At 37.4% G+C, this 50,626-nt stretch carries 48 protein-coding genes; 20 read left to right on the top strand and 28 right to left on the bottom strand.

Annotated elements, in window-relative coordinates; translation table 11 throughout:
- Nucleotides 1-246, bottom strand: a 246-nt coding sequence (locus BM084_RS19305; protein ID WP_218152257.1) for a hypothetical protein, incomplete at its 3' end; no start/stop codon positions are given.
- 3 nt (nucleotides 247-249) lie between these two features.
- Nucleotides 250-2,100 (bottom strand): fasciclin domain-containing protein, encoded by a 1,851-nt coding sequence (locus tag BM084_RS19630; RefSeq protein ID WP_075327365.1) that lies wholly within the window; start codon nucleotides 2,098-2,100, stop codon nucleotides 250-252.
- A gap of 229 nt (nucleotides 2,101-2,329) precedes the next feature.
- Between BM084_RS19630 and BM084_RS16865 the strand changes: the two genes are divergently transcribed.
- The 3 genes from BM084_RS16865 to BM084_RS16855 all read left to right on the top strand — a co-directional run bounded on the left by BM084_RS16865 (nucleotide 2,330) and on the right by BM084_RS16855 (nucleotide 5,046).
- On the top strand, nucleotides 2,330-2,731 hold the full coding sequence (locus tag BM084_RS16865) for a lipocalin-like domain-containing protein (RefSeq protein WP_075327366.1): 402 nt from the start codon (nucleotides 2,330-2,332) through the stop codon (nucleotides 2,729-2,731).
- Between the two features lie 159 nt (nucleotides 2,732-2,890).
- Nucleotides 2,891-4,081 carry a tRNA 2-thiouridine(34) synthase MnmA gene (gene mnmA, locus BM084_RS16860; RefSeq protein ID WP_075327367.1) on the top strand — a complete coding sequence of 397 codons (1,191 nt, stop codon included), beginning with the start codon at nucleotides 2,891-2,893 and terminating at the stop codon, nucleotides 4,079-4,081.
- 20 nt (nucleotides 4,082-4,101) lie between these two features.
- Nucleotides 4,102-5,046: an NAD(P)H-dependent flavin oxidoreductase gene (locus tag BM084_RS16855; protein ID WP_093306178.1), complete on the top strand. Its 945-nt coding sequence runs from the start codon at nucleotides 4,102-4,104 to the stop codon at nucleotides 5,044-5,046.
- Here the strand turns inward: BM084_RS16855 and BM084_RS16850 are convergent.
- From BM084_RS16850 to guaA, 4 genes are read right to left on the bottom strand one after another with little or no spacing between them, the layout of a single operon-like run.
- Nucleotides 5,043-5,582: a DUF922 domain-containing protein gene (locus BM084_RS16850; RefSeq protein ID WP_075327369.1), complete on the bottom strand. Its 540-nt coding sequence runs from the start codon at nucleotides 5,580-5,582 to the stop codon at nucleotides 5,043-5,045. The genes BM084_RS16855 and BM084_RS16850 overlap by 4 nt on opposite strands.
- The gene (locus BM084_RS16845; protein WP_075327370.1) at nucleotides 5,579-5,980 is read right to left on the bottom strand and encodes an OsmC family protein; all 402 of its coding nucleotides are present in this window, start codon (nucleotides 5,978-5,980) and stop codon (nucleotides 5,579-5,581) included. Before BM084_RS16845 ends, BM084_RS16850 begins: the two co-directional genes overlap by 4 nt.
- Entirely contained in the window at nucleotides 5,940-7,952 is a 2,013-nt protein-coding gene (locus BM084_RS16840; protein ID WP_075327371.1) for an amino acid ABC transporter substrate-binding protein, read from the bottom strand. Before BM084_RS16840 ends, BM084_RS16845 begins: the two co-directional genes overlap by 41 nt.
- Before the next feature lie 46 nt (nucleotides 7,953-7,998).
- A complete protein-coding gene (gene guaA / locus BM084_RS16835; protein ID WP_075327372.1) occupies nucleotides 7,999-9,531 on the bottom strand; it encodes a glutamine-hydrolyzing GMP synthase in 1,533 nt (510 codons plus the stop codon).
- Nucleotides 9,532-9,617: 86 nt separating this feature from the next.
- Between guaA and BM084_RS16830 the strand changes: the two genes are divergently transcribed.
- Complete coding sequence (locus BM084_RS16830; protein ID WP_075327373.1) at nucleotides 9,618-10,343, top strand: SIMPL domain-containing protein; 726 nt, start codon at nucleotides 9,618-9,620, stop codon at nucleotides 10,341-10,343.
- A gap of 140 nt (nucleotides 10,344-10,483) precedes the next feature.
- On the opposite strand, the gene BM084_RS16825 is transcribed toward BM084_RS16830, so the two are convergent.
- Together BM084_RS16825 and bshC are read right to left on the bottom strand one after the other, a co-directional pair.
- Nucleotides 10,484-11,848 (bottom strand): pyridoxal phosphate-dependent decarboxylase family protein, encoded by a 1,365-nt coding sequence (locus BM084_RS16825; protein ID WP_093306180.1) that lies wholly within the window; start codon nucleotides 11,846-11,848, stop codon nucleotides 10,484-10,486.
- 1 nt (nucleotide 11,849) lies between these two features.
- Nucleotides 11,850-13,463: a bacillithiol biosynthesis cysteine-adding enzyme BshC gene (bshC, locus tag BM084_RS16820; protein ID WP_075327374.1), complete on the bottom strand. Its 1,614-nt coding sequence runs from the start codon at nucleotides 13,461-13,463 to the stop codon at nucleotides 11,850-11,852.
- 258 nt (nucleotides 13,464-13,721) lie between these two features.
- Here bshC and BM084_RS16815 point away from each other — a divergent pair, with 258 nt between their 5' ends.
- The 4 genes from BM084_RS16815 to BM084_RS16800 all read left to right on the top strand — a co-directional run bounded on the left by BM084_RS16815 (nucleotide 13,722) and on the right by BM084_RS16800 (nucleotide 20,845).
- Nucleotides 13,722-16,202 carry a M14 family metallopeptidase gene (locus tag BM084_RS16815; protein ID WP_093306174.1) on the top strand — a complete coding sequence of 827 codons (2,481 nt, stop codon included), beginning with the start codon at nucleotides 13,722-13,724 and terminating at the stop codon, nucleotides 16,200-16,202.
- Nucleotides 16,203-16,508: 306 nt separating this feature from the next.
- Complete coding sequence (locus tag BM084_RS16810) at nucleotides 16,509-19,328, top strand: M16 family metallopeptidase (protein ID WP_093306172.1); 2,820 nt, start codon at nucleotides 16,509-16,511, stop codon at nucleotides 19,326-19,328.
- Entirely contained in the window at nucleotides 19,328-20,290 is a 963-nt protein-coding gene (locus BM084_RS16805; protein WP_093306169.1) for a calcium/sodium antiporter, read from the top strand. Before BM084_RS16810 ends, BM084_RS16805 begins: the two co-directional genes overlap by 1 nt.
- A 120-nt stretch (nucleotides 20,291-20,410) precedes the next feature.
- Nucleotides 20,411-20,845 (top strand): hypothetical protein, encoded by a 435-nt coding sequence (locus BM084_RS16800; protein ID WP_075327378.1) that lies wholly within the window; start codon nucleotides 20,411-20,413, stop codon nucleotides 20,843-20,845.
- Here the strand turns inward: BM084_RS16800 and BM084_RS16795 are convergent.
- Together BM084_RS16795 and BM084_RS16790 are read right to left on the bottom strand one after the other, a co-directional pair.
- A complete protein-coding gene (locus BM084_RS16795) occupies nucleotides 20,842-21,255 on the bottom strand; it encodes a hypothetical protein (protein ID WP_075327379.1) in 414 nt (137 codons plus the stop codon). The two genes, BM084_RS16800 and BM084_RS16795, sit on opposite strands and share 4 nt — an antisense overlap.
- Nucleotides 21,255-21,668, bottom strand: coding sequence for a DUF3784 domain-containing protein (locus BM084_RS16790; protein WP_143083677.1), 414 nt, complete (start codon nucleotides 21,666-21,668; stop codon nucleotides 21,255-21,257). Before BM084_RS16790 ends, BM084_RS16795 begins: the two co-directional genes overlap by 1 nt.
- A gap of 285 nt (nucleotides 21,669-21,953) precedes the next feature.
- Between BM084_RS16790 and BM084_RS16785 the strand changes: the two genes are divergently transcribed.
- From BM084_RS16785 to BM084_RS16775, 3 genes are all read left to right on the top strand, one after another.
- A complete protein-coding gene (locus BM084_RS16785) occupies nucleotides 21,954-22,628 on the top strand; it encodes a TIGR02117 family protein (protein WP_075327381.1) in 675 nt (224 codons plus the stop codon).
- A 107-nt stretch (nucleotides 22,629-22,735) separates the two neighbouring features.
- Nucleotides 22,736-23,440: a TVP38/TMEM64 family protein gene (locus BM084_RS16780; RefSeq protein ID WP_075327382.1), complete on the top strand. Its 705-nt coding sequence runs from the start codon at nucleotides 22,736-22,738 to the stop codon at nucleotides 23,438-23,440.
- A gap of 120 nt (nucleotides 23,441-23,560) precedes the next feature.
- Complete coding sequence (locus tag BM084_RS16775; protein ID WP_198036115.1) at nucleotides 23,561-24,862, top strand: erythromycin esterase family protein; 1,302 nt, start codon at nucleotides 23,561-23,563, stop codon at nucleotides 24,860-24,862.
- A gap of 75 nt (nucleotides 24,863-24,937) precedes the next feature.
- Here BM084_RS16775 and rimO read toward each other — a convergent pair whose 3' ends face one another.
- Complete coding sequence (gene rimO, locus BM084_RS16770) at nucleotides 24,938-26,287, bottom strand: 30S ribosomal protein S12 methylthiotransferase RimO (RefSeq protein ID WP_075327383.1); 1,350 nt, start codon at nucleotides 26,285-26,287, stop codon at nucleotides 24,938-24,940.
- 523 nt (nucleotides 26,288-26,810) lie between these two features.
- Between rimO and BM084_RS16765 the strand changes: the two genes are divergently transcribed.
- The 4 genes from BM084_RS16765 to BM084_RS16750 all read left to right on the top strand — a co-directional run bounded on the left by BM084_RS16765 (nucleotide 26,811) and on the right by BM084_RS16750 (nucleotide 30,957).
- A complete protein-coding gene (locus tag BM084_RS16765; RefSeq protein ID WP_093306167.1) occupies nucleotides 26,811-27,944 on the top strand; it encodes a DmpA family aminopeptidase in 1,134 nt (377 codons plus the stop codon).
- Between the two features lie 215 nt (nucleotides 27,945-28,159).
- Nucleotides 28,160-28,765: a hypothetical protein gene (locus BM084_RS16760; protein WP_075327385.1), complete on the top strand. Its 606-nt coding sequence runs from the start codon at nucleotides 28,160-28,162 to the stop codon at nucleotides 28,763-28,765.
- Nucleotides 28,766-29,038: 273 nt separating this feature from the next.
- Entirely contained in the window at nucleotides 29,039-29,542 is a 504-nt protein-coding gene (locus tag BM084_RS16755; RefSeq protein ID WP_075327386.1) for a YkgJ family cysteine cluster protein, read from the top strand.
- Nucleotides 29,543-29,802: 260 nt separating this feature from the next.
- A complete protein-coding gene (locus BM084_RS16750) occupies nucleotides 29,803-30,957 on the top strand; it encodes a porin (RefSeq protein WP_093306165.1) in 1,155 nt (384 codons plus the stop codon).
- A 52-nt stretch (nucleotides 30,958-31,009) separates the two neighbouring features.
- Here BM084_RS16750 and BM084_RS16745 read toward each other — a convergent pair whose 3' ends face one another.
- The 11 genes from BM084_RS16745 to BM084_RS16695 all read right to left on the bottom strand — a co-directional run bounded on the left by BM084_RS16745 (nucleotide 31,010) and on the right by BM084_RS16695 (nucleotide 39,110).
- Entirely contained in the window at nucleotides 31,010-31,870 is an 861-nt protein-coding gene (locus tag BM084_RS16745; RefSeq protein WP_093306163.1) for an aminotransferase class IV, read from the bottom strand.
- A gap of 178 nt (nucleotides 31,871-32,048) precedes the next feature.
- Entirely contained in the window at nucleotides 32,049-32,330 is a 282-nt protein-coding gene (locus BM084_RS16740) for a hypothetical protein (protein WP_143083676.1), read from the bottom strand.
- Nucleotides 32,331-33,950: an amidase family protein gene (locus BM084_RS16735; protein ID WP_093306158.1), complete on the bottom strand. Its 1,620-nt coding sequence runs from the start codon at nucleotides 33,948-33,950 to the stop codon at nucleotides 32,331-32,333. It abuts the gene before it with no gap.
- An 80-nt stretch (nucleotides 33,951-34,030) separates the two neighbouring features.
- Nucleotides 34,031-34,984 (bottom strand): signal recognition particle-docking protein FtsY, encoded by a 954-nt coding sequence (ftsY, locus tag BM084_RS16730; RefSeq protein WP_075327391.1) that lies wholly within the window; start codon nucleotides 34,982-34,984, stop codon nucleotides 34,031-34,033.
- 229 nt (nucleotides 34,985-35,213) lie between these two features.
- Entirely contained in the window at nucleotides 35,214-35,366 is a 153-nt protein-coding gene (locus tag BM084_RS16725) for a DUF4295 domain-containing protein (protein WP_075327392.1), read from the bottom strand.
- Between the two features lie 6 nt (nucleotides 35,367-35,372).
- Complete coding sequence (gene rpmG / locus BM084_RS16720) at nucleotides 35,373-35,555, bottom strand: 50S ribosomal protein L33 (protein ID WP_075327393.1); 183 nt, start codon at nucleotides 35,553-35,555, stop codon at nucleotides 35,373-35,375.
- A 25-nt stretch (nucleotides 35,556-35,580) separates the two neighbouring features.
- The gene (gene rpmB / locus BM084_RS16715; RefSeq protein ID WP_057480126.1) at nucleotides 35,581-35,820 is read right to left on the bottom strand and encodes a 50S ribosomal protein L28; all 240 of its coding nucleotides are present in this window, start codon (nucleotides 35,818-35,820) and stop codon (nucleotides 35,581-35,583) included.
- 275 nt (nucleotides 35,821-36,095) lie between these two features.
- Complete coding sequence (locus BM084_RS16710) at nucleotides 36,096-37,358, bottom strand: competence/damage-inducible protein A (protein ID WP_093306156.1); 1,263 nt, start codon at nucleotides 37,356-37,358, stop codon at nucleotides 36,096-36,098.
- A complete protein-coding gene (locus tag BM084_RS16705) occupies nucleotides 37,355-37,696 on the bottom strand; it encodes an Hpt domain-containing protein (RefSeq protein WP_075327395.1) in 342 nt (113 codons plus the stop codon). Before BM084_RS16705 ends, BM084_RS16710 begins: the two co-directional genes overlap by 4 nt.
- A gap of 4 nt (nucleotides 37,697-37,700) precedes the next feature.
- On the bottom strand, nucleotides 37,701-38,315 hold the full coding sequence (locus BM084_RS16700) for a fumarylacetoacetate hydrolase family protein (RefSeq protein WP_075327396.1): 615 nt from the start codon (nucleotides 38,313-38,315) through the stop codon (nucleotides 37,701-37,703).
- An 18-nt stretch (nucleotides 38,316-38,333) separates the two neighbouring features.
- Complete coding sequence (locus BM084_RS16695) at nucleotides 38,334-39,110, bottom strand: 3'-5' exonuclease (protein WP_093306154.1); 777 nt, start codon at nucleotides 39,108-39,110, stop codon at nucleotides 38,334-38,336.
- A 229-nt stretch (nucleotides 39,111-39,339) separates the two neighbouring features.
- Between BM084_RS16695 and BM084_RS16690 the strand changes: the two genes are divergently transcribed.
- Nucleotides 39,340-39,759: a BLUF domain-containing protein gene (locus tag BM084_RS16690; RefSeq protein ID WP_093306151.1), complete on the top strand. Its 420-nt coding sequence runs from the start codon at nucleotides 39,340-39,342 to the stop codon at nucleotides 39,757-39,759.
- A gap of 164 nt (nucleotides 39,760-39,923) precedes the next feature.
- Here BM084_RS16690 and BM084_RS16685 read toward each other — a convergent pair whose 3' ends face one another.
- The 4 genes from BM084_RS16685 to recR all read right to left on the bottom strand — a co-directional run bounded on the left by BM084_RS16685 (nucleotide 39,924) and on the right by recR (nucleotide 42,670).
- Nucleotides 39,924-41,264, bottom strand: coding sequence for a dihydrolipoamide acetyltransferase family protein (locus BM084_RS16685; RefSeq protein ID WP_093306149.1), 1,341 nt, complete (start codon nucleotides 41,262-41,264; stop codon nucleotides 39,924-39,926).
- 212 nt (nucleotides 41,265-41,476) lie between these two features.
- Nucleotides 41,477-41,758 carry a type II toxin-antitoxin system RelE/ParE family toxin gene (locus BM084_RS16680; RefSeq protein WP_093306147.1) on the bottom strand — a complete coding sequence of 94 codons (282 nt, stop codon included), beginning with the start codon at nucleotides 41,756-41,758 and terminating at the stop codon, nucleotides 41,477-41,479.
- 90 nt (nucleotides 41,759-41,848) lie between these two features.
- On the bottom strand, nucleotides 41,849-42,016 hold the full coding sequence (locus BM084_RS19230; RefSeq protein ID WP_156858152.1) for a hypothetical protein: 168 nt from the start codon (nucleotides 42,014-42,016) through the stop codon (nucleotides 41,849-41,851).
- Nucleotides 42,017-42,052: 36 nt separating this feature from the next.
- Entirely contained in the window at nucleotides 42,053-42,670 is a 618-nt protein-coding gene (gene recR / locus BM084_RS16675; RefSeq protein WP_075327401.1) for a recombination mediator RecR, read from the bottom strand.
- Between the two features lie 184 nt (nucleotides 42,671-42,854).
- Between recR and BM084_RS16670 the strand changes: the two genes are divergently transcribed.
- Nucleotides 42,855-44,300, top strand: coding sequence for a sodium:solute symporter (locus tag BM084_RS16670; protein ID WP_093306145.1), 1,446 nt, complete (start codon nucleotides 42,855-42,857; stop codon nucleotides 44,298-44,300).
- Here BM084_RS16670 and BM084_RS16665 read toward each other — a convergent pair.
- A complete protein-coding gene (locus BM084_RS16665) occupies nucleotides 44,271-44,633 on the bottom strand; it encodes a CoA-binding protein (protein ID WP_075327403.1) in 363 nt (120 codons plus the stop codon). The genes BM084_RS16670 and BM084_RS16665 overlap by 30 nt on opposite strands.
- Before the next feature lie 402 nt (nucleotides 44,634-45,035).
- Here BM084_RS16665 and BM084_RS16660 point away from each other — a divergent pair, with 402 nt between their 5' ends.
- From BM084_RS16660 to BM084_RS16650, 3 genes are all read left to right on the top strand, one after another.
- On the top strand, nucleotides 45,036-47,393 hold the full coding sequence (locus BM084_RS16660; RefSeq protein ID WP_093306143.1) for a TonB-dependent receptor: 2,358 nt from the start codon (nucleotides 45,036-45,038) through the stop codon (nucleotides 47,391-47,393).
- Between the two features lie 215 nt (nucleotides 47,394-47,608).
- On the top strand, nucleotides 47,609-47,914 hold the full coding sequence (locus BM084_RS16655) for a hypothetical protein (RefSeq protein ID WP_075327405.1): 306 nt from the start codon (nucleotides 47,609-47,611) through the stop codon (nucleotides 47,912-47,914).
- Nucleotides 47,915-47,995: 81 nt separating this feature from the next.
- The gene (locus BM084_RS16650) at nucleotides 47,996-50,278 is read left to right on the top strand and encodes a TonB-dependent receptor (protein WP_093306141.1); all 2,283 of its coding nucleotides are present in this window, start codon (nucleotides 47,996-47,998) and stop codon (nucleotides 50,276-50,278) included.
- A gap of 139 nt (nucleotides 50,279-50,417) precedes the next feature.
- Here BM084_RS16650 and BM084_RS16645 read toward each other — a convergent pair.
- Nucleotides 50,418-50,626 (bottom strand): transposase (locus BM084_RS16645; protein ID WP_143083675.1); only part of this gene is annotated, 209 nt, incomplete at its 5' end.

The following is a 50,626-nucleotide window of genomic DNA, read 5'->3' as shown; positions in this document are numbered from 1 at the left end:
GGCACTTTTTGCAACCTTACCCCCAATATATGCCAGAATCGGTTCGATTTCTCTATGTTCCACTAACTTGCTAGGTCTTCCTTCACACCCCACCGTTGCCAGTGACGCACTTGACTTCGCATTGCTCTTCCCTCCGATCAGGTGAGCGGACTTTCTTTCAAGTCCCGGAATTGTTTGCATGCAGGGCAAACAAAAAGCCCCAGAAATTAATTTCCCGGGGCTTTTACCTTTTATTAAATCAATCAAAAATTATTCAGCAGGAAGCAGAACAGTATCTAGCGCGTGAATTACACCATTGGTAGCCTGAACATCGGCTGCGATAACTGTAGAAGTTCTTCCTCTTTCATCGGTAATTACAACATTATCTCCAAGGTTTACGGTAAATTCGCCACCCTGTAAAGTTTCAACCACCATATCATCAGATAGGTCTCCAGATCTTACATTGGCTCCGGCAACTACGTGGTAGCTTAAAACAGCTTCTAAAGTTGCAGCATCAATATCTGCAAGAGAATCAACTCCAAGTTCATCTAATAATCCGACAAAAGCATCATTTGTAGGAGCAAAAACAGTAAAAGGAGCAGGAGCTTCACTCATCATAAGTGTTTCAACAAATGTAAAAGACTCTTCTCTTGTTAGGGCCTGTACAAGAACATCAAAATTAGGATCGGCAGTAGCAAAAGTGGTAACATCTGGTAAGCCAATTACAGCATCTACTGCGTGAATTACACCATTATCAGCTTCAACATCTGCAGTAGTTACAGAAGAAACTCCATTAATCGTTACGCCGTCATCAGTATTAATATACATACTTAAAGGTTCTTCTGAAGCTCCCCATACGGCCAAACCTGGAATATAACCTGTACTTAAATCAGCAGCCATAATTGTACCCGGTTGAACGTGGTTTAATAGTACCTGGGTTAATAAGGCTTCAGGTACTTCATCAAGACTATTGAATCCGTTATCATTTAAAAAGGCTGTAAAAGCAGCGTTATCAGGAGCAAAAACAGTATACTCATCTGTACCGGTAAAGGTTGAAGTTAAACCTGTCTTTTCTAAAGCAGCAAGCAAAGAAGAATAATTCTCGTTTCCGGCTACGAAATCTGCGATAGTATTAGTTTCTATTTCAATCGCATCATTTTCAGGAAGAAGTACAGTATCTAAAGCGTGAATTACACCATTATTCGCCTGGATATTGGTAGCAATAATTGTTGCTGTTCTTCCGTTTTCATCAGTAATAGTCACATTATCTCCCAGGTTGATAGTGAAACTTCCTGTTTCAAGAGTTTCTACCATCATACCATCACTAAGATCACCTGCACGAACATTTGAACCGGCAACTACGTGGTAGGTTAAAATACTGGATAAAAGATCGGCTGGAATATCACCCAAACCTGCTAACTCTAACTCGGCAAGTACATTAGCGAAAGCAGCATTAGTAGGGGCAAAAACAGTAAATGGTGCCGGAGCGTCTGTCATCATTAAAGTTTCTACAAACGTAAAAGACTCATCTGCAGTAAGTGCCTGTACAAGAATATCAAAATTAGGATCGGCAGTGGCAAAAGTGGTTACATCAGGAAGTCCAATAACAGCATTAACAGCGTGAATCACTCCATTGTCTACTTCCACGTCGGCAGTAGTTACGGTTGAAACTCCGTTAATCATTACCCCGTCCTCGGTATTAATATAAAGGCTCAAAGGTGAATCTGAAGCCATACCGGTAGCCATACTTTCAATATAGCCGGTTGAAAGCGCACCAGAGGTTATTTCACCTTCCTGAACGTGGTTTAAAAGAATTTCCGTTAAAACATCTGTGGGCACTTCATCAAGACTACTAAATCCGTTAGCCGACAGAAATGAATTAAATGCAGCGTTGTTTGGGGCAAAAACAGTGTAATTAGCAGAGCCATCTAAAGTAGCATCCAATCCGGTTACTTCTAAAGCAGCCTGTAAAGAAGAATAATCATCATTTTCGGCCACAAAATCAGTAATTGTGTTTGTTGGCATAATAACATCTCCTCCGTCGTCATCGTCACTACAGGAAAAGAGGCCAAAAGCCAGGAATGCCAGTAGGGCAAGTTTTGTAAATTTAATAGTTTTCATAGTTCTAATTTTTTGTTATAGCGTAAAAGTAAACGAGAAACCCATTATTAATTGTTTAATGTTTGTTAATTATTTTGAGACAATAGTTAAATGTTTAATCAATAGATATTTTATTTAAACAAAATAGTAATTACTTTTTAGCAATTTTATACAATAATTAATCCCTGGTTAAGCTTAATCCTATTACTTACTTAAAATTGTATATTTACAAAAAATAAAAACCTACGTTATGAAGAAACTTTTTTTAATGCTTTTTAGTATTGCCCTATTAACATCCTGCAGTGAAGATGATGATGCTAATGGAGAAGATCAAATTCTGGGTTTGTGGTATGCAGTCGAAATTAATAATTCGCCAATTGAAGGCCTTGATTTAAGCGAATGCAACCAGAACTCAAATATCACATTTAACTCAGATTTTTCAACCTATTCAGAATTCCACACCGTTGTAGAAGGGGAATGTGAAATAGAAGACACAACAGAAAGTACCTGGAGTAAAAGCAATGAAATATATACCTTTACTATTCCTTTTGAAGGTCTTGGTCAGGTAAACGGTACTGCGACTTTTGAGGGTGACACATTTATTTTTACCCCTATAGGTTCTCCAGACACCAGTATTGTTTTTGAAAGATAACTAAAAACTATATTTTCTAAAAAAGCTATCCAGAATTAAAATTTTGGATAGCTTTTTTATTTTATCCCTATTCCCTTCTCCTCCACCTTTCTCCTAAAATTTCGTAATTTTGCACTCCCTTTTCCGACTTTATGCGGAAAGGATTTCAATTATAGGTTTATGAAAAAGAAAGTAGTCGTAGGTTTATCGGGCGGAGTGGATTCCAGTGTTTCAGCGTATCTTTTGCAACAGCAGGGTTACGAGGTAATTGGGCTTTTTATGAAAAACTGGCACGACGATTCGGTAACTATTTCTGACGAATGCCCCTGGCTGGATGACAGTAATGACGCCATGATGGTAGCCGATAAACTTGGTATACCTTTCCAAACTGTAGATCTTAGCGAGCAGTATAAAGAGCGTATCGTTGATTATATGTTTAACGAATACGAACGTGGCCGTACGCCAAATCCCGATGTTCTTTGTAACCGTGAGATCAAGTTTGATGTTTTTATGAAAATCGCGCTTTCATTAGGGGCCGAATATGTAGCTACCGGTCACTATTGCCGAAAAGGAGAAATTCAGAAAAACGGGGAAACCATTTATCAATTACTTTCCGGAAAAGACAATAATAAAGACCAGTCTTATTTTCTTTGTCAGCTAACGCAAGAGCAGCTTTCAAAAACCTTATTTCCCATAGGCGAATTACAAAAATCTGAAGTAAGAAAAATTGCTTCAGAACAAAACCTGGTTACTGCCGATAAAAAGGATTCGCAAGGATTATGTTTTATAGGAAAAGTAAGATTACCAGATTTTCTTCAGCAAAAATTACAACCTAAAGAGGGAAAGATCATAGAAATTGAAGCCGAAAAAGACTTATATTCTTATGAAACACCAGAATTCAGCAACAAAAAGGAAGAACTCGATTTTCTTACTAAAAAGTATGAATACGCTGCTGAAGACGGAAAGGTTGTAGGAAAACACCAGGGTGCTCATTATTTCACCAAAGGACAGCGAAAAGGTCTTGCTGTTGGTGGCACGCCAGAGCCGCTGTTTGTTATCGATACCGACGTGGTAGATAATGTAATTTATACCGGGCAGGGAAAAAACCACCCGGGAATTTATAGAAAAGGACTTTTTATCAATAAAGACGAAGTGCATTGGGTTAGAAAAGACCTTGCTATAAGTACTGATGATACTTTAAAAGTAAAAGCCAGGATTCGTTATCGCCAACCCTTACAAGATGCAACATTGCATCAAACCGAGGCTGGAATGTATGTGATTTTTGATGAACCTCAAGCCTCAATTACCGAAGGTCAATTTGTAGCCTGGTATGAGAGCGAAGAATTATTAGGTTCGGGGGTTATTTCTTAAATTCGAGGAAAATTTAAGCAATGCCCAACAATAAAATCACACAGCTTTTTAATATAAAATATCCAATTATCCAGGCCGGTATGGTTTGGGCTAGCGGCTGGAAACTTGCCAGCGCCGTTAGTAATGCCGGCGGATTAGGGATTATTGGCGCAGGTTCTATGTATCCTGAAATCCTTAAAGAACATATTGAAAAATGTAAAAATGCTACTAATAAGCCTTTTGCGGTAAACGTACCCCTACTCTATCCGGATATTGATAAGATTATGGAAATTATTATCCAGAAAAAAGTGGAAATTGTTTTTACTTCTGCTGGAAATCCTAAAACCTGGACCAAACATTTACAGGAACACGGAATTAAAGTGGTACACGTAGTTAGCGGAGTGAAATTCGCACTAAAGTCTCAGGAAGCCGGCGTAGATGCTGTAGTGGCTGAAGGTTTTGAAGCCGGAGGACATAATGGTAGAGATGAAACTACCACTTTTACTTTAATCCCAATGGTGAAAGAAAAAATTGATATTCCCTTAATTGCCGCAGGCGGAATTGCCACCGGGCGGGGAATGTTGGCAGCAATGGTTTTAGGTGCCGACGCGGTACAGGTAGGTAGCCGATTTGTTGCCACTCCTGAAGCTTCTTCACACCAGAATTTTAAAGAAATGGTGGTGAAAGCCCAGGAAGGTGATACTAAACTGACCCTTAAAGAACTTGCCCCCGTAAGATTACTGAAAAATAAATTCTTTGAGGATGTTCAGAAATTATATGCTGAAAATCCTTCAAAAGAACAACTTATTGAACTTTTAGGTCGCGCCAGGGCAAAAAAAGGAATGTTTGAAGGCGATTTAGAAGAAGGAGAGCTGGAAATTGGCCAAATCTCAGGATTAATTCACGAGATAAAACCTGCTGTAGAAATTGTAAAAAAAATGATGGAAGAATTTGAAACTGCGAAGAAAGAAGTTTCAACATTTTAGCTGGAAAATTCACTTAATTTTTCTAATTCCTGCTTTATAAACACACGCCATTTAAACTCGGCTTCCTTATTAATACTGTGGTTGGTTTCTTTATCAAACCGATTTTGCAATTGCCGGCGCTGCTGTTCTATTTCAAAATAAATATCGTTTAATTCTTTTTTCATCTTTGGGCCGGGCTCGTAATTTTCCAGCGCTTTTCTAAGTTTCCTGGCGTGCAACTCGGTAATATCAAAATGTAATTGCTCGTGTGCGAGCAGATAATCTACCTCTTCAATTTCTTTCACCCAGGATCTATTCGGATAAAAATTACTGCCAACTTCATAATTAAGTTCTATTCCGCTGCTATTTTCGGTAGCATTCCAGGAGAAGGATAGGCCCGAATTGGTATTCGCTTTATATGGAAGATGCTTTTTAGGACTTGCTTTAAAATCGTTCCAGCTTAAAGATTCTTCTGCATTCCAGCTTATTTTATCATTTTCCTGCGCAAAAACCGAAAGGGTAAAAATCAAAATTAGAAGGAAACAGTAGCCTTTCATAAATAATTAAAGCTAATAAGCTTTTCCATATCTGGATGGAGACTTTGTAGAACCGGGCAGGTTTTTGCAGTATGTTCCAGGATTTTCTTAGATTTTTCCGAATATTTTTCGGGAAAAGTTATTACAATTTCCACTTTAGAGATTCTCCTGGGATTTGCCTCCATGGTTTTAGTAACTTCAGCCATAGTGCCTTTTAAATTGAGTTTTAGATCTTCGGCTTTAATTCCCATAACGGTAAGCATACAACTCGCTAAAGCGGTGGCCACAGTGTCTGTAGGAGAAAACGCCTCGCCTTTACCGTGATTATCGGTTGGGGCATCGGTAATAATTTTAGCACCACTTTTAAGGTGTTCGGCTTCAGTCCTTAAACTCCCGGTATAAATTACTTTGCTGGTCATTGACAACTTTTAAATTAAGTTCCTCATCTAAACTCATAATATAAACGGCATCATTAAAGAAACCGCCATTGCGCTTTGAAGTATAATGAAATTTATTCTCATGGTATTCGGTAAAACCGGTATACTTTTCAAAAGAATCGTAAAGATCTTCAGCAGAAGCTAATCTCAACAACACATCCATAGTAAGATCGTAACCTCTAATTACATATTGATTTGGAATCATATCAAATTCCTCTTTATAAGCTTCTATAAATTCTTCCGAAGATGTAGTGTCAAATTCTTTGTCTACCGAAGGATAATGGAAGTTAAGTCGGCCTAAATGCTCATTATCTACATTATCATCTTCGTAACCACTATTCTTCTCTGTAGTAAATAATTTAATTTGGTGATTTCTTGCCAAACGGTTTAATGCTGAAGTTGCACTACTCAACAAACCAACATTAGAAGACTCAAGAATTACCCAGTTTTCCTGGGTCTCTGAAAGTTGAGCCTGAATTTTTTCTGCACTTAAATAATTCGCTGAAGGAAGAATTACTCTTGAATTTGGTAAAACTTGAGTCAGTTCATTCTTTACCTGGTTTTTAGCTCCATCGGCAATAATAACTATATTTTTGCCACCCGAATTTTTCTGCAGGTAATCGAACATCGCATTTTTCAGAATTTCGTCGGTTGGACGGGACTGAAAAAGATTTGGGTAAGATCTCATCTCGCGGTTGGACAACGGACTTATTACCGGAACATTATACTGCGTTAATTTAGAAGCCGTAGCCTCTATGGTATTTTGTAACAATGGTCCAATTACAGCATCTACATTACTAAAATTATTGCTATTAATAATATTAGTAACCTCCTGCACACTTCTACGAGTATCAAAAGTTTTAAGTTGGGTAGAAATTCCAAGGCTTTTCGCCTCTTCCACCGCCATAAGTACACCACTATAAAAATCCAGGGAAATACGCAAAACCCGATCTTCTAAAATTGCGTCTTTATAATTAGCAATAGAATCCTGGTCTATTTGATTCAAATTATAGGGCAAAAAGACTACCAATTGTTTTGTGTCAAAATTGCTTAGCTTATTAGTTAAATCTAACCTTTCACCTGCATCTGTACCTTCGGTATCACTGGCTAATTCTTCGGTTTCGCCTTCCTCAAGATTTCCTTCTCCTGCACCGGTATTAGGAACTTTTAAAACCATTCCTATTTTCAAACCATCTTCTAAAGCCGGGTTCAAAGAAATTAGCGAATCCTGCGGAACATCAAACTTTCTTGAAAGGCCGAATAAAGTTTCTTTAGGTTTAACCTCGTAAAATTCAAAAACCTCATCGGTTAGAATTACCGGTTCGTTTAAAACATCGGTACCCACGCGAATCATTACACCGGGTTGTAATACATCTACTTTTGGATTTAATTCCTCAAGTTCTTTTACCGTAAGGCCATATTTACGGGCAATCCCATATTTGGTTTCTTTAGGTAAAACAACGTGCTCACGGGTTTCAGAAATTTGTGGCTTATTGGCAGCCGGAATATCTAAATCTTTTGAAGAAGCTATTTCAGTATTTGTAGTGCCTTTTTTTCGCTGCGGAATTAAAATCTCTTCACCACGCTGCAATTCTTCAGAATAAAGGTGTTTATTAAACCTTTTAATCTCATCAATTTCAACATTATAATCCTTTGAAAGTCTATATAAAGTTTCTTTTCGCTTTACCGTATGGGTAATAAACTGAATATCTTCAGTTTCAGCTGAAACTTCTTTCTCCTGCTGACTTAATGGGATCACTAATTTTGAAGATACCTCTAGATTGCCTTTAGCATCGGGATTGTATTTATAGATCGCTTCTTCTGAAATATTGTAGGCTTTAGCGATGCTGTAAACGGTTTCCCCGGCTTCTACCGTATGGTATTTAAATTCCTGGGCGGATGCCGAAAGAGTAGACAGCTGAAATAAAAAACAAACTATTAAAAGGTACTTCATATTTATTGGTTTAATCTCTCAAAGAGAGTTTAATTAAGCTCAAATTTTATTCCCATTCTATAGTAGCCGGTGGTTTTGAGCTTATATCATACACTACTCTATTAACGCCTTTAACCCGATTTATTATAGTATTCGAGGTTTTTTGCAGAAATTCGTAAGGTAAATTCACCCAGTCTGCCGTCATTCCATCGGTAGATTCTACGGCCCTTAAAGCTACTACTTTCTCATAAGTACGCTCATCTCCCATAACTCCTACAGAGCTTACCGGTAGCAATATAGCGCCGGCCTGCCATACTTTATCATACAACATCCAATCTCTTAATCCCTGGATAAAAATATGATCAACTTCCTGCAAAATACGAACTTTTTCAGCAGTAATATCTCCCAGAATCCTAATAGCAAGTCCCGGTCCCGGAAACGGGTGTCTTCCCAGTAATTCCTTATTAATTCCCATTTCGGCACCTACTCTCCGTACTTCATCTTTAAAAAGCATTTTTAAAGGCTCTACCACCTTTAGCTTCATAAAATCTGGTAATCCCCCAACATTATGATGTGACTTTATGGTTGCTGAAGGACCGCCATTTACCGAAACCGATTCAATAACATCTGGATAAATAGTTCCCTGAGCTAAGTAAGTAACATCTTTAATTTGGTGCGCTTCATCATCAAAAACTTCAATAAACGCATTTCCAATAGCTTTTCGTTTTTCTTCGGGATCACTTACTCCTGCAAGGGCATCCAGAAATCGTGCCGAAGCATCAACTCCCTTCACATTTAGCCCCATATCTTTATACTGGTCTAAAACGCTTTCAAATTCTCCTTTACGAAGCAAACCGTTATTTACAAAGATGCAATACAGGTTTTTCCCGATGGCTTTATGCAATAAAACCGCAGCAACACTAGAATCTACGCCACCGCTTAAACCTAAGACTACTTTATCGTCTCCTATTTTTTCTTTTAATTCTGAAACCGTTAGATCAACGAATTTACCCGGAGTCCAGGTTTGCGCTACATCGGCAATTTTCACTAAAAAGTTTTCCAGCAATTGTTTCCCATCGGTAGAATGATAAACTTCGGGATGGAATTGTATTCCAAAAGTTTGTTCGCCTTCAATTCGGTAAGCTGCATTCAAAACATCTGTAGTACTGGCAATTCTCACGCTGTTCGCCGGCAATTCTTTTATGGTATCACTATGGCTCATCCAAACCTGGGAGTTTTCCATAATCCCGTCAAACAAGGTTTCGCCATCTCTTATTACCGAAAGATTTGCTCTACCATATTCCCTGGTTTCTGAAGCTTCTACTTTTCCGCCGTGGAAATGAGCAAAATACTGCGCTCCATAACATACTGCCAGGATTGGTAATTTTCCACGAATCTTAGAGAGATCTGGATGCGGAGCATCTTCTCCCCGTACAGAAAACGGACTCCCCGAAAGGATTACCGCTTTAAAGCTTGAAATATCGTCTGGAATTTTGTTGAATGGAACAATTTCGCAGTAAATATTGAGTTCTCTCACACGCCTTGCAATCAGTTGCGTGTACTGCGAGCCGAAGTCTAAAATGAGTACGTTTTTTTGCATAGGCAAAAGTAAGAATTTGAGCCAAAAATAAAATAACCATTGGGTTTATTTTCTATCTTTATTCTGAACAAATTTTTATTTAAAAAATGAAATACATAAGTGCTATAATTTTTGCCATTGCCATTGTGCTTGCCGCTTGGTTCCTGGGTGAATCCTATGTAAGTCGTGCAAATCCGGACGGCGTAATCTCGGTAACCGGCTCAGGAAGTGAAAATTTTACTTCAGATCTAATTGTATGGGAAGGCAGTTTTAGCCGAATGAGCGCAAACCTGGAACAAGCTTACAATGAATTAAACCGGGATAAAGAAACGGTTAGAACTTATCTTATAGATAAGGGAATAAACGAAGAAAATATCGTGTTCAACTCGGTGCAAACTTCAGAGCAGCGGGAAAATCAATACCAGAATGGAAATTATGTAGGTAGCATCTTCCAGGGTTATCAACTTACCCAAAATGTAAAAATTGAATCTAATGATGTAGAATTGGTGGAAGGAGTTGCGCGCGAGATTACAGAATTATTAAATAAAGGAGTTCAATTTAACTCTACACCTCCAAGATATTATTACACTAAAATAGCCGATTTAAAAATTGAAATGATTTCAAAGGCGACTGAAGATGCCCGATTAAGAGCGGAGAAAATTGCAGAAAATAGCGGTGGAAGTTTAGGTGAACTAAAAAATGCCAATATGGGCGTTTTCCAGATCACCGGTCAAAACAGTGGAGAAGATTACAGCTGGAGCGGCACCTACAATACCGCAGATAAAAAGAAAACCGCATCTATTACAATGCGGTTAGATTATGAGATTGATTAAAGTAAGATTTTAAAACAATTGTCATCCTGAATTCATTTCAGAGCCTGCTCCGAAATTTATTCGGAGATCTAATATTTTATCGAATAATAACACATATTAGAAGCTGAAACAAGTTCAGCTTGACGGTTATAGAACTATTTCTAATCCATAGTATCCAAAATCATATCAATATCTTCCTCAGTAGTATCAGGATTAATAAAACAAAAACGAACTACGGTTTCTTTTTTCCAGGTAGTTGGAGTTACTAACGCCAGACCTTCCCGATGATTTTTATACGTCCAGTCTTTATATTCTTCAGGGCTCCATCCTTTTCTTCGGAATAAAACTACCGATAAACTCGGCGGTCTTACCAACTCCAGGTTATCACGCTCTTCAATTTTTTTAGCTGCTTTTTTAGCAAGTTCAATTCCTGTTTCGATGGCCTGTCGGTATTTATTAGTACCATGCATCGCTAAAGAAAACCAAAGCGGCATTCCTCTAACCCTTCTTGTTAACTGAATTTGATAATCGGCCGGATTGAAACCCTGGGCTCCTTCATCTTTAAAAATTTCCAGGTAAGCACCTTTCTGAGAATGCGCATTTTTCGCCAATTCCAGGTCTTTATATATAACCGCTCCACAATCGTAAGGAGAAAACAACCATTTATGCGGATCAATCGTAATACTGTCGGCTCGCTCCACTCCATTAAATAGATGCCTAACCGAAGGAGCGGCTAAAGCGCCGCCACCGTATGCGCAATCTACGTGAAACCACACATTTTCTTTTTCACAAACATCGGCAATGGTATCTAATTGATCTATAATACCTGCGTTTGTGGTACCACCCGTAGCGACTACTGCAAAAAGACGATTTCGGTCTTTTTCTTCCAATTCATTAATTGCATTCTGTAGTTCACGGCCAGTAAGATTTTCTTCTTCACAATCTATCATAACCACATCGGCATCAATCACCTTTGCCATCGCCTGTATAGAACTATGCGCGCCGTGAGAAGTAAGCATCAACGCTTTTTTCCCTACGTTCTGGCTATCGCGGTCACGCCAGGCTTCTCTTGCCGCCACCATAGCCGAAAGATTTGCCGCCGTACCACCGCTGGTAAAAACTCCAAAAGCACCTTCGGGTAATCCTGTAAGTGAAACCAGCCATTTCATCGCCTGGTTTTCACAAAAAATTCCGCCGGCACCTTCCATCCAGTAAGCACCGTGAATGCTGGAAGCCGAAGTCACTAAATCGAACATAATTGCCGCCCGGGTTGGTGCAGCGGGAACAAAGGCCAAATGCCGTGGATGATCTATTGGCACCGTAGCTTTCACCAAAACGTCACGAAAAAGCTGGAAAGCATTCTCTCCGCCAATCCCTTCCGGAGTTACGGTTTCACCAACAATTCTAAATAATTCTTCTTCTTTTTTTGGGGCTCCCATTTCGGGAGTAATGTTAGAGATACGGTCTATGGTATATTTCATAACGTCCAGCGTCATTTCTACCAGGTTCATATCTATAGTGTGCATTTTATTCTTTTCCAAAAGTCAAAATTTTAAATTCCGCCTGCAGCGGGTCTAATTCTTTTAATAATACTGAAATCAATTCGGGGCCGTATTCTGCATAAATTTCCGAAAAATTGGTTTGGCGTTCCTGTAAACCATTATTAGGAAAGAGCTCATTTTGAAGCTCTGCAATTCTACTTACCTCATCTTCCAGTTTTCGTTTTTGTGCTTTTAAAAGACGTTTTTCGAGATTATCAAGGCCTTTTAATTGTTTTACTTCCTGGGCTTTTACCGCGCCAAGAAAAGATTTATCGGTTTTTTCTGCCAGCTCATACATTTGCTGAAATTGCTCCACCAAATGTTCTTTCTGTTTGGAGAAATCGATATCTATATTTGAAATTTGCCGCACTTTCCTGTTGATGAGTTCGTGCTGTTTCAGAAACAATTCTTTATTCGAAATATTTAATTTTCGTCTTTTCTCATCAAGTTTTTCAGACTGAATCATAGCCGAATTCCGAAGCAATAAAACAGGAAAAACAATATTTTCAGCTGCAAAATATTCTTTTAATTCTAACCAGTACGCGATCTCTCCACCACCACCTATATAACAAAGATTGGGTAAAATTACTTCCTGATATAAAGGACGAAGCATCACATTTGGACTAAAGCGTTCGGGAAAATGCTGTAATTCTTCCAAAATTTCAGCTTTGGTAAATTTAATTTCTGTTTCGTGTACGAAATATTCACCCTGGCGTTCTATAATGCGTTCCCGCAAACCATTATGCAGATAGAACAAATTAATCTCCCGCGGATTCACCTGAACATTATAGCCTAGATCATTTAGTTTCTCAGCAGTTTTCGTGGTGGTTTTATGCGAGATTTGTTCTAAAAGTTCATTTTTGGCGTAAGGAATAAAAAGTTCTTTCAAAGATTTTTGCTGCGCATCTATTATCACCAAACCTTCTTCTTTAAAAAGTTCATTGGCGAGATATAAAGTTGCCTCGGCAAGATTATCGTGCTGCAGGTATGCTTTTTTGAATAATTCCTTTAAATAATCGGCATCTTTACCTCCACCAATTTCAGCTGAAAAAAGCTTAAAAACATCTTTAAGACCATCAGTAGATAAATTTCCTACGGCATCATTCTCGGCATTTTGAGGTGCATTGGCCCACTGAAACTTTTTTCCGTTTAAATTAAAGAAATTGATCTCCTCAAAATCGTGATCTTCGGTCGCCATCCAGTAAATGGGCACAAAATTATTTTCAGGATATTCTTCCTTTAATTTTCGGGTAAGATTGATTGTGGAAACAATTTTATATAAAAAGTAAAGCGGTCCTGTGAACAAATTAAGCTGATGCCCGGTCACTACCGTAAAGGTTTTTTGGTTTTCCAGGGCATCGATATTTCTTTGTGTAGCCTCTGAAATCTCCAGCCCGGAATATTGTTCCTTTAAAGCTTTTACAAGGATTTCTCGATTTTTTATCGGAAAAGAAGACTTTTCTTCTATTTGCGCTTTAAAATTTTCCAGGTTCGGAAAGCGATTATAAAAAGTTTTTAATTTCTCTTTTTCAGCGAGATAATCTAAAATAAGCTCGGTAAAATAATTGGTTTCTTTGTACGGAATACACTCGGTTGGCATTAGCAATTTTTTGGATGGTAAAGATACCGAAGTTAAGAATTTTATTCGCTAATTTTTAGTTAATTTGGCGCTAGATACTGTTTTTACTCGATTATCGGTGGTTTATAATCAAACTTCAAGCTGAACTTGTTTCAGCTTCTAAAGTAAATCGAATTACTATCAACTTTATATCCTGAAACGAGTTCAGGATGACGATAAAATGACTTTTTGAATAACAAGGAACTTATTAAGCTTAAATTCAACATTTAAAATCAATAAATGAAATCAACTTTACTCGCTGTCGTCTTTCTCTTTTTAGGTTTACAAATCAATGCACAATTACAAAGTCCGGAAGAATTCCTGGGCTACGAGATTGGGGAGCAATTCTCCCGTCACGCCGATGTAGTGAATTATTTTGAACAGGTAGCTGAGAATTCTCCGCTGGTTGAATATCATACTTACGGAAAAACCAACGAAAGGCGCCCACTTACCTATGCGGTGATTTCTTCGGAAAAAAATTTGCAGAACCTGGAAGAAATTAGAAACAATCATCTTGGAAACACCGGAATTTCTGAAACTGATGGAGAAGCCGATAAAGCCATTCTTTGGTTAAGCTATAATGTGCACGGCAATGAAGCTTCCAGTACCGAAGCTGCGATGAAAACTTTATATGCCCTGATCACCGAAAAACAGGATTGGCTGGAAAATACCGTGGTAATTATAGACCCCAATGTAAATCCTGATGGGCGCGATAGGTACGTAAACTGGTACAACCAGGTAAAAGCAGAGCCCTACAGTCCATTGCAAGCAGCAGCGGAACATCACGAACCCTGGCCGGGCGGAAGACCAAATCATTATTTATTTGATCTTAACCGCGACTGGGCCTGGGCCACGCAGGTGGAAACCCAGCAACGACTTAAAATCTATAACCAGTGGATGCCACATATTCACGTAGATTTTCACGAGCAGGGCATCAATGAACCTTATTATTTTGCACCCGCGGCAGAACCTTTTCACGAAATTATCACCCCTTTCCAAAGGGAGTTTCAAACCGAAATAGGGAAAAACCACGCCGAATATTTTGATGAAGAAGGCTGGTTGTTTTTTACCAAAGAACGTTTTGATTTGCTATACCCAAGTTATGGAGACACTTACCCAACTTATATGGGCGCCATTGGAATGACCTACGAACAGGCGGGTCACGGTCGTGCCGGATTGGGAATTAATACCGATGAAGGTTACGAACTCACTTTAAAAGATCGGGTAGCGCATCATCACACCACCGGACTTTCAACTATTGAAGTTGCTACTAAAAATATTAATGCTTTAAATTCTGAATTTAAAAAGTATTTTGATAATGCAAATCTGGAATACAAATCTTACGTGGTAAAGGGAAATCCCGATAAAATTGCTTTACTAAAAGAATTGCTGGATAAGCACGAAATTAAGTATCAAAATGCAGCAACTGGAAGAATAAAAGGCTTTAATTATTCCGAAGGTAAAAGAGGAAATTTGAATGCTGACGAAAACACTTTGGTGATCAATACAAACCAACCAAAAGGTAAAATGGTAAACGTACTTTTTGAACCTTCCACTACCCTAAGCGATTCTCTAACCTATGATATTACTGCCTGGAGTTTGCCTTATGCTTACGGTTTGGAAGCAGTAGCGAGCCCACGCGAAGTTTCTTCAGAAGCAAATTCTACAAATGCTGAAATTTCCAATACGGCAAATCCTTCGGGAGCCGGTTATGTTTCAAAATGGAATGCCATCCAGGATGCCCAATTTTTAGCTGGATTGCTAAAGGAAAATATTAAGGTGCGTTTTAGTGAAATTCCGTTTAAAAGCGAAGGAAAAGATTATGATCGTGGTAGCTTGATCATCACAAAAAGCGACAACAGAACTAACGAAGATTTTGATGAAACTGTAGTTGAAGTCGCAAATAAACATCAAAGAGAACTTGTAGCGGCAAGCACAAGTTTCGCTGGTAGCGGACCCGATTTTGGTTCACCTGAAGTAAAACTAATTAATTCACCAAAAGTTGCGGTTTTAAAAGGCGAAGGCACTTTTTCTTTAAATTACGGAGAAATATGGCACTTTTTTGAGCAAGACCTCAACTACCCTCTAACTTCAATAAACACCGATTATTTTAAAAATATTGACCTGGCTCAATTTGATGTTCTGATAATGCCAGAAGGCAATTACGCTGATATTTTAGATGAGGATACTTTAAAACAAGTAAAAGACTGGGTTAGCAATGGCGGTAAACTTATTGCCATTGGTCGTGCTGTAGGCACTTTTGCAGGAAAAGATGGCTTTAATCTTAAAGAGAACAAATCTGAAACCAAAGATTCTACGGCTACAGGGAATTTAATTCCGTATGCACAAAGAGAGCGGGAAAGCGCACAAAATATGATCACGGGAAGCATTGTAAAAACCAAATTGGACAATACCCACCCAATGGCTTTTGGCTACGGCGATACGTATTTGAGTTTAAAATTAAGTAGCGATAGCTACAAACTCCTGGATAAAGGCTTTAATGTTTCCTACATTCAACAACCGGAAATAGTTGCAGGTTTTGCAGGAAGTTCAGCGGTAAAAGATCTTGAAAATTCGCTGATTTTTGGGGAAGAAAGAATGGGAAGCGGAAGTGTTATTTATATGGTAGATAATCCCTTATTCCGGGCATTCTGGGAGAACGGGAAATTGTTCTTCGCAAATTCAGTTTTTTTGGTAAATAATAATAAATTCAGACTTTAAAAGATTAGAATTCTTTTGCCACGAATGCACGAATAATTTTATTGAATTATCCTGCGAGGTTTCTTTTAACCTCGTAGGTATTTTTCTTAACGAAACTCTTACTCTTACCACAAATTCACTAATTTATTCTATACTCATTTGGGGGTTTTTAAGCTTAAAATTTAAAGTAAACAACAAACGCTAAACAGGTCTCGCAATAACAAAACTTAATATTCGTGTATTCGTGGCTTTTTATTAGGACTCCAATGATTTAATTCTGAAACAATCGAAATAAACACTAATTTTGGTTTGCTAAAATTGAACTTAATGAAATTCAGAATTATACTTTTATTGCTTTGCAGCTTTGCAATTTCTCAAAATATCCAATCCCAGGAACCAACCGATTTTAATGTAGATTTTGAAACTTTTACTCTGGAAAATGGCTTAAATGTTATTTTTCATATCGATAAATCAGATCCCGTTGTAGCGGTAGCATTAACTGCACACGTAGGTTCTGCCCGGGAAAAAGAAGGCCGAACAGGTTTTGCCCATCTTTTTGAACATCTTTTATTTTTAGAATCAGAAAATCTTGGGAAAGGCGGACTTGATAAACTGAGTGCTCGCATTGGAGGCTCTGGTGCCAATGGTTCTACCAGCCGGGATCGTACCAATTATTTTCAAACCGTACCAAAAGACGCTTTGGAAAAGATGATCTGGGCTGAAGCCGATAAACTCGGGTATTTTATCAACACAGTTACAGAACCCGTGCTTGCCAAAGAAAAACAGGTAGTAAAAAACGAAAAAAGACAGGGTGTGGATAACCGCCCTTATGGCCATACTATGTATGTGATAGATAAAAATTTATATCCCGAAGATCATCCATATAACTGGCAGGTAATTGGCTCGCTAGAAGATCTTCAAAATGCTACGCTTCAGGATGTAAAGGAGTTTTATAACAACTGGTATGTACCAAACAATGTAACATTAAGTATTGCTGGCGATTTTGATAAAGAGCAGGCCAAAGAATGGATTCATAAATATTTTGATGGAATACCGCGTGGTCCCAAAATTGAACGAGAAGAAAAGCAATTGGTAGCACTTTCCGAAACCAAAAAACTCTATTACGAAGATAATTTTGCGCGGCTTCCGCAACTAACTATCGCCTGGCCGGCCGTATATTCCTACCACGAAGACACCTATGCTTTAGAAGTGCTGGCAAAATATTTAAGCGAGGGAAAAAACGCGCCGTTGTATCAAAACCTGGTATCAGAAAAAGAACATACAGATCGGGTTAGAATGTATAATTACACTTCAGAATTAGCGGGACAACTAATGCTGCAGGTTACCGCTTATAATGAAGTTGATTTAGATTCCGTAGAAAGCGCGGTTTTTGAAACCTTTAAAAATTTTGAAGCCGAAGGTATTCCCGAAAGAGATCTAAAACGAATTAAAGCACAACAGGAAACCGACTTCTATAATAGCCTGGCCAGTGTTTTAGGCAAAGGGTTTCAGCTGGCACAATACCAGATTTTTGCTAACGATCCGAATTATATTAATAAAGATGTAGAAAAAATACTTGCGGTTACGCCGGAAGATGTAAAACGTGTTTATGAAAAATATATAAAAGGAAAACATTTTGTCGCTACAAGTTTTGTTCCGCAAGGGCAGGTGGCACTTGCTTTAGAAAATTCTGAAGAAGCTGGAGTTATAGAAGAAAAAATAGTTAAAAATGCTGAAGAAGAAGTGAATGCATCTGCAGACGCCTCTTACCAAAAAACTCCTTCCAGTTTTGACCGAAGTGTAGAACCTCCATATAGCAGCGCACCTGAATTGACAGTTCCAGAAATTTGGGAAAATATACTTCCTTCCGGGCTTAAAGTTTACGGAATCACTAATAATGAAGTTCCACTGGTAAAATTTAGTTTGGAGATGCAAGGCGGATTATTATTGGAAAGCCCTAATAAAGTAGGCGTTTCTAATCTTTTGGCTAATCTAATGACCAAAGGAACTAAAAATAAGACTCCCGAAGAACTGGAAGAAGCCATTCAATTATTAGGAGCCGATATTAATGTAACTGCGGAAGATGAAAAAATTGTTTTAAGTGGCAGCACCCTCGCAAAAAATTATGCTAAAACCATAGATTTGGTTCAGGAAATATTATTGGAACCTCGCTGGGATTCTACCGAATTCAAACTGGTAAAACAGCAGGCACTTAGTAGAATTCAGCAACAAAAAGCCGATCCAAATAGTATTGCTAATAATGAATTTAGGAAGCTAATTTATGGCGAAAATCATATTTTAGGACATAATAATTTAGGTACAGAATCTTCGGTAAATAATATCACCCTGGAAGATCTTAAAGATTATTATTCAGCAAACCTTAGTCCTAAACGCAGTGTTTTTCACGTAGTGGGCGCAATAGAAAAAGAAGATGCGGTAAAAGGTATTCGGGCGCTTTCGGTAGCCTGGCCACCAAAATCGGTTAAAATGCCAGAAGTTGCTCAGCCTGAACTCCCACAGGAATCTCAAATTTATTTTTACGATGTTCCCGGTGCCAAGCAATCGGTTTTACGCTTTGGTGCTCCTGCCCTGGCCGCTACCGATGATGATTTTTATGCCGCCGAAGTAATGAATTATCGTTTAGGCGGCGGCGGATTTGCCTCGCAGCTCACCCAGGAATTACGGGAAGGCAAAGGCTACACCTACGGAATTCGCTCTGGATTTAATGCAGGAAAAAATAAAGGTCTATTTCTAATTTCCAGCGGTGTTCGTAGTAATATTACTTTTGATGCCGTAAAACTAATCAAAGAAATTATAGAAAATTACCCGCATAATTTTGACGGGGAAGATATGGAAGTCACCCGCGGATTTATGATTAAAAGCAACGCCAGGAAGTTTGAGACTTTAAATTCAAAACTGGATATGCTTAGTGAAATTAGCACTTTTGGCCGTGAGTATAATTACATTAAGCAGCGGGAGAAAATGGTAAATGAGCTTACCGTTTTAGATATAAGAGAATTGGCTGAAAAATATATAGATCCTGAAAAAATGTACTTTTTAATCGTGGGAGATGCCGCAACACAGATGGAAAAACTGGAAGAGCTTGGCTTAGGAAAACCAGTTTTATTAAACGAAATTAACGAATAATGATATTACCTGCAATTTTACTTGTTTTAGGACTGATAGTCCTAATTTTTGGAGCCAACTATATGGTTGAAGGTGCTTCTGCCCTGGCCAAAAAATTTAATATTTCTAACCTTGCTATTGGTTTAACCATTGTAGCTTTTGGAACTTCTGCACCAGAGTTGGTGGTGAACACCTTTGCCGCGGCCGATGGGTATTCAGATATCGTTTTTGGAAATGTGATAGGTAGTAATAATTTCAACCTGTTTATTATCCTGGGGATTACAGGACTTATCACTCCGCTGGCAGTGCAATCCAGTACTGCGTGGAAGGAAATTCCTATTTCACTTATAGCGGTAGTAATTCTTTTTATGATGGTAAACGATCAGGTTATTTCTCCCGACCACCCCAGTATACTAAGTACTTTAGACGGGTTTATTTTACTATTTTGTTTCTTGGCATTTCTATTTTATGTATATAAACAACTCAAAAATGACGATGTGGTAGAAGAAGATAACATCAAACTTCTGTCTCCCTTAAAAACTACCATTTTTATTATTGGGGGCCTCGCGGGTCTGGTTTTAGGTGGCCAACTGGTAGTTAATAATGCAATAGAAATTGCCGAAAGTATGGGAATTAGTCAAAAAATTATTGGTCTTACTGTCGTGGCTGCGGGAACTTCCCTGCCAGAGCTGGCCACGTCTGTGGTAGCCGCGGCCAAAAAGAATGCCGACATTGCTGTGGGTAATATTATTGGTTCTAACATCTTTAATATTTTCCTTATTCTATCTGCAGCATCAATTATAAATCCAATTAATTTCAATTTAAATTTCAACCAGGACCTTTATATCCTGGCCGGCGGAACATTATTTCTACTTTTAGCTATGTTTACCGGTAAGAGAAGAAGACTGGATCGCTGGGAAGCTTTAATTCTATTAGTGGCCTACCTTGCTTATACTACTTATTTAGTAATGCAGGAATTATAAATAAAGACTGGACTTATTTTATTAACTGAGGTTTAAATCCTAATATAACAATCTGAAAATCCTTTATTTTTTATGAATTTCTTTTCATTTGCCAGAGATTAATTCTATTAATTTTGACTTATGAAAAAGATATTTTTACTCCCAGCAATAGTATTATTACTTAGTTGCACTAACGAAGCGGAAAAGGAAAAAACAAAATTGCGAATAGATAATCTTGAAGCCGATCTTAACGATTTAAAGATTGAAAATGATTCGCTGGAAAAAGAATTAAGATTATTGAAAAGTCGGAATCCTATAGTTTTTACTGAAGACTTTGATACGATGCAAAACCCTGAAACTTTTATTGTAACCTCTTTAGAACGAAATGCTCAACTTATTCCTAAAGAATCTGTTTTAGGCGGAACGATGCGTTTTATAGATACTGAAATTTTGAATCAGCGTTTTATTTGGGCCGCTTACGAAGATGGGCATATAGCCGGAGAAGCTATTTTTCAATATAAATTAAATAAAGCTGATAGTATTGATTTTAAACTGGTTTCAAAAATTAGAGATTAGGCCATAATCTGCTTCCCAAATTTTTCCCGCAGTAAATCTAAGTCCTCTTCTAAAAATCCTTTTAATTCAACCATATCTCCTTTAGCTTTTGGAGCTTTAATAATCAAGTGGTAATTGCTTACGTGAATATTTAATTCCGGGCCAAATTTATAAGTTTTAGGTTTTTGATGTAACCTCGCTAGAATCAATTTTTCATCGTCCCAGGCAATATATTCTGTATTTCTATCTTTTTGTTTATACGCGAGCCAGGAATACAGTAAACCGGAAACTAAATACAGGGAAGATATTAAAATCGCTACACTTCCCTCAACAAAAATATAGTTTGCCAGGCCCAAAAGAAGCCAGAAAACCGCGAGAATAAAGTATAGATTCTTCTTAAAAAAGCTGGTATGTTTTACTATTTTTTGCATCAGGCAGTCGCTAAAGTTTGCGCGGGAATCAATTCGGTTTTTAGTTTTTCAATATCGGTTTCGGTATAAGCTTTAAGCTCCACCATAGTACCATCAACCGGTCCCGATTTAATAGTTAGATTAGTTGCTGAAACATTAATTCCGTCAATATTCTCCCATTTATAAGATCGTGTGCTTTGCTGCCACTCACTAATTTCTATTTTTTCATCATCCCAGCTTATAAATTCTAATGCCAGATCTCTTTTCAAATATCCTACAACGGCATAAATGAGTCCGATAAGCGTGTAACCATAAGCCATAACGTCCATGACCTGAAAAATAATCATTAAAACTCCCATTAATCCCCAAATTCCTCCCATAATGAAGAAATAGTTTCTTCGGAAAAAAGTGACTTTTTTAGAAATTTGTGGCATAAGTTTTAGAATATTACAGGAAAGATAATAATTATTTTAAAAATTTAAACTGAATAAAATAATGATGACTTTCAAATCCATAACAAAAACAAAAGCTGAATTTTCCATGATATAATCTTTGTCATTCTGAGGTACTAAGCAATCTGTAGACCATTAATAGAATTTGACAGATTACTTCACTCCGTTCGTAATGATGATTAATTTTATAAAAAATGACCTATTTACGTTTTATTCTTATCAAACTAGAAATATGATAAACTGAACGAAATTCAATATCTTAAAAGAATGAAACAAGCTTTACGCTACTTCTTCAAATTCCTTTTGATCCTTTTATCTCCCGTTATAGTTTATCAGGTGATGGCATTAATTGGTTCGTTAATTCCCGTAAATTCTAAATTTGAAACTAAAAACGCAAATATTGATATCTACCTCTATAAACAGGATATGCATACCGATATTTTGCTTCCGGTACATTCTAAAATCATCAATTGGGATAGCATATTTAGACCTAAGCACACCCTATCAAATCCGCAGAATTCTGAATTTATAGGGTTTGGTTGGGGTGATCTTAATTTTTACCGAAATACCCCGCAGTGGGAAGATATAAAACTCAATGTTGCTTTTAAAGCGCTTTTTCTAAGATCACAAAGTGCATTACACACGCAATTTTATCAAAAAGTACCAGTTTCAGAAAACCTGGTTAAAATTTCAGTTTCAAAAGATCAATATAAAAAGCTAACTGACTATATTTTAGAAACTGTAAACGCTGAAAATAAGGGAGAAATTCAACCTGTTTCAGGTTTACACTATTATCAGGATGATGCGTTCTATTTAGCTGAAACTTCTTTCCACCTTTTTAAAACCTGTAATACCTGGACGAATTCTGCATTAAAAGCCTCCGGACTTAAAGCCTGTTTATGGACGCCATTTCCGCAGGGAATTTTCTATCAGTATAATTAAAACAGAGAGCCAAAAGGAGGGGAATTTCTACTTTAAAAGCTATTAAGTTTAAAATCAATCTTATATAATTTTGTAACTTTTTATTTCTATTTAAAATTATATAAGGTTTGAAGAATTCAGCTTCCAAATATTCTTCTTTTATTCTTTCGGGGGTAATATTACTTTTATTACTAACAGCTTACTTTACACTCCCAGGTTTCAAAGACTTTGTAGATACCACTGTAAGGGTTTTAACCAACGGTAATACAGAAATAACCCGGGCATATTTCAAGGATTTTGGCGTTTGGGGGCCGGTAGCTATTATTCTGTTTATTATTCTTCAAATGTTCTTAATTATTTTTCCTTCCTGGATTCCCATAATCGTGGCGGTTATGGCTTACGGTGTTTGGTGGGGAAGCCTTATTTCATTAACGGGTGTGGTACTTGCTTCCTATATTGGATATTTTATTGGCGAAAAATTAAAAGGTGTATTTCTTACTAAAATATTTGGGGAGGATAATTTGAAGAAAATGGATTTCTGGATTGGAAATTATGGATTTGGATCGGTAATTCTATTCAGGATTTCCCCCTTTTTATCTAACGATTCTATCAGTTTTATCGCGGGTATGCTGGGAATGGATTTAAAAAAGTTTATTTATGCCACCCTCTGCGGAATGGTGCCTTTAACTATAGCCATCGCTTATTTTGCTGAAGACCCTTCTAAATTAAAAGACGGGCTCTACTGGATAGGTGGAATAGGATTGGTTGCCTATCTTATTTATATATTACTGGATTATAAAAAAAGGAAGAGGAACAGCAACTCCAAATCCTGAAATTCTTATCAATAACTTCTCCTCTTAATCTGAAGGATTTTATACTTTTTTTATAATCTCCCAAAATCCTGTTTTCTGCATAAATGCTTATCTTAAGACTATTAACCTAATATGCTAAGTTTGTCTTCAGATAAAATTCAAAAGCCTGAAATTGAAAAATTTTATCACCGGCTGGAAAATTCTGCCGATTTAGATCCTTTACTGGAAAAAATAGGAGATGCAAAATATGTACTTCTGGGGGAAGCCAGTCATGGAACCCACGAATATTATACCTGGAGAGCACAAATATCAAAACGTCTTATAAAAGAAAAAGGATTCTCTTTTATAGCGGTTGAAGGAGACTGGCCAGATTGTTATAAGATCAATAAATGGATTAAATCTTATAAGAATTCAGGAGAAAATATTCAGGAGGTATTAAAAGAATTCAATCGCTGGCCTACCTGGATGTGGGCAAATTGGGAAATTGCCGCTTTTGCAACCTGGTTAAAAGATTTTAATTTGAAGAGAAAGCAGGAAGAAAAAATTGGATTTTATGGTCTTGATGTCTATAGCCTCTGGGAATCTATGAATTCTATAGTTAATTATCTCCAGCAAGAAGACCCGGAAACGGCTGAATTAGCAAAAGATGCTCTTAATTGTTTTGAACCTTTTAAAGCAAAAGATTCTTATGCTTCTGTTTTCTCTACTTCAAAAGGAGATTGTAAAAATGAGGTGGTACAATTGCTAAAACAAGTGAGAGAAAAAGCGCATAGTTATGACGGCGCAGAAGAAGCAGGTTTAAATGCCGAGCTAAATGCTTTGGTTATGGCAAACGCTGAAAAATATTATAAAGCTATGGCCGGGTTTGGTGACGATTCCTGGAATGTTCGCGATCGGCATATGGTTGAAACATTAAACCGACTTATGGATCATCACCCTGATGGGGCTAAAGTGATTATCTGGGAGCATAACACTCATATTGGAGATGCAAGGGCTACAGATATGGCCGCAAGCGGTTTGGTAAATGTTGGCCAATTAGTAAGGGAACAGCACAGCAAAGAAGGTGTGGTACTGGTTGGTTTTGGTTCTTATTCAGGATCTGTTATGGCCGGTAGAAACTGGGGTGCACCCATGCAAAAAATGAAAGTTCCAGAAGCAATCCCAAACAGTTTGGAATATAGATTACATAAAAGCGGGGCGGAAAATAAACTTATGATTTTTGATGAAGATCAGGAATTAAATGATGCTTTTTCTGAAAAGATAAAACACCGTGCGATTGGGGTAGTTTACCACCCGGAAAGGGAGCGTGGCAATTATGTTCCGTCAAGAATATCGGCTCGTTATGATGCATTTATCCATATTGATAAAACCACGGCACTGCACCCTTTAAAATTGCAACCACAAAATGAATTAACACCAGAAACCTATCCTTTTGGAATTTAATAAATTCAAAGCGGTAGATTTCTCCCTTAAAATGACTAAGCTTTTCACCCAAACGGAAACTAAAGCCAGGAGATTTTAAACGCTCTTTACTTTCAATTCCTTTCTTTGTGGTTTTGGAGCTGCGTGAATTGGTTCCGCATATAGATCGAAATCAGCGGCATCGGTCACTTTTACTTCGTAGAATTCCCCGGTTTTTAAGTAAACGGAAGTGGCATCGATTAAAACTTCGTTATCCACATCCGGTGAATCAAACTCGGTTCTACCTACAAAGTAGTTTCCTTCTTTTCTATCGATCACCACTTTAAAGATCTGACCAATTTTTTGCTGATTTAATTCCCAGGAAATCTGGCTCTGTATTTCCATAATCTGGTTGGCACGATCTTGTTTTACCTCTTGTGGCACATCGTCTTCCAAATTATAGGCGTGTGTGTTTTCTTCGTGAGAATAAGTAAAGCAGCCTAAACGCTCAAAACGCATCTCCTCTACCCAATCTCTCATTTCCTCAAACTGCTCCTGGGTTTCTCCCGGATAACCTACAATAAGTGTGGTTCTAATGGCCATTTCAGGTACATACTTCCTGAAATCTTTTAGCAGTTTTGTAGTTTTTTCGCTCGTAGTTCCGCGCCGCATAGATTTCAACAAATCAGTATTGATATGCTGCAACGGAATATCTATATAATTACATATCTTAGGCTCACGCTTCATCACATCCAGCACATCCATTGGGAAACCGGTTGGGAATGCATAGTGCAAACGAATCCACTCAATGCCTTCAACCTTAGCCAGGTTTTCAAGCAATTCGGCTAAATTTCTTTTCTTATAAAGATCAAGCCCGTAATAGGTTAGATCTTGTGCGATAAGTATTAATTCTTTTACGCCATTTGCCGCAAGATTCTTCGCTTCTGTAACCAGGTCTTCAATTGGAGTCGATTTATGGCCACCGCGCATTAGTGGAATCGCACAAAAAGAACAGGGCCTGTCACAACCTTCGGCAATTTTAAGATAAGCGTAATTCTTAGGTGTTGTGGTTAGACGCTCCCCAAGCAATTCGTGTTTATAATCGGCTTCCAGCGCTTTTAATAAGCCGGGAAGTTCTGTAGTTCCAAAATACTGGTCTACATCAGGGATTTCTTTTTGAAGATCTGGCTTGTAACGCTCGCTTAAACAACCGGTTACAAAAACTTTATCTACCTCTCCCTGTTGTTTTTGTTCTACAAACTCCAGGATGGTATTCACCGATTCTTCTTTGGCATTGTCTATAAATCCGCAGGTATTAATCACCACAATATTGCCGTCCTGCTCGTGCACCACGTCTTTATTGTTGCCCTTAAGCTGCCCCATCAACACCTCACTATCATACACATTCTTGCTGCAACCAAGGGTTACTACATTAATACGGTTCTTCTTTATCGACTTTGTCCTCATAATTATATTGTATTTTCAAAGCTGCTTCTAAATCTTTTTTTCGTCAAGCTGAACTTGTTTCAGACTTTATCCCGAATTTGCTTCGGGATTCTAATATGATTGCATTGTGACCAACCTAGATCCTGAAACAAGTTCAGGATGACGTTTTAAAAACTTTTTTACAGTCTCCCAAAAGCGGGTGCAAAGATACAATCTATAATTTGAACTACAGCAGGTTAATATTGAAAGGAATAGCATAGAATATATTTCTCCATGTTCTTTTTTGCATTGCTCAAAAAAGAACCAAAAAACGCCAGACTTACTTTTCTCTCCTTGAAAACACTACGCTGATTGCCTATCTTGCTCATTGCAACCGCTGCGCCAGGCAATGCTTCACTGCCCACCGTTTACAATCAGCCTGGTTTTGCTACGGAAATAAAATTAGGCCGTTATGGTTAAAAACCCGTTCAGTAATTTCAAAATATACCATAAGAACTATTTTGTAACTTTCCATTCTTTGAACAACTCAACAATCGAATCGTTAATGAAAAATTATATCCTCCTCACTTCCCTCCTGTTTTTAATGCTGAATACCTTAAACGCACAGCAGCGTGTAGAAGAAATTCCGTTGAAAATTGGGGTAATGCAAAGAGGAACGCTAAACGCGATTACCGATGTTGAAGGGGTAAAAGTTGGGCATACTACGCTGGTTAAAGGAGATTCGGTGCGTACCGGCGTGACGGCCATTCTTCCGCATGGTGGGAATATTTTTCAGCAGAAAGTACCCGCAGCGGTTTTTGTGGGAAATGGCTTTGGAAAACTGGCCGGCAGCACACAAATTAATGAACTGGGAAACCTGGAAACTCCTGTGATCCTTACCAACACCTTAAACGTTCCCACCGCGATGGATGCGTTGATAAAATATACACTAAACCTGCCCGGCAATGAAAACGTGCGCTCGGTAAACGCTGTGGTAGGCGAAACTAATGACGGCTATTTAAACGATATTCGCGGACAACATGTGACCAATGCAGATGTAATTTCAGCAATTCAAAATGCAAAAATCGGGAAAGTGACTGAAGGAAATGTTGGCGCCGGCACGGGTACCATCGCTTTTGGTTATAAAGGCGGGATTGGCACAGCTTCCCGAAAACTGCCTGAAAGCCTGGGCGGTTATACTTTAGGTGTTTTGGTGCAGAGTAATTTTGGCGGGGTTTTGCAAATTGCCGGCGTACCGGTGGGACAAAAGCTGGGAAACTACAGTTTTAGCAATAATTTACAGAATAATGTAGACGGTTCCTGTATGATGGTGGTAGCTACCGATGCACCACTGAACAACCGAAACCTGGAACGCCTGGCTAAACGAGCATTCCTCGGACTCGCAAAAACCGGTGGAATTGCTTCCAACGGCAGCGGCGATTATGTGATCGCTTTTTCTACTGCGGAAGGTGTGAGGGTTCCGTATAAAATAGAAACTAAAACCCTGGAGCAAGAACTGGTTCCCAACGATTTGATGTCACCGCTTTTTATGGCTGCCATTGAAGCCACCGAAGAAGCCATTTTAAATTCTTTATTTATGGCCGAAACCACTACCGGATTTAAAGGCCGAACTATAAAAGCTTTACCTAAAGAGGAAGTTTTACAATACTTAAAAGAAGCCGGGGTTTTGGAAGATTAGCACTAAGGTTGTTTTAATTATTACCGACTCATCAACAAAACTCGCTATTGTATTAATAAAAAAGTTAAAAACCTGTTGGTAAATAGCCCAAAAATTACGGTTTCCCACAGTTTTAAGCCTTGACAATAATTTATATTTGAAAAGCTAAGCATATCCCGGTAGGCTTTTAGTTAAACCTTTGGTTTAAACGGGATAAGAAGAATTGTAGCGCATTTGTGAAGACAATTTTTAGAATAATAGTTCCAATAATCTTAATTGCAGTATTTGTAGTTCTAAATATTATTGATAAAGTTAATTGGAAAGCAACAGATTATTTGAGTTTTGGAATGATAGTTCTGACTTATTTCTATGTAGTATTTACTTGGGAAATGTTACAAAGAATAGAAACTCAGAATTATTTAGAAAAGAGACCATATATAATTGCAGATTTTTACAAAGAAAGACAAGTTTTAAAGATTTATGTAGAGAATATTGGTAAAACACCTGCAAAAAATGTCAAAGTTAAATTACAACCAGATATAGTTACTTTTCAGAGTAAATCTTTAAATCAAACTCTATTTGAAAATCCAATCCAATTTTTTCCGCCAGGAAAAAAAGTTGAAACTGCAATTAATTCTATGAATACATTTTTCAAAGAAGAAGAAAATAGAAATTTTCAAATTAAAATTCTCTACGAAGATGTTGCTACAAATAAGGAATTTAGCGAAGTAATTGATATTGATTTAGATCATTTAGCACAAGAGAATGATATAATAACTAAGACAACCCATGATTTAGTCAAAAGTATTGATAAACTTACTAACGAAATTAAGAGAACATAAACGCGCAACAATAACAACGATCACTTGCCAATAGCAGATAGCGTTAGAAAATAATTAACTTGACCAACAAACCAGGTCTAAGCCAACAATGCGCGTCACTACACCCGCCAACTTACAAACCATAACCGTTAGCCACCAATTCAAGTCAGAAGACTAAAAAATTTCAATTAAAAACAAATACGGAAATTATACCTGCGTAAACGGCTATGTTTACACTACATTAGCCGGATATGAATAAGCAATTTATATTAGACAGCTTAAAATTCAGGAAATATGAGTGACCCAACAAATATCTGTTTGGCTTGTGGTTTATGTTGTGATGGTACTTTAATTGGTTTTGTACAGCTCGATAGAGAAGAGCTAGCACCAGTAAAACAACTGATGGATATTGAACAAACGGGTGAAAATGGAATGTTTTTTCTACCCTGTAATGAACTTGGCTGCAATGGTTGTAATATTTATTCTCAAAGACCGAAAGCATGTAGAAATTTTGAGTGTGGAGTTTTGAAATCTGTAGAAAAAAAGGAGTTGACTTTTGATAAGGCCACTGAAGTGATTGCTGTAGTTAAGCAAAAAAAGATAGCTATTGAAAAACAAGTAGCAACTTTACAAATTGAACTACAATCCAAATCATTTCACTTTAAAACGCTTGAATTGAAAAAGTTGCTTCGGAAAGATAAGTCTGAATTATCCTTATCAGAAAACCACCAGGAATTGAAATTGGAGCTCGAGGAACTTGAGGAGTTATTATCAAAGAGTTTTGGTGTTTCGTTTTAATCAAGAACCTCGGGGCAAGCCCACGAGGTATGAGTGGAAAAATTATCTTTTCGTTCGAGGCAAGCCTCGGAGCATTTAAATCTCGATTATCGAGTAAAAAAGAAGAAGCCTGAAAACTATTTTCCCGGAAACAATAGACGCCAGCAATCGGCAAACATTTGCTAAAATTCCAGAGCTTTTCTAATTGTTAGTTAAATTTTAGTAGATTTATAAAGATTCCTAAGGAATAATTTCCTTTCTAACCCATACTTCCAATTCTTATGGTAAAATCATATTTAATAAGTCTGCTTTTATTAATTCCGTTGTTGGGGTTCTCGCAACAAAAAGACAGTCTGGGTGAACCTCTTATCCCATCAAACAAAATAGAGCTCTTAAAAAATATCAATTTTACCTTCGGTATGCGTATGGGATTCCAGGCATATACCTTTAGAGGTGGAGATAACTATTACAATGGGATCCAATTTCTTAATGGTTTTACGGCTCTGGGAATTTCCGGAAAATTACACGAAAGGGTAAATTTTACATTTAGAAACCGCTTTAATAGAAATAGCGATGTACAAACCCTGGATAGATTAGGCAGCGATATAGAACTGGCGTTTATAGATATTAAAGCCAGCCCAAAGCTGAATATTAGACTTGGAAAAATGAATCCATTTTACGGCGGTTATGAATACGAGTTCAGTCCGTTGTATGTTTTGGAATATAATGATGTTTACAACAATGTTTTGGCTTTTGTTACCGGGGCCGGAATTACCTACCAGGCTTTAGAGAATCATAATTTTGGTTTCCAGGTTTTAAACTCCCGAACGATGCATTACGATGATCTGTATGGGGATATTGTTGCTGAAAATATCCAGGAACCAGATTGGCCGGTGGCTTTTGTGGCAAACTGGCGCGGAAGTTTTTTTGATGGTAAACTGGAAACCATTTATAGTTTAAGCCATTCTTATGAAGTTAAAAAAAGAGGAACTACTTTTTTTACTTTAGGACACAAATATCAAAACAAGAATTTCAGCCTAATGTATGACTTTCACTACAGTTATGAGGAAGTAGATACAAAAGGCATTCTCACCAGTATTGTTGATGACGAATCTATAGCCGAAGATGTTTTATATATAGAAAACTGGATAAGGGCAGAATACCGTTTTAGTCCAAAATTTACCGGTTTACTAACGCTAATGACGAGCAGTGCCTACGATGATATAAAAGCAAGCAATGAGCACATAAGACGAAGCTACGGAATGAACCCAACCGTGTATTACAGCCCGTTTAAAAATATTGATCTCCGGTTTTTCTTTGCTTATATTGGCCGTTATTTTGATTATTCTGAATTTGCTACACAAAATTTTGATGTCTCCAGTTATAATAAAAATGAAGTAAGGATTGGTTTTATTGCTCCGTTGTTATTATTGTAATCGAGTTTTTCCTTTTATTTTTCTGAATTCTATGAACGGATTATTATAAAACCTACTCCCTCGTCCTCTTAATAAAAACCTCCTGTAATTTTTTTGTAAGGCTGTCTTTTTGAGCGCTGTAGACTTTTTTGTTTTTGTGAGTAATAGAACTTATAGGAATAATTTGCGTGGTGGTGCCGGTAACAAAGATTTCCTCTACTTCTACCAATTCGTCAATATGTACAGGTTTTTCAACCACTTTTATATTTAAGTCGGCACAGATGTTAATCACCTCGGCGCGGGTAATACCAGAGAGTATCTTATGGCCTTCGGGATGGGTATGTACTACGCCATATTTTACAAAAAATAAGCTGGAATGCGAACCTTCAGTAAAATAACCTTTGCGCACCAATAGGTTTTCGGCAAACCCGGCAGCGATGGCTTCCTCGTTGGCCATAACATTCGCCAAAAGTGCTGTCGACTTTATATCGCAGCGGTGCCAGCGTTTATCTTCTGTGGCTATTACTTCCCAGGTTTTCTTTTCAAAACCTTCTAAAGTCACGGGAAAGGCGTACAGCAACACGGTGGTTTCAATCTTCTCGGGAACAAAATGGCTTCGGGCGGCAACTCCCCTACTTACCTGTATATAAACCGCCGCATCAGCTTCATTTAAATTGTCGCGTTCTATAGCTTCGTACATTAATTTTTCAAGGGAAAATGCATCAAAAGCAACCTGTATCTCGTCCAGGCAATATTGCAGGCGTTTTAGGTGTTCTTTCAGCTTAAAGCCTTTTCCATTATAAAATGGAGTTACTTCATAAATTCCGTCGCCAAACATAAATGCACGGTCAAAAACCGAAACAAAAGCCTCATCGGGTTTCAGCCATTTTCCGTTTAAATAAACTTCCGAAGGGTACTTTTTTTCAGGTTTCATAGTAATAGATTTGTTCTCCGTAAAAAGTCATAGTTTAAAATGGTCGTCATCCTGAACTGGTTTCAGGATCTAAGTTGAGTGTATCAATGCTATGTTAGATGTTAAAATATCCCGAAGCGTCGGGACAGCATGACGAGTTATAAATGATTTTGATCTTATGAGTAAAAACAGACATACATTAATTAAAATACTGGTTCAATTGCTGCAGCCATTGCATTTCGTAATACCTAACTATACTTATTACAATTACCCCTGCAGCTACATAAACCCAGGAATAAGTATCGCGTTTAAGCATAATCCCGCCTATAACGGCAAAAACCACAAATGGAATTGCCATAATAAGGTTTGGCAGTGGCCAGGCGTCCTGAAATAAAACGGCAATAATCTTCATAGCGCCATAAAATATGCTGTAGAACAAAATGATCTTGCTAATTAGCGCTTTCAAATTCCGTTGTTTCATTTACTCGTAATTTTTTGGGGATTGTCGACGTTTGGAAGCCTTTTCGTAAGCAAAAGCCCACTGATAAAGTTTATTTTCTTCAGATGATTTTGCGAAAAATGTAAGACCTTTTGGGGCGCCATCTTTGTTATAACCCATAGAAACGGTAATTGCGGGATAATGAGCAACCGCTGCGAAACCAGCGTGATAATTATTTATGGATAAAATTCCGTCTAAATTGTGTTCCTGCATGGGAGTATCAAAATACTTTTTTCCTTTCTCGCTTAAATCATTCTTTATAGAATCAAGATTGGTAGAATCAGCCGACTCGTGTAAGATTCCATCAAACAGGGTTTGGCCGTACGGCATTCTGCTCACAGAATCTTTTAAATTGAATTTCACAATATCGTCTACCGAAGCAAAACCTGTTTTACCACCATATTTTTCAAAATACTCGGGTAGATCTTTTTTCATATCCAGGCTTAGCAAACGCAAAAAGTTTTCCAGCTCAATTTCTTCGGCTTCAAATTCTACAATTTCGGCTCCTGCATTTCTTAGATCGTTCACCGCCAGTTTGTAAAGAGAATCCTCTTTTATTAATTGTTTAAAAGCACCAAATCGTTTTCCTTCCAAACTTGTATTTTCAAAATTGAAATCGGTATCCTCTACTTCTACTGAAAGCGTATCTTCAACATCTTTCCCAGTCATTGCTGAATATAAAATTGCATTATCTATAACTGATTTTGACATAGGTCCGGGAGTATCTAAATAGCTGGAAATAGGCACAATCCCACCCCGACTTAAATTACCGATAGTTGGTTTTAACCCTACTACCGAATTCTGGCTGGAAGGCGAAAGAATAGATCCTGAAGTTTCAGATCCTACTGCTACAGGAGCAAGATTTGCCGCCACCGCCACTGCACTACCCGAACTGGAACCACCGGTATCAAAAATCTTTCTTCCGTATGGGTTTAAGGTTTGTCCGCCAACCGCCGAGTAACCGCTGGGACATTCTCCACAAAAGAAATAAGCCCATTCACTTAGGTTGGCTTTTCCAAGAATTAGGGCACCGTTTTCTTTTAATTTTTGAACTATAAAAGCATCTTCGGTCTGATTATTTTGCAACGCAATAGCTCCCGCTGTTGTTGGCATATTTTGCGTATTGATATTATCTTTTAACAAAACCGGAATTCCGTTAATCAAATGATTTTCTGCTGAATTATTTAATTGCTTATCTTTTTTTCGTGCTTCTTCCAGCAAGTTTGGATTCAGAGAAATAACCGAGTTTAAGGAAAGTTCATTCTCACGGTCAATTTTTTTAATTCGATATAAGTAAAACAGGGAAAGTTCCTCGTAAGTAAGCTCCCCCTTTTTGACTGCTTCCTGGATTTCAGGAATATTTTTATCGAAAATAAGCGGTTTTATCGATTGATATTTTTCTTCAGAAAATTCTGCTAAATCGTTTTCAAAAGGAGACCAAAGAGAATCCTGGGAAATATTTTTTGAATCTAAAACTTTAAATTCCTCTTCCTTTTCGGTTTTTAGCGAGTCCTGGGTTTCGGTATTTTCAGCTTCAGAATTTTTATCATTTCCGCAGGAAATTAAAGCGGGAAGCAGAAGAAGGAATAAAAGTTTTTTCATTTATTATAATTTTAAAAACTGGAGGTTAAATGAAATATTAATCAATAAACTACCGATTTTCCGGGCACCGAAAAATAAGCTTACTGTCTGAAGAAAGAATCTACAAATTCGTATTTATTAAAAACCTGCAAATCTTCTACACCTTCACCTACACCAATATATTTAACCGGAATTTTAAACTGATCGCTTATACCAATTACAACGCCGCCTTTTGCTGTACCATCTAATTTTGTAACGGCAAGAGAAGTTACTTCTGTAGCCGCTGTAAACTGTTTTGCCTGTTCAAAAGCATTTTGCCCGGTAGAGCCATCTAAAACCAATAGAACCTCGTGCGGAGCATTAGGAATCACCTTTTGCATTACACGTTTTACTTTGGTAAGCTCGTTCATTAAATTCACTTTATTGTGAAGTCTCCCGGCGGTATCTATAAGCACTACATCTGCGTTTTGTTTTACTGCGCTTTGCACGGTATCAAAAGCAACAGAAGCAGGATCGCTGCCCATTTTTTGGCGCACTATAGGCACATCGGTCCTATCGGCCCAAATTTGCAACTGGTCTATGGCCGCTGCTCTAAAAGTATCGGCTGCCCCTAAAACAACTTTTTTCCCGGCGCTTTTAAACTGGTGAGCAAGTTTACCAATTGTAGTAGTTTTACCTACGCCATTAACGCCAACCACCATAATTACATATGGTTTTACATCTGGCAACTGGATATTTGCTGCTTCGCCAGTTTCAGATTCAGAAAGCAGGCCGGCAATTTCCTCCCGCAGTATTTTGTTAAGCTCTTCAGTACCCAAATATTTATCACGAGCTACGCGATCTTCAATTCGGTTTATAATTTTAATGGTAGTAGCCACACCAACATCACTGCTTACCAGTACGTTTTCCAGATCGTCTAAAACTTCTTCGTCTACTTTGGTTTTACCGGCAACGGCTTTACTCATTTTAGACATAAAGCTGGTTTTGGTCTTTTCCAGCCCTTTATCCAGGTTTTCTTTTTTGTCTTTAGAAAATATCTTTTTAAATAAACTCATTTTTTGGAAGGTTTAAAATCAACAAATTCCGGAAATGTTTTCCCGAAATTTTCAGCTGTAAATATAAGCAAATTACTTCGAGGCAAGCCCACGAAGCATTAAGAAGAACTAATTTACGATATCGAAACAAATCCCGGAGCATTTAAATTTCGATTATTGAATAAAAACAAAAAGCCGTCTAGAGTTATCCAGACGGCTTTGTAAATGTTTTCAAGGAAGTTTGCTTAGCTTACTTTTTGTTCAAAAAGTCGTTCACTTCTTCCGGAGCCATAATTTGTTCAACAAAAGTATAGGCACCAGATTTTGGAGATTTCACCATTTTAATTGCTTTGGTCAATCTCTTAGACCCTGTTTGTATCGATGCTACTGATTTCTTAGCCATAACTTATTATTTTATCTCTTTATGAACCGTCATTTTCTTAAGGATTGGATTAAATTTCTTTATCTCCAATCTATCCGGTGTATTCTTTTTATTCTTGGTAGTAATGTATCTTGAAGTTCCCGGTTGTCCGGTAGCTTTATGCTCTGTACACTCTAGTATAACCTGTACCCTGTTTCCTTTCTTTGCCATTGTAATGTGTTTTTATGCTTAAGGATTATTTCTTCAAAAATCCTTTTTCTCTTGCCTCTTTAATTACAGCAGAGATGCCTTTTTTATTAATATCTTTAAGTGCAGATGTAGATACCTTTAAAGTGACCCATTTATCTTCCTCAGGAATAAAAAAACGTTTCTTTACCAAATTGGCATTAAATCTACGTTTGGTTTTGTTCATAGCGTGAGAAACATTGTTCCCAACCATCGCTCTTTTACCAGTAAGTTCACAAACTCTTGACATTGCTCTATTCTTTTCTCGTTATTTCAAAACAGGCTGCAAATTAACGATTTTTTCACCTAACAAACAATATTAATTTAAAAAAATATTCCAGCTTTTTGAAATATGGAAATCAAGTCTATTTCTTAGCTAAAAACTCCCTGTTTTCGTTGTGTTAGAAAGCGAACAAACTTTTTCGCTTTGCGAATTTAGCCATTTTTGAAGCAAAAACTATTTAAAATACTGAAATTCAAACCTTAATGTAGGTGATTTCAAAACTTTAAAACTAAAAAATGTGATTAAGGATAGGTCTTTATTTGCTGAAATAACTCTTCCCGAATCATTTCCATGCTTTTGTTTACCGCCTTCCCAATTACTTTATCCCGATGATTCCCAAAGATGAATTTTTTAGCATAAACCTTATTTGGGGCGGCAATTCCTATAAAAACAGTACCAATTTCGGCATCGCTGTCTCCTTTTGCCGGCCCTGCATTTCCGGTGGTAGAAATGGCATAATCGGTTTTAAAAAGATCTCTCACATTTTTTGCCATAGCCATTGCCACTTCCTCACTCACCACCGAGTGTTCTTCTATTAGCTTTTTATCTATTTGTAAAATATCTTCTTTAACACTCGTGGCGTAACTTACCACGCTGCCTTTATAATAATTTGATGCGCCGGGAGGTGTGGCAAATAAATTGGCCAATTTCCCACCGGTACAACTTTCCGCCGTGGATATACTGGCATTAATTTTTAGTAATAATCTTGAAATTTGAATTTCTATAGGCTCATCGTCTTCATACCCAACAATAATATCGCCTATAATCCCGTGCAAATCGGTAATAAGGCTTTCTACACTGTTTTTAAGATGTTCTTCGTTATCGCCTTTCGCAGTTAAACGCAAACGCACCCTGCCCAGGTTGGGCAAATACGCCAGTTTAATGTATGGCGGGAAATTGTTTTCCCAATCTTCAATTTTATCGGCAATGGCGCTTTCTCCCATCCCGTAGGTTAAAACGGTTTTATGCAGAATAACCGGCCTTTTAAACGTTTGCTGAAGCTTAGGCACAACTTCATCTTCTATGAGCGCTTTCATTTCAAAAGGAACGCCTGGCAAAGAAATATAAGCTTTTTCCTCGCTTTCAAACCACATTCCTGCTGCTGTACCATACTTATTTTTTAAAGCCAGGGCTTTAGAGGGTAACATGGCCTGTTTTCGGTTTAAATCGGAAATTGGAGTGTCTATATATTTATCAAAAAGAAATTCTATATGCTTGAGTACTTCCTCGTTTTTCACGAGTTTATCATTGAAAAATTCGCATAAACAATCTTTGGTAATATCGTCTTTGGTAGGCCCAAGACCGCCAGTAATAATTATGATATCGGCACGGTTTTTAGCCTCGTACAAAGCTTCCAGGATATGACTTTTTTCGTCTTCTACCGTAGAAATTTGTTTTACCGAAATACCAATTTTGTTTAATTCTTTAGCGATAAAAGCTGAATTGGTATCTATAATCTGGCCAATTAGAATCTCATCTCCAATGGTAATTATTTCTGCTTTCATTCCAGTTCAAAATCTCTTTTAAGGGCAATGCTGGCCACATTTACTTTCTTGGTGATTTTAGATGCCGCGGTGGGAACTTCGTCTTTCTTTTTCCCGGCTTTTGCCCAGGCCTCAATCACCTTTACCTCGTCCATAAGTTCCAGGCCAAACAGCTGTAAATTAGGTTTCATTTTATGGGCAAATTGATAAGCAAGATCAGGATTATCGTTAGAAATAGCCTCGTTCATCGCTTCTACATCTGGCGGAATTTCTTCTAAAAAGGTTTGTACCACTATTTTCATGAAATCTTCGTCGCCACCGGCCATTTCTTTAACCTCACTTAAATCGTAGTTGCTCATAGTACTATTTTATTTGAATTGAAAAGATTTGTTTGTCTTCTAAAAATCCGGTTAATCTATCTTCTGGCGTTACTTTGCCAACACCGGCCGGGGTCCCGGTAAAGATAACATCACCTATTTTTAAAGTAAAAAACTGTGAAATATAGGCAATTAGCTCATCTATTTTCCACAGCATCAATCGGGTATTGCTTTTTTGAACGGTTTCCCCGTTCTTTTCTAAACTAAAGTTAAGCATATTTATATCGCCAACCGCATCTTTGGGCAACCATTTTTCTCCTATTACCGCAGCTCCATCAAAAGCTTTTGCTTTTTCCCAGGGCAATCCTTTGTCCTTTAATTTTTGCTGAAGATCTCTGGCGGTAAAATCTATCCCAAGGCCAACTTCCTCATAATATTTATGCGCAAATTTCTCCTGAATATGTTTTCCTACTTTTTTGATCTTCACCAAAACCTCAACTTCATAATGAACATCGTTAGAAAAATCAGGGATAAAAAAGGGCTGTTTTTTTAATAAAATAGAAGTATCTGGTTTCAGAAAAATTACCGGATCTTCGGGTTTTTCATTTTGTAATTCAGAAATATGATCGGTATAGTTTCTGCCAATGCAAATTATTTTCATAAGTAGGCCTGGTAAAAATTATTTCAACTTGGTATTTAATTTTCTCAATTTTATAGCGGTAAGTACTTTTTTGGTATAAAGTGGAAAATCGGCATTCTGGATCCATCCAAAATAACCCGGTTCCTCCTCCAACACCTTTTCTACATTTTTACCACGGTATTTTCCAAAAGCAAAAACTTCGTTTCCTTTTTTATCATACGCGATAAATCCGGCGAAATCTGCAAATTTATTCCTCGCAGAATAATCGGCAAGGTATTTCATATCATTTTGCAAATCGTCATACCTATCTAACTGCGATTTTAAAACCTCGTAGGTTGCCGTGGTATCTGCTTCAGCACTATGGGCATCTATAAGATCTTTTCCGCAGTAAAACTGGTATGCGGCTGCCAAAGTTCTTTGTTCTTTTTTATGAAAAATAGTTTGTACATCTACAGCCACCACGTTTTTCATTTCAAAATCTATCCCGGCGCGTAGAAGTTCTTCTACCAGTAAAGGAATATCAAATCTATTGGAATTGTAACCACCTAGATCACAACCTTTAATCATATCGTGCACCTGGGAGGAAAGTTCTTTAAACGTGGGCTCATTAGCCACTTTCTCGTCTGAAATTCCGTGAATTGCCACCACTTCTTTGGGAATAGGCATTTCTGGGTTTACCAGCCAGGTTTTGCTTTCCTTGTTTCCGTTAGGAAAAACTTTAAGGATAGCGATTTCTACAATACGGTCTTTTGCCACATTTGTTCCCGTGGTTTCGAGATCAAAAAAACAAATGGGTCTCGTTAGGTTTAATTCCATAAAGGAGCTTGATTTTGGGGGTAAATATACTACAATTTATGGGCTTTGACTTATTAAGCAAGTTTTGAAAAATAAAGATTTACAGCCGTAAAAAATTTAATTTGACAGAAGTTTGAATATTAGAACACATTATTGGATATACAATCTTAATCCCTTTTAAATCACTAAATATTCCTTCAACTAAACCTAATAACATTTTTTATCTTTGAATATATTAAAAAATAACAGGATGTTTAAATACTTAGCATACGTAAGCAGGCAAAGTCACGTGATTACCAATAATGATTTAAAGGAACTTCTAAGTAAATCCCGAACTCGCAATAGCGAAATTGAGGTAACAGGTATGCTAATCTATTTCCACGGAAGCTTTATTCAATACCTGGAAGGAAAAGAGGAGAATATTGATAGCCTATATAATAAGATTGCTGAAGACAGGCGTCACCAAAGTGTAACTGAAATAGACTCAGGTTTTAGTGAAAAACGCGCGTTTTCTGAATGGTCTATGGCGTTTAAAAAGCTACAAAAAGATGAAGCTTTTGAAATTCTTGGTTATAAAGACCTGGAAACAGCGCAGCTTTTTGACAATTACCAAAGCCCGGATGAGCACCCTGCTTTAAACCTATTAAATAACTACGTAAAGAATCTTTGAAAGCAGAAAAACTAAAAAAATCGTCAAGCTTGCCCGAAGCTTCGGGATGTTCAGCTTCTAATACGTTTGAAATACCAACATCTTAGATCCTGAAACCAGTTCAGGATGACGGCTAAAAAAACCGGCTAATCTTAGCCGGTTTTTTCTTTGAATATTCTTTGAATTTATATCTCCCGGTCTTTGTCAAATCCTTCAAGATATTGGGCTACACGTTGTACAAATTGGCCTCCAAGCGCTCCATTTACAACCCTGTGATCGTAACTGTGAGATAAGAACATCTTATAACGAATTCCAATAAAATCGCCATCTGGCGTTTCTATAACAGCCGGCACTTTTCTAATGGCTCCCAGGGCAAGAATTGCAACTTGCGGCTGGTTAATTATAGGAGTTCCCATAATACTTCCAAAAGTTCCTACGTTGGTTACGGTATAAGTTCCCCCCTGAATATCGTCTGGCTTTAATTTATTCTGGCGTGCCCGATTAGCAAGGTCATTGACCCTTTTAGCAAGGCCAACAAGGTTAAGCTGATCGGCATTTCTAATTACCGGTACTATTAGGTTTCCATCTGGAAGAGCTGCAGCCATCCCAAGATTAATATTTTTCTTCTTAATGATCTTATCGCCATCTACCGAGATATTGATCAATGGGAAATCACGAATAGCTTTTGCCACGGCCTCCATAAAAATTGGAGTAAACGTAAGTTTTTCTCCTTCTTTTTTCTGAAAATCGTTTTTGTGCTTGTTTCTCCAGTTCCAAATATTGGTAACATCTACTTCGATAAAAGATTGAACGTGGGCTGAAGTTTGAGCGCTATCAACCATATGGTGTGCGATCATTTTACCCATTCGACTCATTTCTATAATCTCGTCTTCTCCTGAAGGAACTACTTTTTCAGACTCGGCTTTGGCGCTGGCCATTTTTCCGGTATCTGCAGAAGGTGCCTGTTTTGCTTTTGGCTTTTGCTTGGCAGAAGTTCCTTTCTCACGGTTTTCAACGTAAGCTAAAATATCATCTTTAGTCACCCGATTATCTTTACCGGTACCTTCTACTTCTTCTAACTCGTCAAGGTCTATACCTTCTTCTTTTGCTATATTCTTTACCAGTGGAGAGTAAAACCTAGAAGCATCAGAAAAATCTTTACTTCCCGCAGTTTCTTTTGCAAACTCTACACTTTCAGCTACTTCGTCAGCATACTCCTCTTCTTCGCTTTCATCGTCAAGATCAAGATCTAATTCATCATCACCTGCACCGGCTGGGATTTCTCCATCAGTTTCAATAATAGCTATGGTTTGGCCTACCTGTACTACATCATCGGTTTCAAAAAGTTTCTCTACCAATTTCCCCTCTACTTCGCTGGGAACTTCGCTATCAACTTTATCGGTAGCGATTTCCAATACCGGCTCGTCGGCTTCAATGGTATCTCCAACTTCCTTTAACCAGTTGGTAATAGTTGCTTCGGCGACACTTTCGCCCATTTTTGGTAGCTTAAGTTCAAACTTTGCCATATCTATAATTGAAAGCTTATTTTAAGGTTTATGCTTGCGAATTTAATGAAAATTCAACTTTAAAAGTATTAAAAAATCAATAAAATGAATTTTCGTTATAAATTTTCTGTTTCAGAAAATATTTTCGCACCTGGGTAAAATTACAATTTCAAAAGCTGAAACTAAATTTTTCAGTAGAAATATTATTGATTAAGTGGAAGTTTATCGGAATCCTATCGTGTATCAAAAACATGGAGAATCCTAATAAGAGTTTGATTTGGAACGCTATAAAAAATAGAATTATGCTTTGTTACCACACATTTATAGAACCTCTTTTCTTTTGAGAGTGCAGGAAACTGATAAAGATTTAACTTAATTAACTCTACCGAATGGTCTAAGGTATTAAAGAAATTTTCACTAACTGTTTTGCTCCAATTATTTTCAAGATAAGCAAGAATATTGTCTAAGTCTTTTATGGCTGAAGCAGCCCAAATAATTTCCCTTTTAGAAGTCATATTTATCTTTTACTCTTCTTGCAACTTCTTTATGAGGAGCTCCTGCTGCACTACCTAAACTTTTTCAGCATCTTCAATTCTTTTCTTTTGCTAATCAGGCATTAAATCCCACTCCTCATGGTGATAATCGGTTTGCGGTTCCTCAATATTTTCTTGGTGATGAAAATTTTCAAGTAACTCTTTAACTTGAAGCAATTGAGCTTCATTAAGTCCCTCCAACTTTTCAATAATCGCTTTTTTAAATGCTGAAATTTCCATCTGTTTATTTTTTAGCGCGAAGCTCACTTAAAGATATCAATTTTTAGCAGAATTTTCAAACGGAACCCTGTTGGTAATACTTCTTCCTAAAGTCACCTCATCGGCATACTCCAGTTCATCTCCTACCGAAATTCCTCTTGCTATTGTTGAAGTTTTAATACCGATACCTTCCAGTTGCCTGTAAATATAAAAATTGGTAGTGTCTCCTTCCAGCGTGCTGCTTAAAGCAAAAATGATCTCCTCTACTTTTCCTGCCTGTACTTTTTCTATTAAAGGTTTTATGCTAAGCTGAGAAGGGCCAATACCATCCATCGGACTTATTTTGCCCCCAAGAACGTGATAATGCCCCCGGTATTGATCGGTGTTTTCAATAGCCATTACATCGCGAATATCCTCTACCACGCAAACAATTTCTGAATTTCTGGAAGGATTAGCGCAAATAGCACACAAATCTGTATCGCTAATGTTATAGCAATTTTTGCAAAGTTTAATTTCGGTTCTAAGTTTGGTAAGCGCATCTGCCAGTTGTTTGGTCTGCGATTCGGGCTGTTTTAGCATATGCAATACCAGCCTTAAAGCGGTACGCTTACCAATGCCCGGAAGTTGAGACATTTCATCTACAGCCTGTTCCAATAGTTTTGAAGAAAAATCCATACTGCGAATTTATGATTTTTACTCGATAATCTAGATTTAAATCTACCAGCCGGCCAGAATGGAAAAACAATTTTCAGATCCAAATCTTTAGAGCTTGCCTGGAGGTTCTTCATCGTTCCTTTTAAGTAAGCGGGTAAAAGTTTAAGCTTAATTTGTAAATTCGCCACTTCACAAAATCATCGCTATGCAGCCCTACCAGATTTTAATTTTAATCGCCGCTTATTTCGGACTTTTATTTTTAGTTTCTTTCTTTTCCAGTAGAGCGGGTAGTAATGCCGAATTTTTCCGCGCTAACCGGGAATCACCCTGGTATATTGTGGCTTTTGGGATGATTGGCGCTTCGCTTAGCGGGGTTACTTTTATTTCGTTGCCTGGTACGGTAGCTACAGATAGTTTTAGTTATTTCCAGGTGGTTTTGGGTTATACCGTGGGTTATGCAGTGATTGGGCTTATATTATTGCCTTTGTATTATCGGTTAAACCTTACTTCTATTTATTCTTACCTGGAATCCCGCTTTGGGAAATATTCTTATAAAACCGGGGCTTCATTTTTCTTGCTTTCCAGGATTGTCGGTTCTAGTTTTAGGTTGTTTTTAGTAGCAAATGTGTTGCAGCTTATTCTTTTTGATGAATTAGGCGTTCCTTACTATGCTACGGTTTCAGCAACCATTTTCTTAATTTGGTTATACACTTTTAGAAGCGGAATTAAAACCGTAGTATGGACAGACACCCTGCAAACCTTTTTTATGTTGCTGTCTCTTGGATTAACTTTAATTGTGGTTTCAGATGAATTAGGAATTACGGCCGGAGGAATGATCAATCATCTTTCAGAAAGCGGACTTACAAAAATCTTCTTCTTTGAAGACTGGAAAAGTAGCGATCATTTTATTAAGCAGTTTTTAAGTGGAGCTTTTATTGCGATTGTAATGACCGGGCTTGACCAGGATATGATGCAGAAAAACCTAACCTGCAGAAACCTGAAAGATGCACAAAAAAATATGTTTTCGTTTACTATTGTGCTTACCATTGTAAACATGATGTTTCTTATCCTGGGAGTTTTACTCACCCAATACGCCGATTTGAGCGGAATTGACGCGATTAAAGATGAACTTTTCCCTGCAATTGCAACGGGAGGTGAATTAGGAATTGGTGTAGCTATTCTTTTTATTTTGGGACTTATCGCTGCGGCCTATTCCAGCGCCGATGGTACTTTAACCGCGCTTACTACTTCTTTTAGTATTGATATCTTAAATATTGAAAAACGCTATGAAGAAGCCAAACAAATGAGAATTAGAAAGCAAATTCATATTGTAATCTCTATTTTATTCATAGCCGTAATGCTAATTTTTAAATATGCGATAGCAGATAAAAGTGTGATTAACAAACTGTTTGAATTTGCCGGATATACTTATGGCCCGCTGCTGGGACTTTATACGCTTGGTTTATTTACCAATATTAAAGTAAAGGATAAACTAGTGCCTATAGTTGCAATTCTCGCGCCTGTTTTATCCTATCTAATTAGTATAAACAGCCTGGTTTGGTTTGGGTTTGAATTTGGGTTCTTTATTCTAATTCTAAACGGATTCCTAACCCTGTTGGGATTAATATTGATTCGTACCAAGCATCACTAAAGTACAGGCAATTTCAACTTCAATATTATTTTTTCTCAGAATTTGGTAAAATTCAGGATTTTCTGTTCCGGGATTAAAAATTACTCGCGTAGGATTTAGAGAAACAATATAATCGTAATATTCCTCCTGTCTTGGCGGACCTAAATAAAGGGTAACAGTATCAATATCCTGAAAAGGAATTTTTTCGGTTTCTATTTTTACTCCTGCAACTTCGCCCTTCCTTAAACCAATAGCAACTGTAGGTTGATTATACCTTACCAAACGTTCTATCGCAATATTAGAATAACGGGAACGATTAAGAGATGCGCCGAGTACTAAAGTTTTTTTCTCCATATAACAAATCTAAGGTTTCAGGACAAGTGTAACAAAAATACTTCCCTATAGTCTTTAGGATAGCTTAGTTGCGGGAATATAGATGTGATGGTTAGTAAACCCGTAATTTTAGCGGCCCGTATTTCTAAAATACGGGCTTTTTTTAAAATTCTTTCTAAAAATCTGTAACAATTCATTTTTCTGCTCGTCTTTATAATAGAGGAAAGATCAAAATTTTTGAAAATGCACGTTTATCTATTATGCAATACAAAGTATAAGGTATAACATTCAAGGGGTCGTTCGTCAATCAAAAACTGGTAAGTTTTATTCATCAAAATTAAGAATTTGCCAAAAGAAACATTCTGGTATTATGCAATACAAGGATTTATTTTAAACATACTAATCATCAAAATCAACCAAAAAATGAAACAGTTATTTTTAATTTTAGCATTATGCATCAGCAGTTTTACTGCAATGGCTAACGAACCCGTGGGCAAAATTTCGGGTTCTGTAATAGATGGCGACCTGGAAGAACCAATCCCCTACGCTACCATTAGTATTACAGATATGGAAGGAAACCTGGTTTCAGGCAATACTTCTTCTGCCGATGGTACTTTCTATATTGAAAAGATCCCAAACGGAGCTTATATGTTTAAAGTTCAGTTTATGGGATATAAAACCTTTTCTAAACAAATAGAAATCACTAAAGACCAAAGCTCTCATAATTTTGGTACGATTAAATTAGAACCAGATGTTGCGATGCTAGACGGTGTTACCGTGGTGGCAGAGCGTACCACCATAGAGCAGCGAATAGACAGGAAAGTAATTAATGTGGGGAAAGACCTTACCACTACCGGCGCCAGCGCTTCAGAAATTATGAATAACGTACCTTCTGTAAATGTAGATCAGGATGGAAATATTGCGCTTCGCGGAAACTCTAACGTGCGTATTCTTATAGATGGGAAACCAACCAATATGGATCCTGCGCAATTGTTAAAACAAATTCCCTCAACCTCGATAAAAACCATTGAATTAATTACCAATCCTTCGGCAAAATATAACCCGGAAGGGATGAGTGGAATCATCAATATAGTATTGCATAAAAATGCCAACGATGGTTTCAACGGAAATTTAAATACCGGTGTTACTATTGGTGAGAACACCCGTTACAACGGTTCTCTTGATATGAATTACCGGAAAGGAAAATTCAACTTTTACGGAAATTTTGGCGCTCAGTTTGGTGATCGCAACAATCTTGGAAGAATTAATTTCACAGAAGATAATTACCGACAGGCTTTTGATATTACCAACAGAAGAGAATCTTATTTATACAAAGTTGGGGTAGATTTCTATCTTAACGACAAGAATACATTTTCATTTTACACCAACCAAAATCATTACGATGGTGGACCGTTAGGAGCTTTAAGAATTATTTATCCTAATAATTCAGAGCTTAATTTAGCGCAGAACCTTAATGCAAATTTCAATAATATTAATAGCACCTACAATTTCGCTTACGACCGAAAGTTTGAAAAAGAAGGGCATAAAATTATATTCGAAGTAGATTATAACACGTTTGAAGAAGAGGAAAATTCAATCTTTAACTTTGAAGGAGACACCGAAGGTTTCACAGCTTACCGTGACCATGTGAATGGAAGCCGGGAAAATATTATCGCGAACGTAGATTATGAAAATCCCCTTTCAGAAAATAGTAAACTTGAGGTTGGCGCTGAAGCCAGGCTTTCAGATACCGATAATGATTACAGTACCACCAGCGACTTTTTAAACGATGCCACCTACCAGTATAAAAGAGATATTTATTCGTTTTATACCACTTACGGACAAAATTTTGAAAAGTGGTCTTATCAGGTTGGTGCAAGATTGGAAAACTTTAGTGTAGATGCCATCTATAATGGTGAAAAAGTCTTTAACGACGATTACTTTAATATTTACCCTAGCGGATTCCTGAATTTTACTCCAAATGAAACAAATTCCTATCAATTAAGTTATAGCCGAAGAGTAGATCGTCCCGGTTTTGGCCAGGTGAGTCCTATTCGCGAGATAAGCACACCCAGGTTAACTGTTTCCGGAAATCCAGAATTAGATCCGCAATTCACCAATTCCCTTGAATTTAATTATACCCGAAAATTTACTAAGAAAGGAAGTTTGACTGCAGGTGTTTTCTTTAGAAATATTAATGATGAAATCAGCCAGGTTTTTATAGAAGATCCTAATGAAGAAGGTTCGCTTTTACTGCAATTTGACAATTTTGAAGATAATAATGCTTATGGACTGGAACTGGGATCCAATTATAAATTCACCAATTGGTGGAGCACAAATACCAATTTTGAATTATACAGCCAGCGATTAAAAGGAGTAGTTGGCACCGAGTATTTGGAAACCGATAACACCGCCTGGACTTTTAGAACCAATCATAGTTTTAAAGCAACTGATAAATTAACCTTCCAGTTATTCGGATTTTACCGAAGCAAAGCTAAAAATCTTCAAATGGATATGGACCCAATGTATTTTATGAATCTTGGCGGGCGCTACACCTTTCTTGATGATAAAGCCACGCTTAGCCTAAACTTTAACGATGTTTTTGATACGCAGGAATTCAGCTTTACCAATGGCCGTCCCCTACCACAAACCGGAAGATTTAAAGGTGAAACCCAAAATGTATATATAGGTTTCTCCTATAGATTTGGCGGTGGCAAAAACAGGGCATTAAAAAGAAAACAAAGAGACGACAACGAAGCCGAAGGCGGTGGAATGTTTTAGAAATAATAGTTTGTAGTTTAGTTTGATTAGCCAAAAAACCCGGTAATAGTTTACCGGGTTTTTAATTTAACATTAATTCGGCTCCAATGTGATTTAAGTCACATTCCATTACCTACAATTACATTTATCTTTGCATTTAAATGGAAAGAAGAAGCACATTTATCATTTTACTATTCACGTTAGTTATGCTGTTTAACAGCATAAAGAGTGGTTTTATGATAAGCTTCTACCTGGTAAATAATTCAAGTTTTACTGAATTATTCTGTGTTAATACAGACAAACCAGAAATGGAATGTAATGGAAAGTGTGAAATCTCCAAATTAAGTAAAGATTCTACCACCAAAGAGAAACCAACACATCTTGATTTTTTACAACGGCAGGTAGTTCTCTTTTTCAACCCAATGCAACAACTGGAAGTTTTTCAATTTTCAGAAGAAGAAAAAACTCCAGTAGCTTATTTAAATAATTATACCTACCAATACTTACCAAAGTCTTTCCATCCACCTTCTCTTAAAGCTTAATTTTTTCAGATTTATCATAAAAATCCATCGGTAAAAACCGGCGGATACAATCTACTTATATCAATTTTTAAATAGAATTAAATGAGAATTTTAAGCATATTATTATTCCTATCCTCTAGCCTATTACTACAAGCGCAGTCTAAAATAAGTCTTGTAGATGAATTTAGTATGGAACCTATAAAAGATGCAACTATACAGGTTAAAGGCAGTAGTAGAGCAGCTGTGAGCAACAAAAATGGAGAGGTTTTTATAAATTTTTCTGAAGAAGATACGCTTCAGATAAGGCATTTAAAATACCGAAAACAAAATATTTCAAACCTCAAACCGGGTGAGGTTATCTACCTGGAAAGATTCACTTTTAGAATTAGTGAAATCCTTCTCCTGGGAAATCCACAAATAGATCCAGCACAGAGCCTGGTAAAAACTAATTTTAGAGACAAAGTGGTACAACCCAAAAATGCCGGAGAGCTTTTTAGCGATATCAACGGGTTTTCACTTATTAAACGAGGTAGTTACGCTATGGATCCCAGTATGCGTGCCAGCCAGTATGAACAATTAAACATTCAGTTTGACGGTGGTACTAAAGCAATGCACGCCTGCCCAAGCCGCATGGATCCCATTACCACCCTGGTAAATCCCGAGGAAGTTAGTAGAATTGAGATCATTAAAGGCCCTTTTAGCGTTAGATACGGAAATACTTCTGGTGGAATTATTAATTTGGTAACCGACAATGCAGTGGAAACCACAGATACATTTTCCGGCAGCGTTTCTTCGGGATACGAAAGTAACGGGAATTCTATGGTAAATATGGTTCAACTGGAAGGCCGCCTAAATAAATGGGATCTATCAGGAAATTTTAGCCAAAGAGATTATGGCAATTATGAAGATGGAGAAGGAAGAAGCATTCCTTCCTCCTTCCGCAGCCTGGGTTATAATTTGGAAGCAGGTTATTCTTTTAACGAAAGTAATAGGTTAAAAGCAGGCTTTCGGCAATCCTTTGGTCGCGATGTAAAACACGCAGGATTAATGATGGATACCGATGAAGATAATAGCAGTATTTTTAGCCTGGATTATAAGTACAGGGCTGAGGCGGGAAAATTTAAAGGTTTAACTGCAAAGCTCTACTACTCTTTTGTAGACCATATTATGGACAATTACAAGCGTCCTTCTTTTAATCGAATTGAAGCAATTTCTATGGTAAAGGCAACGACCTATGGTGGAAAACTAGAAGCCGAATGGAAACTTAACAACAAGTGGCGGCTATTTTCTGGAATAGATGTTACAAATCTCTCTCGTGATGGGCAAAGAGAACGCCTGGTTAAAATGAATATGACCGGCGAAGCTTTAGCAATGCCTATGGAATTCAAGGATAAGGTTTGGCAGGACAGCTATATAAATGATTATGGTGTTTTTGCCGAAACCAGGTTTATACTCAACAAGAAAAACATTTTTAATTTTGGAGCTCGTATAGATCATATTGTTTCAGAAAGCCGTGACCCAGAGGAAAGTTTTGCTGAATTATACCCGGAAATTGGAAAGCGCAACGAACAACTTTTTAGTGGAACTGTAGCCTATAAACACCTATTAAAAGAGAATTATTCCCTGGAGCTCTCCTACGGAAGAGGTGCCAGGCCGGCAAATATGGAAGAACGCTATATTGCATTTTTCAATATTGGAAGAGATCCTTATGAATATGTAGGAAATCCTAATCTGAAACCTGAAGTGAATAATCAATTCGAACTGGGCTTTAAAGGAAAAGAGGTATATATCGGAACCCTGAAAAATTTCAACTTCTCTGTAAGTGCATTTTATTCAATTTATGAGAATTATATCGTTGGTTTAGTAGATGAAAGCTTAACTCGAAAGAATATGCCAACTCAACCGCCTGTGCATCCAAAAGTGTTTAGAAATCTTGATGAAGCCTACAAGACAGGTTTTGAACTCTCGGGAGAATTGGTGTTTAAGTCCGGTATTAAACTGGGCACAGGCCTGGCTTATACTTACACCCAAAACGAAGATCTTGGAGAGTCGCTACCGCTTTCTCCACCATTGGTGAGCAGATCACGAGTAGAATATGAAAATTCTAAGTTCTGGACCGGGATTTATTACAACATCACCGCAGATCAGGAGAATATTGCTCCTTCCTTTGGAGAGACCAGAACTCCAGGTTATAGTTTAATGGATCTAAAAGCCGGAACTACCGCTATTAAAAACCTAAATATTGGTGTGGGAATCCTAAATGTTTTTGATAAATATTATTATAACCATTTAAATTTCGCTTTTAATAACCAGGCAGATTTCACCCGTCAACCAATCACCGAACCGGGTAGAAATTTTACGATTTTTATTAATTATAATTTCTAATTAAAGGCTATTACAAAATAAAGAGGCCGTCTAAAAAGTATTTAGATGGCCTTTTTTATTGATAAAAGTTTTTGTGAGAGAAGTGCTTCTTCTTTTGTAGATATTCTTAATGATAAAAAAAGGCAAGGAAGCCCCCTTCCTATGCTATACTGAATTTTCTTAAGTTGTGCGCCATAGCAATTAACCCTATTTCAGTAGTTACTTTCTCCATTCCCCGAAGCATAAATCGCTTGAAGCCCATATTTTGCTTGATATTCCCAAAGACGGCTTCCACATCCCAGCACCGACGTTTACGATGTGCTATTCCCGCTTCACTTAATAGTAGGTTCCTGGCTTTTTCCTTGAGAC

It is taken from the genome of Salegentibacter agarivorans, from assembly GCF_900113135.1.
Lineage (GTDB): Bacteria > Bacteroidota > Bacteroidia > Flavobacteriales > Flavobacteriaceae > Salegentibacter > Salegentibacter agarivorans.
The sequence above is the reverse complement of the archived record's forward strand: the minus strand, read 5'-3'. Positions and strand labels throughout refer to the sequence as shown.

Bases quoted from the DNA above. Each gene is read 5' to 3' on its own strand.
- rpmG (WP_075327393.1), bottom strand. From the start codon at position 35,555: ATGGCAAAGAAAGGAAACAGGGTACAGGTTATACTAGAGTGTACAGAG.
- BM084_RS16750 (WP_093306165.1), top strand. From the start codon at position 29,803: ATGGTAAAATCATATTTAATAAGTCTGCTTTTATTAATTCCGTTGTTG.
- BM084_RS16655 (WP_075327405.1), top strand. From the start codon at position 47,609: ATGATAAGCTTCTACCTGGTAAATAATTCAAGTTTTACTGAATTATTC.
- BM084_RS16795 (WP_075327379.1), bottom strand. From the start codon at position 21,255: ATGCAAAAAATAGTAAAACATACCAGCTTTTTTAAGAAGAATCTATAC.
- BM084_RS16755 (WP_075327386.1), top strand. From the start codon at position 29,039: ATGAGTGACCCAACAAATATCTGTTTGGCTTGTGGTTTATGTTGTGAT.
- BM084_RS16665 (WP_075327403.1), bottom strand. From the start codon at position 44,633: ATGGAGAAAAAAACTTTAGTACTCGGCGCATCTCTTAATCGTTCCCGT.
- BM084_RS16650 (WP_093306141.1), top strand. From the start codon at position 47,996: ATGAGAATTTTAAGCATATTATTATTCCTATCCTCTAGCCTATTACTA.
- BM084_RS16700 (WP_075327396.1), bottom strand. From the start codon at position 38,315: ATGAAAATAATTTGCATTGGCAGAAACTATACCGATCATATTTCTGAA.
- ftsY (WP_075327391.1), bottom strand. From the start codon at position 34,984: ATGAGTTTATTTAAAAAGATATTTTCTAAAGACAAAAAAGAAAACCTG.
- BM084_RS16850 (WP_075327369.1), bottom strand. From the start codon at position 5,582: ATGAAAGGCTACTGTTTCCTTCTAATTTTGATTTTTACCCTTTCGGTT.
- BM084_RS16790 (WP_143083677.1), bottom strand. From the start codon at position 21,668: ATGCCACAAATTTCTAAAAAAGTCACTTTTTTCCGAAGAAACTATTTC.
- BM084_RS16765 (WP_093306167.1), top strand. From the start codon at position 26,811: ATGAAAAATTATATCCTCCTCACTTCCCTCCTGTTTTTAATGCTGAAT.
- BM084_RS16670 (WP_093306145.1), top strand. From the start codon at position 42,855: ATGCAGCCCTACCAGATTTTAATTTTAATCGCCGCTTATTTCGGACTT.
- BM084_RS16690 (WP_093306151.1), top strand. From the start codon at position 39,340: ATGTTTAAATACTTAGCATACGTAAGCAGGCAAAGTCACGTGATTACC.
- BM084_RS16825 (WP_093306180.1), bottom strand. From the start codon at position 11,848: ATGCACACTATAGATATGAACCTGGTAGAAATGACGCTGGACGTTATG.
- BM084_RS16840 (WP_075327371.1), bottom strand. From the start codon at position 7,952: ATGAAGTACCTTTTAATAGTTTGTTTTTTATTTCAGCTGTCTACTCTT.
- BM084_RS16805 (WP_093306169.1), top strand. From the start codon at position 19,328: ATGATATTACCTGCAATTTTACTTGTTTTAGGACTGATAGTCCTAATT.
- guaA (WP_075327372.1), bottom strand. From the start codon at position 9,531: ATGCAAAAAAACGTACTCATTTTAGACTTCGGCTCGCAGTACACGCAA.
- BM084_RS19230 (WP_156858152.1), bottom strand. From the start codon at position 42,016: ATGGAAATTTCAGCATTTAAAAAAGCGATTATTGAAAAGTTGGAGGGA.
- BM084_RS19630 (WP_075327365.1), bottom strand. From the start codon at position 2,100: ATGAAAACTATTAAATTTACAAAACTTGCCCTACTGGCATTCCTGGCT.
- rimO (WP_075327383.1), bottom strand. From the start codon at position 26,287: ATGAGGACAAAGTCGATAAAGAAGAACCGTATTAATGTAGTAACCCTT.
- BM084_RS16735 (WP_093306158.1), bottom strand. From the start codon at position 33,950: ATGAAAAAACTTTTATTCCTTCTTCTGCTTCCCGCTTTAATTTCCTGC.
- BM084_RS16725 (WP_075327392.1), bottom strand. From the start codon at position 35,366: ATGGCTAAGAAATCAGTAGCATCGATACAAACAGGGTCTAAGAGATTG.
- BM084_RS16745 (WP_093306163.1), bottom strand. From the start codon at position 31,870: ATGAAACCTGAAAAAAAGTACCCTTCGGAAGTTTATTTAAACGGAAAA.
- BM084_RS16800 (WP_075327378.1), top strand. From the start codon at position 20,411: ATGAAAAAGATATTTTTACTCCCAGCAATAGTATTATTACTTAGTTGC.
- mnmA (WP_075327367.1), top strand. From the start codon at position 2,891: ATGAAAAAGAAAGTAGTCGTAGGTTTATCGGGCGGAGTGGATTCCAGT.
- BM084_RS16680 (WP_093306147.1), bottom strand. From the start codon at position 41,758: ATGACTTCTAAAAGGGAAATTATTTGGGCTGCTTCAGCCATAAAAGAC.
- BM084_RS16660 (WP_093306143.1), top strand. From the start codon at position 45,036: ATGAAACAGTTATTTTTAATTTTAGCATTATGCATCAGCAGTTTTACT.
- BM084_RS16740 (WP_143083676.1), bottom strand. From the start codon at position 32,330: ATGAAACAACGGAATTTGAAAGCGCTAATTAGCAAGATCATTTTGTTC.
- BM084_RS16705 (WP_075327395.1), bottom strand. From the start codon at position 37,696: ATGAGCAACTACGATTTAAGTGAGGTTAAAGAAATGGCCGGTGGCGAC.
- BM084_RS16865 (WP_075327366.1), top strand. From the start codon at position 2,330: ATGAAGAAACTTTTTTTAATGCTTTTTAGTATTGCCCTATTAACATCC.
- recR (WP_075327401.1), bottom strand. From the start codon at position 42,670: ATGGATTTTTCTTCAAAACTATTGGAACAGGCTGTAGATGAAATGTCT.
- BM084_RS16815 (WP_093306174.1), top strand. From the start codon at position 13,722: ATGAAATCAACTTTACTCGCTGTCGTCTTTCTCTTTTTAGGTTTACAA.
- BM084_RS16785 (WP_075327381.1), top strand. From the start codon at position 21,954: ATGAAACAAGCTTTACGCTACTTCTTCAAATTCCTTTTGATCCTTTTA.
- BM084_RS16685 (WP_093306149.1), bottom strand. From the start codon at position 41,264: ATGGCAAAGTTTGAACTTAAGCTACCAAAAATGGGCGAAAGTGTCGCC.
- rpmB (WP_057480126.1), bottom strand. From the start codon at position 35,820: ATGTCAAGAGTTTGTGAACTTACTGGTAAAAGAGCGATGGTTGGGAAC.
- BM084_RS16855 (WP_093306178.1), top strand. From the start codon at position 4,102: ATGCCCAACAATAAAATCACACAGCTTTTTAATATAAAATATCCAATT.
- BM084_RS16830 (WP_075327373.1), top strand. From the start codon at position 9,618: ATGAAATACATAAGTGCTATAATTTTTGCCATTGCCATTGTGCTTGCC.
- BM084_RS16810 (WP_093306172.1), top strand. From the start codon at position 16,509: ATGAAATTCAGAATTATACTTTTATTGCTTTGCAGCTTTGCAATTTCT.
- bshC (WP_075327374.1), bottom strand. From the start codon at position 13,463: ATGCCAACCGAGTGTATTCCGTACAAAGAAACCAATTATTTTACCGAG.
- BM084_RS16710 (WP_093306156.1), bottom strand. From the start codon at position 37,358: ATGAAAGCAGAAATAATTACCATTGGAGATGAGATTCTAATTGGCCAG.
- BM084_RS16845 (WP_075327370.1), bottom strand. From the start codon at position 5,980: ATGACCAGCAAAGTAATTTATACCGGGAGTTTAAGGACTGAAGCCGAA.
- BM084_RS16695 (WP_093306154.1), bottom strand. From the start codon at position 39,110: ATGGAATTAAACCTAACGAGACCCATTTGTTTTTTTGATCTCGAAACC.